Origin of the sequence: Zobellia sp. B3R18 (assembly GCF_018860715.1) — a bacterium.
Taxonomy (GTDB): domain Bacteria; phylum Bacteroidota; class Bacteroidia; order Flavobacteriales; family Flavobacteriaceae; genus Zobellia; species Zobellia russellii.
The window spans coordinates 1,003,897-1,061,567 of the sequence record NZ_JAHKQG010000011.1 but is presented as its reverse complement, the minus strand read 5'-3'; the positions used below and the strand labels follow the sequence as shown (position 1 = coordinate 1,061,567).

The 57,671-nt window shown below is 37.7% G+C and carries 55 protein-coding genes (1 of these 55 running past the window's edge); 51 read left to right on the top strand and 4 right to left on the bottom strand.

The genetic code is table 11. The annotated features are described in order from the left end of the window. Nucleotides 1-104: 104 nt before the first annotated feature. From KO513_RS11030 to KO513_RS10950, 17 genes are all read left to right on the top strand, one after another. A complete protein-coding gene (locus KO513_RS11030) occupies nucleotides 105-971 on the top strand; it encodes a M23 family metallopeptidase (RefSeq protein WP_215436725.1) in 867 nt (288 codons plus the stop codon). A 43-nt stretch (nucleotides 972-1,014) separates the two neighbouring features. Beyond that, nucleotides 1,015-2,514: a GH3 auxin-responsive promoter family protein gene (locus KO513_RS11025; protein ID WP_215913417.1), complete on the top strand. Its 1,500-nt coding sequence runs from the start codon at nucleotides 1,015-1,017 to the stop codon at nucleotides 2,512-2,514. A 143-nt stretch (nucleotides 2,515-2,657) separates the two neighbouring features. Then, nucleotides 2,658-4,343 carry a DUF6909 family protein gene (locus KO513_RS11020; RefSeq protein WP_252735764.1) on the top strand — a complete coding sequence of 562 codons (1,686 nt, stop codon included), beginning with the start codon at nucleotides 2,658-2,660 and terminating at the stop codon, nucleotides 4,341-4,343. A 4-nt stretch (nucleotides 4,344-4,347) separates the two neighbouring features. Further along, on the top strand, nucleotides 4,348-5,352 hold the full coding sequence (locus KO513_RS11015; RefSeq protein ID WP_215913416.1) for a hypothetical protein: 1,005 nt from the start codon (nucleotides 4,348-4,350) through the stop codon (nucleotides 5,350-5,352). 9 nt (nucleotides 5,353-5,361) lie between these two features. Further along, on the top strand, nucleotides 5,362-6,384 hold the full coding sequence (gene rfbB, locus KO513_RS11010; protein ID WP_215913415.1) for a dTDP-glucose 4,6-dehydratase: 1,023 nt from the start codon (nucleotides 5,362-5,364) through the stop codon (nucleotides 6,382-6,384). A 3-nt stretch (nucleotides 6,385-6,387) separates the two neighbouring features. Continuing rightward, a complete protein-coding gene (gene rfbA, locus KO513_RS11005; protein ID WP_215913414.1) occupies nucleotides 6,388-7,242 on the top strand; it encodes a glucose-1-phosphate thymidylyltransferase RfbA in 855 nt (284 codons plus the stop codon). Nucleotides 7,243-7,260: 18 nt separating this feature from the next. Next, a complete protein-coding gene (rfbC, locus tag KO513_RS11000; RefSeq protein ID WP_215913413.1) occupies nucleotides 7,261-7,806 on the top strand; it encodes a dTDP-4-dehydrorhamnose 3,5-epimerase in 546 nt (181 codons plus the stop codon). Beyond that, the gene (gene rfbD / locus KO513_RS10995; RefSeq protein WP_215913412.1) at nucleotides 7,803-8,579 is read left to right on the top strand and encodes a dTDP-4-dehydrorhamnose reductase; all 777 of its coding nucleotides are present in this window, start codon (nucleotides 7,803-7,805) and stop codon (nucleotides 8,577-8,579) included. The genes rfbC and rfbD overlap by 4 nt, the downstream gene beginning before the upstream one ends. An 18-nt stretch (nucleotides 8,580-8,597) precedes the next feature. After that, complete coding sequence (locus KO513_RS10990) at nucleotides 8,598-9,179, top strand: acyltransferase (protein ID WP_215913411.1); 582 nt, start codon at nucleotides 8,598-8,600, stop codon at nucleotides 9,177-9,179. A gap of 15 nt (nucleotides 9,180-9,194) precedes the next feature. Next, a complete protein-coding gene (locus KO513_RS10985; RefSeq protein ID WP_215913410.1) occupies nucleotides 9,195-10,289 on the top strand; it encodes a DegT/DnrJ/EryC1/StrS family aminotransferase in 1,095 nt (364 codons plus the stop codon). Next, on the top strand, nucleotides 10,290-11,234 hold the full coding sequence (locus KO513_RS10980; RefSeq protein WP_215436698.1) for a Gfo/Idh/MocA family protein: 945 nt from the start codon (nucleotides 10,290-10,292) through the stop codon (nucleotides 11,232-11,234). A gap of 20 nt (nucleotides 11,235-11,254) precedes the next feature. After that, nucleotides 11,255-12,325 carry a non-hydrolyzing UDP-N-acetylglucosamine 2-epimerase gene (gene wecB / locus KO513_RS10975; RefSeq protein WP_215913409.1) on the top strand — a complete coding sequence of 357 codons (1,071 nt, stop codon included), beginning with the start codon at nucleotides 11,255-11,257 and terminating at the stop codon, nucleotides 12,323-12,325. After that, on the top strand, nucleotides 12,325-13,035 hold the full coding sequence (locus KO513_RS10970; protein ID WP_215913408.1) for a WecB/TagA/CpsF family glycosyltransferase: 711 nt from the start codon (nucleotides 12,325-12,327) through the stop codon (nucleotides 13,033-13,035). The genes wecB and KO513_RS10970 overlap by 1 nt, the downstream gene beginning before the upstream one ends. A gap of 459 nt (nucleotides 13,036-13,494) precedes the next feature. After that, nucleotides 13,495-15,021 carry a lipopolysaccharide biosynthesis protein gene (locus KO513_RS10965; RefSeq protein WP_215913407.1) on the top strand — a complete coding sequence of 509 codons (1,527 nt, stop codon included), beginning with the start codon at nucleotides 13,495-13,497 and terminating at the stop codon, nucleotides 15,019-15,021. Further along, complete coding sequence (locus tag KO513_RS10960; RefSeq protein ID WP_215913406.1) at nucleotides 15,021-16,352, top strand: Coenzyme F420 hydrogenase/dehydrogenase, beta subunit C-terminal domain; 1,332 nt, start codon at nucleotides 15,021-15,023, stop codon at nucleotides 16,350-16,352. Before KO513_RS10965 ends, KO513_RS10960 begins: the two co-directional genes overlap by 1 nt. Nucleotide 16,353: 1 nt before the next feature. Continuing rightward, on the top strand, nucleotides 16,354-17,493 hold the full coding sequence (locus tag KO513_RS10955; RefSeq protein ID WP_215913405.1) for a polysaccharide pyruvyl transferase family protein: 1,140 nt from the start codon (nucleotides 16,354-16,356) through the stop codon (nucleotides 17,491-17,493). Then, nucleotides 17,486-18,463, top strand: coding sequence for a glycosyltransferase family 2 protein (locus KO513_RS10950; protein WP_215913404.1), 978 nt, complete (start codon nucleotides 17,486-17,488; stop codon nucleotides 18,461-18,463). The genes KO513_RS10955 and KO513_RS10950 overlap by 8 nt, the downstream gene beginning before the upstream one ends. A gap of 18 nt (nucleotides 18,464-18,481) precedes the next feature. Here the strand turns inward: KO513_RS10950 and KO513_RS10945 are convergent, their stop codons facing one another. Beyond that, nucleotides 18,482-19,660: an O-antigen ligase family protein gene (locus tag KO513_RS10945; RefSeq protein ID WP_215913403.1), complete on the bottom strand. Its 1,179-nt coding sequence runs from the start codon at nucleotides 19,658-19,660 to the stop codon at nucleotides 18,482-18,484. Between the two features lie 165 nt (nucleotides 19,661-19,825). On the opposite strand from KO513_RS10945, the gene KO513_RS10940 reads away from it, so the two are divergent. The 4 genes from KO513_RS10940 (at nucleotide 19,826) to purD (ending at nucleotide 24,905) form a co-directional block, all read left to right on the top strand. Next, a complete protein-coding gene (locus KO513_RS10940) occupies nucleotides 19,826-21,133 on the top strand; it encodes an O-antigen ligase family protein (RefSeq protein ID WP_215913402.1) in 1,308 nt (435 codons plus the stop codon). Nucleotides 21,134-21,157: 24 nt separating this feature from the next. After that, a complete protein-coding gene (locus KO513_RS19730) occupies nucleotides 21,158-22,213 on the top strand; it encodes a glycosyltransferase family 4 protein (RefSeq protein WP_215913401.1) in 1,056 nt (351 codons plus the stop codon). Between the two features lie 219 nt (nucleotides 22,214-22,432). Continuing rightward, nucleotides 22,433-23,488 (top strand): MraY family glycosyltransferase, encoded by a 1,056-nt coding sequence (locus KO513_RS10930; RefSeq protein ID WP_252735762.1) that lies wholly within the window; start codon nucleotides 22,433-22,435, stop codon nucleotides 23,486-23,488. A gap of 145 nt (nucleotides 23,489-23,633) precedes the next feature. Next, nucleotides 23,634-24,905, top strand: a complete 1,272-nt coding sequence (gene purD / locus KO513_RS10925; protein WP_215913399.1) for a phosphoribosylamine--glycine ligase — start codon at nucleotides 23,634-23,636, stop codon at nucleotides 24,903-24,905. A gap of 49 nt (nucleotides 24,906-24,954) precedes the next feature. On the opposite strand, the gene KO513_RS10920 is transcribed toward purD, so the two are convergent. Next, complete coding sequence (locus tag KO513_RS10920; RefSeq protein WP_215436665.1) at nucleotides 24,955-25,176, bottom strand: DUF6341 family protein; 222 nt, start codon at nucleotides 25,174-25,176, stop codon at nucleotides 24,955-24,957. A 296-nt stretch (nucleotides 25,177-25,472) separates the two neighbouring features. On the opposite strand from KO513_RS10920, the gene KO513_RS10915 reads away from it, so the two are divergent. The 3 genes from KO513_RS10915 to KO513_RS10905 are packed head-to-tail and all read left to right on the top strand — an operon-like array spanning nucleotide 25,473 to nucleotide 27,990. Then, nucleotides 25,473-26,318, top strand: coding sequence for a DUF6427 family protein (locus tag KO513_RS10915; RefSeq protein ID WP_246560198.1), 846 nt, complete (start codon nucleotides 25,473-25,475; stop codon nucleotides 26,316-26,318). Between the two features lie 33 nt (nucleotides 26,319-26,351). Beyond that, nucleotides 26,352-26,954 (top strand): DUF4254 domain-containing protein, encoded by a 603-nt coding sequence (locus KO513_RS10910; protein ID WP_215913398.1) that lies wholly within the window; start codon nucleotides 26,352-26,354, stop codon nucleotides 26,952-26,954. Continuing rightward, nucleotides 26,941-27,990 carry a glycosyltransferase family 9 protein gene (locus KO513_RS10905; RefSeq protein ID WP_371735620.1) on the top strand — a complete coding sequence of 350 codons (1,050 nt, stop codon included), beginning with the start codon at nucleotides 26,941-26,943 and terminating at the stop codon, nucleotides 27,988-27,990. Before KO513_RS10910 ends, KO513_RS10905 begins: the two co-directional genes overlap by 14 nt. A gap of 4 nt (nucleotides 27,991-27,994) precedes the next feature. Here KO513_RS10905 and KO513_RS10900 read toward each other — a convergent pair whose 3' ends face one another. Then, complete coding sequence (locus KO513_RS10900; RefSeq protein ID WP_215436660.1) at nucleotides 27,995-28,612, bottom strand: TetR/AcrR family transcriptional regulator; 618 nt, start codon at nucleotides 28,610-28,612, stop codon at nucleotides 27,995-27,997. 363 nt (nucleotides 28,613-28,975) lie between these two features. On the opposite strand from KO513_RS10900, the gene KO513_RS10895 reads away from it, so the two are divergent. The 9 genes from KO513_RS10895 (at nucleotide 28,976) to KO513_RS10855 (ending at nucleotide 39,884) form a co-directional block, all read left to right on the top strand. Next, nucleotides 28,976-29,686, top strand: a complete 711-nt coding sequence (locus KO513_RS10895; RefSeq protein WP_215913397.1) for a TIGR04282 family arsenosugar biosynthesis glycosyltransferase — start codon at nucleotides 28,976-28,978, stop codon at nucleotides 29,684-29,686. Nucleotides 29,687-29,781: 95 nt separating this feature from the next. After that, nucleotides 29,782-33,000 (top strand): SusC/RagA family TonB-linked outer membrane protein, encoded by a 3,219-nt coding sequence (locus tag KO513_RS10890; RefSeq protein ID WP_215913396.1) that lies wholly within the window; start codon nucleotides 29,782-29,784, stop codon nucleotides 32,998-33,000. A gap of 39 nt (nucleotides 33,001-33,039) precedes the next feature. Further along, nucleotides 33,040-34,482 carry a SusD/RagB family nutrient-binding outer membrane lipoprotein gene (locus KO513_RS10885; RefSeq protein ID WP_215913395.1) on the top strand — a complete coding sequence of 481 codons (1,443 nt, stop codon included), beginning with the start codon at nucleotides 33,040-33,042 and terminating at the stop codon, nucleotides 34,480-34,482. Between the two features lie 83 nt (nucleotides 34,483-34,565). Next, nucleotides 34,566-35,789 (top strand): ABC transporter substrate-binding protein, encoded by a 1,224-nt coding sequence (locus tag KO513_RS10880; RefSeq protein ID WP_215913394.1) that lies wholly within the window; start codon nucleotides 34,566-34,568, stop codon nucleotides 35,787-35,789. Further along, complete coding sequence (locus KO513_RS10875; protein ID WP_215913393.1) at nucleotides 35,779-36,633, top strand: ABC transporter permease subunit; 855 nt, start codon at nucleotides 35,779-35,781, stop codon at nucleotides 36,631-36,633. Before KO513_RS10880 ends, KO513_RS10875 begins: the two co-directional genes overlap by 11 nt. Beyond that, nucleotides 36,623-37,396, top strand: a complete 774-nt coding sequence (locus KO513_RS10870; RefSeq protein ID WP_215913392.1) for an ABC transporter permease — start codon at nucleotides 36,623-36,625, stop codon at nucleotides 37,394-37,396. Before KO513_RS10875 ends, KO513_RS10870 begins: the two co-directional genes overlap by 11 nt. Next, nucleotides 37,396-38,115 (top strand): ABC transporter ATP-binding protein, encoded by a 720-nt coding sequence (locus KO513_RS10865; RefSeq protein ID WP_215913391.1) that lies wholly within the window; start codon nucleotides 37,396-37,398, stop codon nucleotides 38,113-38,115. The genes KO513_RS10870 and KO513_RS10865 overlap by 1 nt, the downstream gene beginning before the upstream one ends. Nucleotides 38,116-38,143: 28 nt before the next feature. Continuing rightward, on the top strand, nucleotides 38,144-39,064 hold the full coding sequence (locus KO513_RS10860) for a nucleoside hydrolase (RefSeq protein WP_252735761.1): 921 nt from the start codon (nucleotides 38,144-38,146) through the stop codon (nucleotides 39,062-39,064). A gap of 34 nt (nucleotides 39,065-39,098) precedes the next feature. After that, nucleotides 39,099-39,884, top strand: a complete 786-nt coding sequence (locus KO513_RS10855; protein ID WP_215436638.1) for a patatin-like phospholipase family protein — start codon at nucleotides 39,099-39,101, stop codon at nucleotides 39,882-39,884. Between the two features lie 41 nt (nucleotides 39,885-39,925). On the opposite strand, the gene KO513_RS10850 is transcribed toward KO513_RS10855, so the two are convergent. Beyond that, nucleotides 39,926-40,975, bottom strand: a complete 1,050-nt coding sequence (locus KO513_RS10850) for a ferredoxin--NADP reductase (protein ID WP_215913390.1) — start codon at nucleotides 40,973-40,975, stop codon at nucleotides 39,926-39,928. A gap of 267 nt (nucleotides 40,976-41,242) precedes the next feature. On the opposite strand from KO513_RS10850, the gene KO513_RS10845 reads away from it, so the two are divergent. The 18 genes from KO513_RS10845 to KO513_RS10760 all read left to right on the top strand — a co-directional run. After that, nucleotides 41,243-42,712, top strand: coding sequence for a DUF5687 family protein (locus tag KO513_RS10845; protein WP_215913389.1), 1,470 nt, complete (start codon nucleotides 41,243-41,245; stop codon nucleotides 42,710-42,712). A gap of 53 nt (nucleotides 42,713-42,765) precedes the next feature. After that, nucleotides 42,766-43,494, top strand: coding sequence for an ABC transporter ATP-binding protein (locus tag KO513_RS10840; RefSeq protein WP_215913388.1), 729 nt, complete (start codon nucleotides 42,766-42,768; stop codon nucleotides 43,492-43,494). Between the two features lie 417 nt (nucleotides 43,495-43,911). Further along, nucleotides 43,912-46,467, top strand: a complete 2,556-nt coding sequence (porW, locus tag KO513_RS10835; protein WP_215913387.1) for a type IX secretion system periplasmic lipoprotein PorW/SprE — start codon at nucleotides 43,912-43,914, stop codon at nucleotides 46,465-46,467. Between the two features lie 3 nt (nucleotides 46,468-46,470). Beyond that, entirely contained in the window at nucleotides 46,471-46,920 is a 450-nt protein-coding gene (locus KO513_RS10830) for a bactofilin family protein (RefSeq protein ID WP_215436624.1), read from the top strand. After that, entirely contained in the window at nucleotides 46,898-47,122 is a 225-nt protein-coding gene (locus tag KO513_RS10825; RefSeq protein ID WP_215913386.1) for an AtpZ/AtpI family protein, read from the top strand. The genes KO513_RS10830 and KO513_RS10825 overlap by 23 nt, the downstream gene beginning before the upstream one ends. 2 nt (nucleotides 47,123-47,124) lie before the next feature. Then, complete coding sequence (locus tag KO513_RS10820; protein ID WP_215436618.1) at nucleotides 47,125-47,511, top strand: DUF6168 family protein; 387 nt, start codon at nucleotides 47,125-47,127, stop codon at nucleotides 47,509-47,511. A gap of 95 nt (nucleotides 47,512-47,606) precedes the next feature. Then, the gene (gene atpB, locus KO513_RS10815; protein ID WP_215436615.1) at nucleotides 47,607-48,785 is read left to right on the top strand and encodes a F0F1 ATP synthase subunit A; all 1,179 of its coding nucleotides are present in this window, start codon (nucleotides 47,607-47,609) and stop codon (nucleotides 48,783-48,785) included. A gap of 38 nt (nucleotides 48,786-48,823) precedes the next feature. Next, nucleotides 48,824-49,018 carry an ATP synthase F0 subunit C gene (gene atpE / locus KO513_RS10810; protein ID WP_036825176.1) on the top strand — a complete coding sequence of 65 codons (195 nt, stop codon included), beginning with the start codon at nucleotides 48,824-48,826 and terminating at the stop codon, nucleotides 49,016-49,018. A gap of 86 nt (nucleotides 49,019-49,104) precedes the next feature. Further along, the gene (locus KO513_RS10805; protein ID WP_215913385.1) at nucleotides 49,105-49,605 is read left to right on the top strand and encodes a F0F1 ATP synthase subunit B; all 501 of its coding nucleotides are present in this window, start codon (nucleotides 49,105-49,107) and stop codon (nucleotides 49,603-49,605) included. A gap of 66 nt (nucleotides 49,606-49,671) precedes the next feature. Next, the gene (gene atpH / locus KO513_RS10800) at nucleotides 49,672-50,211 is read left to right on the top strand and encodes an ATP synthase F1 subunit delta (protein ID WP_215436611.1); all 540 of its coding nucleotides are present in this window, start codon (nucleotides 49,672-49,674) and stop codon (nucleotides 50,209-50,211) included. 55 nt (nucleotides 50,212-50,266) lie between these two features. Continuing rightward, nucleotides 50,267-51,847, top strand: a complete 1,581-nt coding sequence (gene atpA, locus KO513_RS10795; protein ID WP_215436608.1) for a F0F1 ATP synthase subunit alpha — start codon at nucleotides 50,267-50,269, stop codon at nucleotides 51,845-51,847. Between the two features lie 92 nt (nucleotides 51,848-51,939). After that, nucleotides 51,940-52,800, top strand: coding sequence for an ATP synthase F1 subunit gamma (atpG, locus tag KO513_RS10790; RefSeq protein WP_215436605.1), 861 nt, complete (start codon nucleotides 51,940-51,942; stop codon nucleotides 52,798-52,800). Between the two features lie 141 nt (nucleotides 52,801-52,941). Beyond that, the gene (locus KO513_RS10785) at nucleotides 52,942-53,388 is read left to right on the top strand and encodes a hypothetical protein (RefSeq protein WP_215913384.1); all 447 of its coding nucleotides are present in this window, start codon (nucleotides 52,942-52,944) and stop codon (nucleotides 53,386-53,388) included. Nucleotides 53,389-53,469: 81 nt separating this feature from the next. After that, entirely contained in the window at nucleotides 53,470-54,936 is a 1,467-nt protein-coding gene (locus KO513_RS10780) for a lipopolysaccharide biosynthesis protein (RefSeq protein WP_215914013.1), read from the top strand. A gap of 76 nt (nucleotides 54,937-55,012) precedes the next feature. Beyond that, nucleotides 55,013-55,447, top strand: coding sequence for a dUTP diphosphatase (gene dut, locus KO513_RS10775; RefSeq protein ID WP_215913383.1), 435 nt, complete (start codon nucleotides 55,013-55,015; stop codon nucleotides 55,445-55,447). 14 nt (nucleotides 55,448-55,461) lie between these two features. After that, a complete protein-coding gene (locus KO513_RS10770; protein WP_215913382.1) occupies nucleotides 55,462-56,424 on the top strand; it encodes a tetratricopeptide repeat protein in 963 nt (320 codons plus the stop codon). Nucleotides 56,425-56,438: 14 nt separating this feature from the next. Beyond that, nucleotides 56,439-57,233: a DUF4292 domain-containing protein gene (locus KO513_RS10765; protein ID WP_215913381.1), complete on the top strand. Its 795-nt coding sequence runs from the start codon at nucleotides 56,439-56,441 to the stop codon at nucleotides 57,231-57,233. Beyond that, on the top strand, nucleotides 57,223-57,671 hold the beginning of the coding sequence (locus tag KO513_RS10760; RefSeq protein ID WP_215913380.1) for a murein hydrolase activator EnvC family protein. It continues 781 nt past the right edge of the window; only the first 449 of its 1,230 coding nucleotides appear in the window; its start codon is at nucleotides 57,223-57,225; its stop codon lies beyond the right edge, outside the window. The genes KO513_RS10765 and KO513_RS10760 overlap by 11 nt, the downstream gene beginning before the upstream one ends.

The window sequence follows — 57,671 nt, the reverse complement described above, 5'->3', positions numbered from 1 at the left end:
GCAGGTTTTCTTAAATGTGGCATTACCAATGCGCTGGTATATGCAAGAATCATTAATTTAGAACAACCGTATAAGAATCCGATTCCATCCTTTATATTTGCTCTATGGCCAAAAAAGTCAAAAAGAGAAAAGAGATTAAACGCAAACTACTGCATAAGTACCGTTTGGTTATTCTCAATGAATCTACATTTGAAGAGAAAATCTCGTTTAAATTAAGCCGTCTAAACGTTTTCGTTACCGGCTCTTTATGTATTATAGGCTTAATTGCCCTTACTACGCTATTAATTGCTTTTACGCCTTTACGTGAATATATACCGGGATATTCTAGCACCAAGCTTAAAAAACAGGCAACGGACCTGACCTATAAAACGGATTCGCTAGTTGCCTCGTTAAATAATACCAATAAGTATTTAGAAAGTATTCGCATGGTGCTTCGGGGAGACGTAGCTTCTCAGGAAATTAATTTGGATTCGCTGCGTGAGCAATTCAAGATAGATCCATCCAGTATAGATTTGACACCCATAAAGGAAGATTCGCTTCTTAGGGCCGAAGTTGCTTTAGAAGACAAATACAATCTTTTTGAACGTAGCGCAACTGCTGCGGAAATAGAGCTCTTTCCTCCGTTGAGCGGTGAAATATCAAACGATTATGACCCTGAGAAACGTCATTATGCGGTAGATGTTACTGCGCCCAAGGATACTCCTATAAAAGCCGTGGCCAACGGTACGGTTATTTTTGCTGAGTGGACGGCAGATACAGGTTATGTTATAATCCTTGAGCATAAAGACGGGTTGATAAGTGTGTATAAACACAATGGCTCGTTGAACAAAAAACAAGGAGAAGTGGTTAGGGCCGGCGAAGTAATTGCCTCGGTCGGGAATACTGGGGAACTTACGACAGGGCCTCATCTTCATTTTGAACTCTGGAGCAATGGTAACGCTGTTAACCCCTTAGACTACATTGACTTTTAAGGACAATACTTACCGTTCTTTATAACTGATATTTTATTTTTATATGTCCATAAAATCACTTGGAGCCAAGATATTTGCAAAACGCATTGCCAAGCAAACGGCAAAATGGCGGGACAATCCCATTGCTACCCAGGAGAAAGTATTTCGTCAATTAATAGAAAAGGCCAGTACTACCAAATTTGGTGTGGATCATGGGTTCGGAAAAATAGAATCGCATGAAGATTTTGTAAAGAACGTTCCTATTAGGGATTATGAAGCCCTTAAGCCTTATGTGGAAGAAGTAGTTGCCGGAAAACCGGATATTCTTTGGCCCGGTAAGCCGGTATATTTTGCTAAAACCTCGGGAACCACTTCTGGGGCAAAGTACATACCTATTACAGATACATCTATAAAGCATCAAGTAAACGCCTCTAGAAATGCGATTTTAAACTATATTGATGAAACTGGTAATGCAGATTTTGTAACCGGAAGAATGATTTTTTTACAGGGAAGCCCTGAGCTGACCGAGAAAAACGGAATTAAACTAGGTCGTCTTTCAGGTATATCTGCCCATTATGTTCCTAATTACTTGCAAAAAAACCGCCTGCCCAGTTGGGAAACTAATTGTATTGAAGATTGGGAAACCAAGGTAAATACGATAGTGGATGAGACCATGAACGAGGACATGACCGTTATAGCCGGCATACCTTCTTGGGTACAAATGTATTTTGAAAAACTGGAAAGCAAGTCGGGAAAAAGGGTAGGTGACTTGTTCAAAAATTTTCAGTTGTTTATCTATGGGGGAGTCAATTATGAACCCTACAGAGCAAAATTTGAAGGTTTAATAGGTAGAAAAGTTGATAGTATTGAACTGTTTCCCGCTAGTGAAGGTTTCTTTGCCTATCAGGATTCCCAGAAGGACAAGGGAATGCTTTTGTTGTTGAACTCGGGAATATTCTATGAATTTGTTAAGGCCGATGAGTTTTTTGAAGAGAACCCTAAACGTATTACAATTAAAGACGTTGAAATAGGGGTAAACTATGTCATGATCATTTCCACAGACGCCGGACTTTGGGCATACAACTTAGGAGATACCGTTCAGTTTATTTCGCTGAAGCCTTATAAAGTAATCGTTTCGGGACGCATCAAACATTTTATCTCTGCCTTTGGGGAACATGTAATTGCCAAAGAAGTAGAAGAAGCTATGCAGTTGGCTGTTAGTGAGACCAGCGCTAGCATAAATGAGTTTACCGTGGCGCCACAGATTACACCAAAGGATAATGAACTGCCTTATCATGAATGGCTGATCGAGTTCGAAAAGGAACCTGCGGATATGAAAAAATTTATAGAAATTCTGGATACTTCTTTACAAAAGCAGAATAGTTATTATTTTGATTTGATTGTTGGCAAGGTGCTTCAGACCCTGAAAATCACGAGTATAAAAGAAGGGGGCTTTAATGCCTATATGAAATCTATTGGCAAACTTGGTGGCCAAAACAAGGTACAGCGCTTAGCGAACGACCGCAAAGTTGCAGATGGGTTGTCCTCTTTTAAGAAGTATTGAGTACTGATTGGTTCGTTGGATTTATTTTATTGATTCTAGCATAAAATCGGGAAGCACGAGTCTGGGATAATTTAAATAAGGTAACTAAATTGCTATTCTTCCCGCACCAAAAAAATTATCGTAATTTTGATTGAAATTTGTTTATGGGAAATAATATGACCACAACACGGGCTCAAGAGTCTACAAATGCTATTGAGCGCTTATATATTACAATGAGGCACCTTTTTAACCGCGGGTTTTATAAACCTACCGGTGTATCAGGAGAAGCTTTAAAAAATGCATTACTTCAACTAAGGCCTGAAATTTATGGTTCTATTGCAGAGGAAAAGGCAGAACTGAGCGGGCTCATATATGTTTTGGAACGTTTGCCAAAAGGTATAGAACAGTGCCGTTTCATTAATTTAACCTCGGATGAGGGGTATGGAAAATCACATTTTGACCCCATTGTTCCTCCGAAACGTCGTAGAAACTGCTATCGGATAGACGATGAGCAAATGAATATTGAAATTACGCGGGGACGTTCTGATATCTATGATATTCTTACACATTTAACGTTCTTGTTTATTGAGTCCGAAAAAATTTGTAAGAGGGTTTTAATAGAGGACTCCAATAGAACTATTCGAGACTGGGTAAAATTAGAAGAAGCGGTCAAAAAAGAAGAGTTGACCCTTGCCGAAAGAGAGGTTGCCGTTATTCATACCGCCAATATTTTAGGACGTTCCTTTATTGAGATAATGGCCGTACATCAGCAATTTTCTACTGATGACCAACCGGACCGATTTTTAGAAATCGTTTATTGGTTAGGTAAACTCGCTATTGAAGAAGAGATTACGGGAGACAAAAGGGCCATTACCTTCAGTGCTTTGTTACGGGAGCGTTTGGGGCACCATATACATGGAGAGCGTTGGGCAGATACCATCAAAGAAGTGTTGAAGAAAAATGGACTTTTGAACCGCCCAATCCATATCATTAGCGCCAACATGCATAGTGTTATGAATTCTCTTTTTGCCAAGAATGCATTAACTAAAGAATTTTCCGGCAAGGAATCATTAAAGATATATGAGGCGTTAAGCTCTTCATTGAACGGGGAATTGCGTTCAAAAGTAACAAAGGTTGCGGCTAAAAACGGAATGATCGCCATTGATGATCTTTCGGGAACAAACATTGACGTACAATTATTTGATACGGCTAAAATGAGTTCTGATGCTTGTTGTTATGATTTGCAAAAAGATTTGGCAGATGATGAAAAGCCGGTCATTTTTGTTATGGATTATGCATTTGGCGAACAGGCCTATGAAACCATAGATGAATTGTTGAAACCGTATAAAGGTACCGGTGAAGAACTTGTGTTTTTAGATGTTGCGTCAATTTCTATAATGGGAAAAGCAGGTATTTTAGAAGGTGGCAAAGGTGATTTAATGATTCCGTCCGCACATATTTTTGAAGGCACTGCAGATAACTATCCGTTTAAGAACGAGTTATGTGCAGAAGACTTTAAAGGACATGGGCTGAAAGTATTTGAGGGAACTATGGTCACTGTATTGGGAACCTCGTTACAGAATAAGGATGTACTTAAATTTTTTCACCAATCTACCTGGAATGTTGTTGGTCTTGAAATGGAAGGTGTCCATTACCAGAAAGCGGTACAGTCGGCTTCCAAGATACGAAAGAGCGTACGAGAGGATATAAAGGTCAGATACGCGTATTATGCTTCTGATAACCCTTTGGAAACGGGTAGTACTTTGGCATCCGGAGGTTTGGGTACAACCGGGGTCAAACCTACGTATCTTATTACTGAAAAAATATTGGAACAAATTTTTAATTCATAAATTAATGTCAGACAAACCAAATAGCGCTTCTACCTCAGATGAGATTGACTTGGGGCAGTTGTTTAAAATGATTGCCAATGGGTTTAACCGAATAGGCATCGCTTTTTTACGTGTGTTCTTGTACCTTAAGAAAAATGCACTCATATTGATAGGTCTCATTGCGCTAGGTATAATCATTAGCTTTGTTTTAAGTTCTTTCATTAATAAAAAGTTGAAGACAGAAGCTATTGTAAGACCCAATTTTGACAGTACTGATTATGTGTACGATGTGGTTGATGAAATTCAGTCCAACATATCTAGTCAAGACACCGCCTTCTTTCAAAAAATAGGTCTTTCAGTAGAAGATTTAAAAGGATTTAAAATTCAGATTGAACCTATAGAAGATCCAGAAGAGACTAAGGAAGAGGCTGAACAGGAGTTAAGGTATTTGGAGCTGCTTCAAGATTTTAAAGAAGAAAGTTTTGTTGTTGATATTGTACGGTCTGAGCTAACCAAGAAAAGCATTATAGCACATCGTATAACATTTACGTATATCGATCCTGAAAAAGGGAATCAAATAGCCCAAAAATTGCTGGATTACATTAACGATAATTCATATTATGACAAAGTAAAAAGCACTTCTAGGGAAAACGCTCAACTACGAATAAATAAGAATACCGCACTTATTGCCCAAATAGACAATCTTATAGACAATTATACAAAAACATTGTTAAGAGACGATTCGCAAAAGGCGCAGGGTAGCGTTTACATGGAGAATGAAAGTGCACTTAATATTTCTAGTTTACTTACGCTTAAGAACCGTTTTTTAAAGGAAATAGAAGAAAAGAAGTCAGAACTTACAGAGCAAACCGAGATATTGAGTGTAATTAATATGGGTAAGACTCAGGTATATAAAAAACCTCTTTTTAACAATACGTTTGTCTTGATTCCTACAGTGCTGTTAGTACTATTTTTTATTATTTCTTTTATTCTATTCTTAAATAGAAAGGCCAAAGAATTACAATTGTAGAAAATTTCAATGTCCAGTAGAACTATTCTTATAACAGGTGGTGCAGGTTTTATTGGAAGCAATTTCATTCCGTTTTTTCTGGATGAGCATCAAGAAATTTCTGTGGTGAATCTAGATAAGCTCACCTATGCTGGAAATTTAAATCATCTAATTGAAGTTGAAAATAACAAACGGTACAAATTCATAAAGGGTGATATTTGTGATGCCAGTTTGGTAAGGTCTATTTTCAGTGAAAACCGAATTACGGATGTTATACATTTTGCGGCGGAATCTCACGTAGATAATTCTATTGCGGGCCCTGAGGCATTTATACAGACTAATGTTAACGGAACTTTTACGTTACTAGAAGCGGCGCGTAAAAGTTGGTTAGATGAGGGTAATGGAGCAAAAACTGGCTTTGAAACATCTCGTTTTCACCATATTTCTACCGATGAGGTATATGGTAGTTTAGGGGAATCTGGTTTTTTTGATGAAAATACGCCATACGCTCCCAATAGTCCGTATAGCGCCTCAAAAGCTTCATCTGATTTTTTGGTGAGAAGTTATTATCATACGTATGGACTTAACGTGGTAACGAGTAACTGCTCCAATAATTACGGGCCTAAGCAACATGATGAAAAATTGATTCCTACCATTATTCGAAAGGCATTGGCCGGAGAGGAAATCCCTATTTATGGAGATGGAAAGAATGTTAGGGACTGGCTGTATGTACAGGACCATTGTTCAGGAATAAATGACGTTTTCACCAATGGACGTGCAGGAGAAACTTATGTTATTGGGGGTAATAATGAGTATAATAATATTTCCATCGCCCAAAAAATATGTGGTATTTTAGATGACATTCTTCCCAAAAAGAACGGAAGTTTCACTAATCAAATAGCTTTTGTAAAAGATCGTTTGGGCCATGACTTCAGGTATGCCATTGATGCCACCAAAATCAAGACGGAACTTGGTTGGAAACCCCAATCGGATTTTGATTCTGGATTACGAGATACGGTTATGTGGTATATAAATAAATATCAAAAGGTTTAGCGTATGAAGGGTATCATTTTAGCAGGAGGGTCAGGAACGCGCTTACACCCACTTACATTGGCGGTTAGTAAGCAGCTTATGCCTATTTATGACAAGCCTATGATATATTACCCGTTGGCAACGCTTTTATCGGCAGGCATTCAAGAAATATTATTTATAACTACTCCGCAGGACATTGCTCTGTTTAAAAAATTATTGGGAGACGGAAGTCAATTGGGCTGTAGCTTTCGATATGCGATACAGGAAAATCCAAATGGACTGGCCGAAGCCTTTATTATTGGAGAAGATTTTATTGGAAAGGAAAAGGTAGCCCTTATTTTAGGAGATAATATTTTTTATGGCTCCGGTCTTGCAAAATTGCTTCAAGCGAACAATGACCCTGATGGAGGAATCATTTATGGCTATCATGTTCAGGATCCAAAGCGCTATGGAGTGGTGGAGTTTGATGAGGATGGAAAAGCAATTTCTATCGAAGAAAAACCGGATAACCCTAAATCTAACTATGCCGTTCCTGGAATTTATTTTTACGATAACCAAGTTGTAGAAATTGCCAAAAGTATTGAGCCCAGTCCAAGGGGAGAGCTGGAAATAACGGATATCAACAAAGTATATCTAAAGAATAAAAAATTAACCGTAAGTATTCTAGATCGTGGTACTGCTTGGTTGGATACAGGTACATTTAGCTCTCTAATGCAAGCCTCACAGTTTGTTGAGGTTATTGAAGAGCGCCAAGGGTTAAAGATAGGTTCAATTGAAGAAGTGGCCTATACCATGGGGTATATTTCACGGAAACAACTACATAAATTGGCCAACCCGCTAGTAAAAAGTGGTTATGGCAGCTATCTTTTAGAGTTATAATAGACGGAAAACTGGAGCATGAAAATAACGGAAACCAGCTTAAAAGGCTGTTTTATAATACAACCGAGACTGTTTGAAGATGAAAGGGGGTTCTTCTTTGAATCTTATCAGCAAAGGAAATTTGAGGAAGTTTTGGGTGAGCAAATTAACTTTGTTCAAGATAACATCTCCGTATCGAAAAAAGGCGTACTCAGAGGCCTTCACCTACAGACTGGAGTTTATGCCCAGGCCAAGCTGGTACAAGTTGTACATGGTGAAGTTACGGATGTTGTGGTGGATTTAAGAAAAGGTAGTCCAACTTTTGGACAGCATTTCAAGCTTAAATTATCTAGCAAAAATAGAACCGCCATTTTTATACCAAAAGGTATGGCTCATGGTTTCATAACTTTAAGTGAAGAAGCTACGTTTATGTATAAGTGTGACGCGTTTTATAATTCAGCTTCCGAACGTGGTATAATCTATAATGATGCAGATTTAGAGATTGATTGGCAATGCCCAGTGGATGCGCCCATTATTTCCGAAAAAGATAAACTACTTCCCACTTTTAAAGAATTTTTAAAATGAAATCCGTACTCGTTACCGGAGCCAGTGGGCAGTTGGGGCAGAGCATCAAAAAGATAGCTTCTGGCTATCCCCAGATAGATTCTACATTCTTTAATTCAACGGATTTAGATATTACAAATATAAAAGCTGTAGAAGAAAAGTTTTCAAATAGAGCGTTTGATTACTGTATAAATTGTGCTGCCTATACTAATGTAGAAAATTCGGAAAAAGAGCCTGAGAAGGCATTTAAAGTCAATTCTGAAGGTGTTAAGAATTTAGCGACAGTTTGTAAAGAACAGCGGACGGTCTTGATACATATTTCGACAGACTATGTTTTTGATGGAGAAAAGGGGACTCCTTACTTAGTTACCGATGCAACGAATCCGATAAATGTGTATGGAGCATCTAAACGAGAAGGAGAACAACATGTTCAAAATCTAATGAGCGCTTATTTCATTATAAGAACTTCTTGGCTTTATTCGGAATTTGGAAAAAATTTTTATAAAACCATTTTACAAAAGGCAAGAGAAGGTGCGGACCTTAGTGTGACAGATGATCAGATTGGTTGTCCAACACACGCTGGAAATTTGGCTAAATATGTGTTGGATTTAATTGCGGGTGAAAGTAAGCATTATGGAATCCATCACTTTACCGATGAAAAAAGTTTAAGTTGGTATGGTTTTGCAGAAGAAATATTACGCGAAAACAATCTGTTGGGAAAGGTTCGATTAGAGAAAGCGAAGAATTATCGTACTTTTGCTAGAAGGCCCGCATATAGCGTCTTGAAAAAATAACCGAATTAACTTTCCAATATGTCTACGGATACATTTTTTGCCCACGAAACAGCAGTTGTTGATCAGGGTTGTAACATAGGACCAGGTACTAAAATATGGCATTTTTCACATATTATGTCCGATTGTAAAATTGGAGAAAAATGCAATATTGGTCAAAATGTAGTAGTCTCCCCAGGAGTAGTATTAGGGAACAACGTAAAGGTCCAGAATAATGTTTCGATATACACTGGTGTTATCTGTGAGGATGATGTTTTTCTTGGTCCTTCCATGGTATTCACCAACGTTATAAACCCAAGAAGTGCCATTGTTCGTCGTGATAGTTACCAAGAAACACTGGTTCAGCAAGGAGCATCAATAGGTGCCAATGCAACCATAGTTTGTGGTAATCCATTGGGGAAATATTGCTTGATCGGAGCAGGTGCCGTGGTAACTAAAGCGGTACAGGATTACGCCCTTATTGTAGGCAACCCTGGTAGACAAATTGGATGGGTAAGCGAATACGGGCATCGTTTGGAATTTAACGAGCAAAATAGTGCCACTTGCCCAGAAAGTAATCAAATATATAAATTGGACGGACAAAAGGTTGTCCGTATAAAATAAAACCATCTACTATTTATGAAGATTGATTTTGCCAACCTAACCAAGGCCTATCAAGAACATAGTTCTGAATTTGAAAAAGCCGTTTTGGATGTTATGTCCTCTGCCCGTTACATTTTGGGAAAAGAAACGGATGAGCTTGAGGCATCTTTACAGGATTATGTGCAAACAGACTATGCTTTGGGGGTATCTTCAGGAACGGATGCCCTATTATTGGCTATGATGGCATTGGGCATTCGTGGGGGCGATGAGATTATCACAACCCCTTTCACTTTTATAGCTACTGCCGAAACTATAGCTTGCTTGGGTGCAAAACCGGTTTTTGTTGATATTGATGAAGAAACGTTTAATATGGATGCATCCCTTATTGAAGGTGCAATAACTGAAAAGACAAAGGCTATTATGCCTGTTTCGCTATATGGGCAAATGGCTAATTTGGATGAAATCAATGAGATAGCTTTCAGACATAATTTAGCTGTAATCGAAGATGCAGCACAGAGCTTCGGTGCCCTCTATAAAGGAAAACGAAGTTGCTCTGCAACAACCATTGGTTGTACCAGTTTTTTTCCAGCAAAACCATTGGGTTGTTTCGGGGATGGAGGAGCGGTCTTTACAAAAGACCAAGAGCTTTATGACAAGATGAAAGCCATGCGTGTTCATGGCCAGGTAAAACGCTATACACATAAGTATATTGGTATGGGTGGCCGATTGGATAATCTTCAAGCGGCTATACTCAACATAAAACTACGGCACTATGAAAAGGATATTGAGCGAAGACAAAATGTGGCTGAAATATACACAGAACAATTAAGTGCCCATGTTTCCACTCCTGTTGTAAAAGAAGATAGAACTTCGGTTTGGGCACAATATACCGTAAGAATTAAAAATAGAGAAGAGATTCAAATGCGGTTGAAAGGGGCAGGTATCCCTACCGCAGTGCATTACCCTATTCCTATGCACCTGCAAGAATGTTTTGCTTATTTGGGTCATACAAAAGGAGATTTTCCAATTAGTGAAATTTGCGCAGCGGAGGTAATGAGCCTTCCTATGAACCCATATTTGAGCAAGGACGAAATAGAATACATAACTTCAAATTTGATAAAAAACTTATAGATGAAAAACTTCGCATTAATTGGCGCGGCAGGTTACATAGCGCCTAGGCACATGAAAGCCATTAAGGATACCGGAAACAACTTACTCACCGCTTTTGATAAAGGCGATAGTGTAGGAGTCATTGATTCTTATTTTCCTGATGCAGATTTTTTCGTTGAATTTGAACGTTTTGATCGTCATATAGAAAAGCTCAAATATGAGAAAAACACCTATTTGGATTTTGTAAGTATCTGCTCTCCAAATTATTTACATGATGCCCATATTAGATTTGCGTTGCGCAGTGGTGCAGATGCCATTTGCGAAAAACCATTGGTTCTTAACCCATGGAATGTAGATAAGCTACAACATGTTGAGGAAAAGACGGGGAAGAAAATATATAACATTTTACAGTTGAGAGTGCACCCAAGTATTATTGCACTTAGGGAGAAAGTTAAAAATGCAAATAAGGATACAAAATTTGAAGTAGATCTGACCTACCTAACCTCTAGAGGTCATTGGTATCATACCTCTTGGAAAGGTGATAAGACAAAATCTGGAGGCATAGCCACTAATATAGGTGTCCATTTCTACGATATGCTTTCATGGATTTTTGGAGATGTACAAGAAAACATTGTACATATTCATGAAGAGGACCGTGCAGCTGGATATCTTGAGTTCGAAAATGCAAGAGTCAAATGGTTCCTTTCCATTAGCGCCAAATATTTGCCACAAGAAATAAGGGACAAAGGTCAAACAACATTTAGATCTATAACCATTAATGGAGAGGAATTAGAGTTTAGCGGTGGTTTTACGGATCTTCACACCATGGTTTATAAAGATATACTTGATGGTAAAGGTTACGGCGTTGATGCCGCCAGAACGGCTATAGAAATCGTTCATAATATTCGTAACTCAAAACCGGTTGGGTTAAAAGGCGATTATCATAAATTTTGTGAAGGGAACTAATTTTTTTAAAGAATAAAGCGATGAAAATAGTAACCGTTCTAGGAGCCCGTCCACAATTTATTAAAGCTTCTTCTTTAAGCAGAGAAATAAAAAAGCGGTCTAATTGCGAAGAGATTATTATACATACAGGTCAGCACTTTGATAAAAATATGAGTCACATATTTTTTGAAGAAATGCAAATTCCTGAGCCAAAATATAATTTGGATATCAATAGCTTGTCTCACGGAGCAATGACAGGTAGGATGCTTGAGGAAATAGAAAAAATACTTTTAATTGAAAAACCAGATTGGTTGGTTGTTTATGGAGATACAAATTCCACTATTGCGGGTGCTTTAGCTGCAAAAAAACTTCATATAAAGGTAGCTCACATAGAGGCAGGACTTCGTTCTTTTGATATGCGGATGCCAGAAGAGATCAACAGAATACTCACAGATCAAATTAGCGACATTCTTTTTTGCCCAACTAACGTGGCTATCAATAATTTGAAAAATGATGGGTTTGATGATAAGGATATAAAAATCTCATTGTCTGGAGACATCATGTTTGATAGCGCTCTATTTTACAAAAGTAAAATGAAACGTCCAGAGGGTATAGAAGAGGGTGAAAATCCAATTTTGGTAACTATACACAGGCAAGAGAATACTGATGATCCTAAAAGGCTCAGAAATATTATTACAGCTTTAAATACACTTTCTGAAGAAGGAAATAAGTTGATATGGCCAATACACCCAAGAACAAGAAAAATTATTGAGGCTCATGGTTGGCCAATAAAATTTAAATGCATATCTCCTGTAGGTTATTTAGAAATGCTGTACTTGATAGATGCTTGTTCTCTAGTTATAACAGACAGTGGTGGATTGCAAAAAGAAGCCTATTTCTTTAATAAATATTGTCTTACCCTTAGAGATAGTACAGAGTGGGTTGAGCTTGTTGAAAATAATGTAAATACATTAATAAATGTTGAGGATAAACAACTGGTTAACAACATTAAAGGATATTTAGAAAAAACAATAGACAATTCCAACCACCTTTATGGAGAAGGTAATACTGCGGCCATAATCATGGATGAACTTATAGAAAATCAGGCTTAATGAAACAATTGTTTTTGTATGGGTGTCCTTGCTTTGAAGTAACGTCTAAAGAAGTAGCTGAAAATTTCTTATTGACAAAGATTAACGAAGGTAAGGGTGGATATACAGCCGCTATTAATGCGCTAAAGCTTGTATCATATAACGAGGACCCCGCTACAAAGGATGTTATAGACAAGGCAATTCTTCAAACTCCAGATGGTTTTGGAGCACAGTTAGCTTTTAGACTACAGCATAAGAGTAAGGTTATAAAACTGGATCTTCCAGGTTTGGCCATGGAACTGTGTCAAAAGAATAATTTAAGGTTATACTTTTTGGGTACAACCGAAGAAAATAATGCGGCGGCTGTCAAAGAGGCTCAGAGAATATACCCAGGGATAAATATCGTAGGGAACATGAGTGGTTTTTTTGATGGTCAAGGTCAAGTTGAGAAAGAACTAGAGAGAACAAATCCACACATTGTGATGATATCAATGGGATCACCACGGCAAGAAATACTTAGTGCCAATTTACATAAGAAATTTCCGGGAATTATTTTTGTCGGAAGTGGAGGTAGAATGGACATTTTGGCTGGTAAGTTGAAGAGAGCTCCAGTATGGATGCAAAACAATGGTCTTGAATGGTTATATAGGTTTTTACAAGAGCCTAAAAGAATGTTTAAGGGCCAAATTGTTGGTGGGATCAAGTTTTTCAAATTGATATTTTGGAGATAAGAACTTTTTTAATTGCCCCAATAACATTCTTTTAAACTTTAATATATTCATCAAGAAAAATAGCCTATTTCTATAGGCAAGCAGTTTTATTTTATAGGATTACTTCAATAGAATGGTAGTGAACATTTTTAACAATTTTCATATTCTTCTGCCCTTTTATAGTCAAAGTTACCTGTTAGGAAGACTTATTAGTAAAGTGGTCTATAAACAAAGCAGTTTTATCAGGTCTACAAATAAGATTCAACCCTATTAAGTCAATTAATCTCATGTTTTATGGAACGCTTTCCCTCAATATCTTGATGCGGTATTGCCTTCAATTCGCTATTTTTGTCCTGTGCCTCTTATTTTGTCTATTTGAAAATAAAATGGCATTATTTATTAAGTTATCGAGCCAATCATCTGTTTAAATTTTGATATTTATTTAAGGTATTTCTACTATGCCTTAAGCCATTTGTTATTATGAATCAAATAAACAATGCCAAAATAGCAAGAAACACAATGTACCTCTATATAAGGATGTTTTTTACTATGGCGGTTGCATTATATACTTCTAGAGTTGTTCTTGATATTTTGGGGACTCAAGATTTTGGCGTGTATAATGTGGTAGGGGGAATCGTTACTTTTTTTGCTTTTTTCAATACGGCCATGTCATCAGCGACACAGCGTTTTTTTTCATATGAATTGGGTGTCAGTAATTATGAAGGCTTGAAAAAGACTTTTAGCGCCACCCTTATAATACATTTGCTAATTGCAGTAGTCATATTTTTATTAGCCGAAACATTAGGGCTGTGGTTTTTGAACCAAAAGCTCAATCTGCCGTCCGAACATCTAGATACTATTAGATGGGTGTACCAGTTTTCTATATTTACATTTTTAATTGGAGTAGTAAGGGTGCCTTATAACGCTTTAATTATTGCTCATGAGCGCATGTTGACGTTTGCCTACCTGAGTATCGTAGAAGTAGTGTTTAAACTTATTATCGTATTTTTATTGGTGTATATAGATTTTGATAAATTACTACTATATTCCATTTTAGTTTTCGTGGTGACACTCCTGATTGCTGCTGCCTACATGATTTTCTGTAATATGAATTTTAAGGAAAGCAAGTTCCGATTTCATTATAATCCTAGTTTATATGGCATATTGTTAAGTTATTCAGGATGGAGTCTATTTGGAAATATAGCTTCAGTAGCTAAAGGTCAAGGATTGAATATCTTACTAAATCTATTTTTTGGGCCGCTTTTAAATGCTGCCTACGGTATTACCGTACAAGTGCAATCAGCCGTAAATGTATTCGTAAATAACTTTCAATTGGCAGTAAATCCCCAAATTATCAAACAATTTGCAATTGGTGATAAAGAAGCTATGTTTACACTAATGCTACAAAGTTCTAAAACCTCATTTTTATTAATGACTTTAATCGCTTTTCCTCTCCTTTTCGAAACTTCATTTATATTGAATTTATGGTTAAAGGAAGTTCCAGAATATACTAGCTTATTTATTTTTTTAGTGCTTGTGAACTTATTAATTGATAGTTTGTCGGGACCACTAATGATGGGAATTCAAGCGACAGGTAGAATAAAATATTATCAAATAGTGGTCGGATTCCTTCTCTTTTTAAACCTTCCGGTCTCTTATTTTGTTTTATTGAGATATGAGACACCCTGGCATATATTTGTTGTAAGTATTTGTTTTTCAATCGTAGCATTACTTTTTAGGCTCTACTTCTTAAATAAATTAATAGATTTTTCGTCAGCATTATTTTTTAAAAAGGTTATTTTTAGGCTCTTTATTGTTATTATTCCTGCTCTTATAATGCCTTATTTTATAGTTAGTGGAATGACTCAAGGTTTTATGAGATTACTAGTGTTAGGTATAGCATCTACATTTGGAATATTAATTTTCGGCTATCGCTTAGGAATAGATGCTGTGGAGAGAAATGCAATTAAGAAAATATTTTTAAAGAAAATTAATAAGCCTGAATAATGAATAGCCCTAAAGTAATTTCTTTAGTTGTTGATCAAGACCTTTGCACAGGTTGTGGTGTGTGTGTTTCAGAATGCACTTCCAAAAGTATTTCAATGGATTGGACCGAAGAAGGTTTTTTGGTTCCACAACAAACGGAATATCCGTGTTTAGATGAAGGGGATTGTATTTCTGTCTGCCCGTTTAATCCATTTCCAAAAGAAAAAGTCAAAACAGAAGATGAGCTGTCCAATATTTTTTTACGTACAAACTACGAAAATGATAAAATAGGAAAATATGAATCGCTTTATGTAGGGTATTCCAAAGCCGATAGGCCTACTTCTTCATCAGGAGGGCTTGCCACCTATTATTTAGGCCAATTGTTCGAGAGGAAAATAATCGATGCTGCGATTGTTGTAAACTATCAGGACAAACCTTCTAAGTTTTATGATTATTCCCTAATAAAGGATAAAAACCAGTTGATAGCATCATCAAAAACAAGGTATTATCCTGTCACGTTGGAAAATGCAATTAATGAATTGGATAACTTTAAAGGTAAAGTAGCGGTTGTAGGAGTAGGCTGCTTTATAAAAGCGATTAGATTAAAACAATATGAAAATCCTAGTTTTAAGGATAAGGTGGTTTTTTTATTAGCTATTATTTGTGGCGGATTAAAAAGTAAAATGTACACCAGTTTTCTGTCTAACAAAACCTTAAACGGAGAGTATCCGATAAAGAATCCAGAATATAGAATTAAAAGTTCGGAGAATAAGGCAATCGATTATTATTTTGGACTGGATTATAAAAAAGAAAGACATTTGTTAAGAATGCGTGAAGTTGGGGATATGTGGGGTACTGGATTTTTTAAATCCAATGCTTGTGATTTTTGTGAGGACGTTACATCGGAATTGGCAGACGTCTCCTTGGGTGATGCTTGGTTGGAACCCTATGTTAATGATGGTAATGGCACGAGTATAATCATTACAAGAAGTTTGTTGGCGGACCAAATTGTTAAAGAAGGCATGGTTAATGACGAGCTATTCATGGAGGATCTTAGCGTTGCGGATATTGTTAAAAGCCAATCGGGCAGTTTTAATCATCGACATAAAGGTTTAGGCTACCGGTTAAAAAAACGGGAAAGACAAGGAAAATTATCTCCGCCTAAAAGAGAGCGAAATATAATGCGCATATCCTTACCGTTTAAACTGGTTCAATATATGAGGCAAAGTGTAAGGCGAAAAAGTATAAAATATTGGATGGAAACTCATAAAGCAGAACTTTTTCAAAAGCAGATGAAATTTTCGTTATTTCTATTGCGAATCACTACAATATTATATCGTAAAACAAGGTAAAATGATAAAAAAAATAGGGCTTTTGACACTTCCCCTAAAACACAATTATGGGGGTATTATACAAATCGCTGCATTAAAATCCTATCTGGAGAATCAAGGATTTGAAACGGTTTTTTTAGATAAGCACTATTCTATATCCGCTTTACGAGCCACTCTTAGAACTATATCCCTTAAAAACCCTTTTTACAAAATTTTCGATTATAAGGACAATGCAAAAAGAGACAGATATTTGTCTAATCTTCATAAATTTGTGGCGAAAGAATTGGCACCAGCTACCAAGGCAATCTATAATCAAGCAGAATTAAAGAGTGTAGTAGAAAATTTAAATTTAGATGCAATTATCGTGGGTAGCGATCAGGTGTGGCGAATGAGTTTTATACAGAAGAACTATCAAGATTATTTTTTGGGTTTTTTGGAAGGGAACTCGGTAAAGAAAATAGCCTATGCCGCTTCCTTTGGGGACAGCAAATGGACAGCGAATAATGTAGTAGAAGATATTACAACGTTATTAAATAATTTTGATGCTATTTCGGTACGGGAGGATTCAGGCTTGTCGATCTGTGAAAAAGTGTTCGCTAAACCAAACGTAAACCACGTGTTGGACCCAACTTTTTTGCCAAATATTGATTATTACGAACGCATCATTAAGGATGAATTTACCGGAAAAAAAGATGTGGGACTGTTTAATTATGTACTGGATAAGTCGCCACAAAAAAAAGTAATTATAAACACCATAGCTCAACAGTTGGATTTAGGTATAGATTCCTTATATCTTGATAATAATCTGGACGATTTTAAGACCAATAAGACTTTAAAGCCTTCTATGGGAGAATGGCTGTACCACTTTAAAAATGCAGAATTTGTTGTAACAGATTCTTTTCACGGGACTGTTTTTTCTATTCTTTTTAACAAACCGTTTATTGCTATAGGGAATACGTCTCGGGGCTTGACTCGATTTACATCGTTGTTGAATCAATTGAAATTATCAGATAGGCTCATCTTGGATTGGGATGAAAGACAAATAGAGATTATTAACACTAAAATTGATTATGAATCTGTAAACAATCTGTTAAAAGGTTTAAAAGATGTATCCCGATTATTTCTAAGGAACGCACTAACACCAGTAGCAACAAATGAATGAGATAGCTGTTTCTATAATAGTTCCTGTCTATAATGTAGAACGGTATATTGAGAAGTGCCTTAACAGTTTGATTGGGCAAACTTTGAAAGAAATTGAAATTATAGTCGTAAACGATTTCTCCCCTGACAACAGCGAACGTATTATTCTTGGATTTAAAAAAAAAGATGAACGAATTGTGTATCTAAAACAGAGCGAAAATCAGGGTCAGGGTTTTGCCAGAAATTTAGGACTAGAAAAAGCTAGAGGGGAATACCTTCTTTTTGTAGATGCGGATGATTATATAGCAAAAGATGCTGCGGAAAAGCTATACGTAATGGCAAAAGAACTTAATCTTGACGTGTTAGAGGCTGACCATTATAAAGTATTCCAAGACAGATTAACAGAGCATAAAAGTCAAGCTTTTGAAGGGGTTTTAACCGGAGACCAATATTTCGATACTATTCCATACACCCTAGGGGTCGTATGGAACAAGCTATGGAGAACCAAATTTCTAGTTCAAAATAACTTATATTTTGTTAAGGGTATTTTTGAGGACGCTATTTATCTATCTACGGCTATGGGTTTGGTAAAAAGGGTTTATAGGTATAACTATACATTTTACTATTACGTAATAAGGGAAAACTCAACTATGACCGCTATTACTTCACCCAAACATATTAATTGCCAAATAAAGGTAATTAAGCACCTAGAAAAGATGTACAATCAAACTAAGAACAGGTTAGGTAATTATCAACGATTAAAACTACTGCTTTATTCCTTCTCGGGACTTGCAGGGTATATAATGAGCTTCAAGCCTAAGAATGAATCAGAAATTTTATTAAAAAAGGAAGCGGAAGTGTTTCTACGTGACAAGCATAGGACATACCGGAATAAAATTTTTGGATGTACTAAATTAGGGCTACCGCAAAAAATATTATTGTACATGTCCCCCTGTCTTATGGCCTGGGTATTGACCAAATTAAAAAAGTAGACTTTGTTTACATAAAGGCTAGCGCGTACGCTTAGCATTAGATGATTTTCTCTCTCTTTTCACATACATTAAGCTGAACAGGACGGCAATAAAAATTGCAGACATACCTGATCCAAAAACATGTCCTGCCAAGGTAGAAATAAGTAGTAATATCAGAACCATCATGGTGACTAAATTAGCAAAAGGACGGTCGTTACATCTTGAAAATTTTTTGGATTGAAGAAAGACAAAATAAATCATGAGAAGGAAGGTGGCTAATCCTATAAATCCATAAGTAAAAAAAATATCTACAATATCCATTTCGACAACCTTGAAATCATTTAAGTATTCATATTTGGTTTCGCCGACTCCAATAATTTTTTCGATAAAGTCGTACTCATTTTTGTAGGTCTCGTATGAGTTCACAAGAAAAACATTTCTGCTGGATAAAATAAAGCTCCATATATCTAACTGATCATAGTTGTACTGAAACCTGAGCATTATACTGGAATTTTGTATAAACTTCCAAGATAAAAAAAAGACAATTGGTAATAAAGCAATAGTTGCCGTTATTAAGGGAATAAACCTTTTAATTTTCAATGATTTACCTTGAAAGGGGATAATAAAAAACACCAATAAAATTCCTAAAATGGCAGTCTTTGAACTTATTGTTAGACCTCCTAAAAGATTGATAAACAGGAATATATAATATTTCGTTTTATTGCCCTGTTCCCATATTACAAATGCTAGAATGGAACAAAGAATAATTAAAAGAGCGGATATTTCATTACCGGCATAGAAGAACCCTTTACTGCCCATTCCGCCATTTTTGTAAGCTGGATACCCTAGACCTAAATATTTAACAAAAATGTTTAAAATGAGTATAAAGTACGACACTTTTACTAAAGATAAGGATAGGGGGTAAATTTTATCTCTTGAATGTTTAAAAGCATTTACAAAGAATAAAAAGCAAATAAATGGCGTAATATATTTTGTAACTTTAATCAAATCCAAGAAAACTGAGCTGCCTTCAGGGTCGTGTAAAATTTGATATATACTGGGGATTAAGAGTAAAAATGTTATAATTAATGTAGAAATTAATAACCTTACAGTAAATAAAAAACGAATTAACAAACAAAGTATTATTGCTAGTTTGTAGAATTGCCCAAAAGATATTGGTAAGTTAATTCCATTCATCAGCAATATACCGTTGATCATATCAACAGGTAAGAGTGCGAACATAAGAATAATGATGAAAGTATCTATCGTGACTAATTTGAGCATCAAACAGAGTAAATTGTATGTGCTATAAAAGTAGTATTATTAATGTAACTTCTTGCTGTTGTATTAGGATTTTGAAGGAGGTACTTTTGTCTCTTAAGGATGGGCGGTAAAATATATTATAAAGAATTGGTGACGGATAATTTTTCTTCAATTAAGAACCTTAGCGGCACGGGGTTCTTTTTATTTGCTTTTTTCCTCCCACTGCATACTGGAGTCAGTAATCTTTTTCTAGTTATTTCTTTTGTCATTATTCTAGTTGGTGTATTTGATCTAAAACGGAATGAAAAATCTTATTTTAAAATTAGTAAATGTAAGATTCTTTTTTTCACACCTTTCACCTTTTTTTTCTTACATCTAGTAGGTTTAGTTTATTCTGAAAATCCTACTCTTGGATTATCATATGTTGAGAGAAGCTTATCCTTTTTTTTAGCTCCAGTAATATTACTTTTTACAACTCAAGAAAATATTGAGTATTTAAAAAAATCTCTGTCGAAAGGTTTAATTGCAGGGTCTTTGATTTCCATATTAATATTGATTACATTAAACCTCTATCATTATTTCTATAATCAGAAATTCTTTCATATCGGCACTGATTTATTTGACTATTATCATACCTATCTTAAGTTTACAGAGCCCTTAAATCAACACCCTACTTATCTAGGTGTGTACTATTTGATGGCAATCGTTTTAGTTGGGGACGTTGTACAAAGAAAATATTTTAGGTATTTTATAATAGCTACGTTTGGCTTAGGTTTTCTTTTCTTAAACTCACGTATAATTTTTGCAATGCTTTTTTTAGTTGTGTTTTACTATTTTGTGAAAATGATTAAAAACATAATTGTAGAAAGGAGATACTTAAAACTTTTTTATATTTCCATTATATTTTTAATTGGTTTTACGATAATAGTTCAGGTTATTTCTAAAAGTTATATTGGTTCACGAATTAAGAATATTTATGACTTTGAACTTTCTTCAGATACGAAAGTGAAGTTTAATTCTCATTCTTCTTCCAATCCTCGAATGGCAAGATATATTTCGGCAGTTAAACTAATTAAGAAAAAACCATTGTTGGGGTATGGTACAACTGGAGAAAAGATTAAATTAAAGCAGCAGTTTATAGAGGATGGTCTGGGAATTGCGGCTAAGCAAAATTACAATAGCCATAATCAATATTTGGGTTTTACAGTCCGTTATGGAGTAGTAGGTTTAGTGTTTCTTATATTCTTTTTTTGTAGTAATTTTTATCTTGCTTGGTCCGTAAAGGATAAACATTATCTATTTCTCGTAACTCTAGTGGCATCTATTTGTCTTGTTGAGAATTATTTTGACCGTAACTTTGGAATAACTTTCAGCGCGGTTTTTTTTACGATTTTTTCTTATCAAATTTTAAAGAAGGAAAAGGTTTAATTTTTTTGTTAGAACTAAATATCTATGAGTCTTTATCTAATCTCTAATATGTACCCTTCTCAGGAAGGTTTACGATATGGTATTTTTGTAAAAAGATTCGAGGAAGCTGTTCAAAAACGATATAATGTTAAACGGATTGTACTAACAAAAAAAAAGTCTTTTACGAGTAAAATATTTGGATATAGTATCCTTTTCCTTAAGATAATCAAATTGTACTTTGTCGTAAATAAAAAGGATATTGTGTACGTCCATTTTCCTACGTATGTATCGCTGTTTCTCTATCCTTTTCTTTGGAGAAAGATTCCATTAATAATTAATTTTCATGGCAGTGATGCCGTACCTGACTCATTTCTAAAAAAACATCTAATTTCAGTATTGGGACCAATCGTTCGGAAATGTCAACAAATAGTCGTCCCATCTAAATCGTATCAAAATAAGATTAAAGGAATGTTTGGTGTCGAAGAAAAAAAAATCTTCATTTATCCTTCAGGAGGTATTGACTCAAAGGTTTTTTACCCGTTAAAAAAAGAAACAGAGAAGTTTACTATTGGTTTCGTTTCTAACTTTGTTGCATTAAAGGGGTGGTCTGTTTTTCTTGAGGCACTCAATATCATTGAAAATGATGGTGTTTTTTTGGATTACGAAGCAATAATGATTGGTGATGGGCCTGATATGCAAAAAATCAGAGATGAGATTAATCGAGCTAAGTTGAATGTTAGACTCATTAAAGGAATGAATCAATCAGAACTAGTGAAAATGTATGGTTCTTTTGATGTTTTTGTGTTTCCTACTTACAGGGAAAGTCTTGGTCTGGTTGGTCTAGAAGCAATGATGTGTTCTGTGCCGGTTCTGGCAAGTGCTGTTGAGGGGCCTCTTGAATATGTGGTTGATGGTTATAATGGTTTTCTTTTTGAAAGGGGTAATAGCAAACATTTAGCAAGCAGATTGATTGAATTTAATTCATTGTTGCCTTCTGAAAGAACTGCAATGAAACAAAATTGTATTGAAACATCAATGAAATATGAAAAGGATTTTGTTAGTGTAGAATTGTTAAATGTTTTAAGCAATATAAACAATTAGTTTTTTGAATCTTTAAGAGTTATATGTTGGGTATTAGTACGTATATTTTTAATTACCTTTAGCGCTAGTTAAATATATCATACTTTGTATTTTCTAGAAACAGCCATACTATTATTTATAGGTTCTTTTTTGCTAACCTATTTGACAATCCCCAAAATTATCATAGTTGTCGAATTTAAAAGGTTAATGGATGATCCAAATCAAAGGAGTTCTCATAAAATGAAAACTCCAACTTTAGGAGGAATAGCTTTTTATTGTACTCTAATATTTGCTCTTTTCTTTATAAGAGATCGGGACTTGTTTGACGAAGCAATGTACATGATACCCGCCCTTACGGTACTCTTCATAATTGGGTTAAAAGATGATTTAGTTGTGATCTCTCCAGGTGCTAAACTCTTAGCGCAGGTTTTTGCTATCTTTTTTATTTTAATAAACCCTAGTTTCACTATCCATTCTCTAAACGGCTTTTTGAATATAAATGAAATACCCTATTACCTCTATTTAATCATTGCCGGGTTTATGATGATTACGATTATTAATTCTTATAACCTTATTGATGGTATTGACGGATTGGCATCTGTTGTGGGTATTGTAATTATGGTAATTTATACGACAATATTTTACATGACAGGTGAGTATTTCTTTGCTTTGATCAGCATTACTATGAATGCGAGTCTTATGGCATTTTTAGGTTTTAATTTGTCTTCGGATAAAAAGATTTTCATGGGAGACACCGGGTCACTTATTGTGGGGTTGATTATTAGTATACTAACATTAAAGTTCTTGGCCCTACGACCAACAGTTTACACAGAATTACCATTTCTCCTTGAAAATGCGCCTTTAATAGCTATTAGTATTCTTATTGTTCCTCTTTTTGATACGGCTAGAGTTTTTGCAATAAGAATAGCCAATAAAAAGGGACCTTTTTCCCCAGATCGTAATCATACACATCATGTATTAATTGATTATTGGGGACTTACACATAAACAGGCTAGTTTTATTATCGGCTGCTTTAACTTGCTTTTTGTGATGCTGTTTATAGTATTGGGGAGTACGGCAAAGAATTTGGGAATGGTAATCATGCTGGTTTCTGTAGTCATAATTTTAGGGTATATCTTTTTCAAGTACAATTATAGTTTTGCTACTTTAAAGCAAAAAATACTTTTAAAAAGAAAAGTAGAGCGGATAAAAACCAAGGTAGAAGAATCCAATCTTTCTAAAAAGAAAAAAGACCGACTGAAAACAGGAAATAAAGAGGGACAAATAGAAGGGTAGAGTTTATTCAGTGGGCTAGTATATATATTAGTGACATGCTTGAGGAATAGATAAGTTAAAAAGTTCTTTTATTTTTTCTGGCAATAATATGTTTTCCATACCTTAAATTCCACTTCAAAACGTATTTTTGCGCAAACCTTAGAACATGAATATTCTTATTTTAGGTGCTGGCGGTCGCGAGCACACTTTAGCTTGGAAACTAAAACAGAGCCCAAAACTAGATAAACTTTATGTAGCACCCGGAAATGCCGGCACTTCCGAAATTGCAACAAATATACCAGTCGGTGTAAACGATTTTGAAGGAATCAAAAAGGCGGTTCTGGCTAATGACGTGAATATTGTTATAGTAGGGCCAGAGGACCCTTTGGTAAATGGGGTTCACGATTTTTTTCTTAGTGATTCCAAATTAAAGCACATACCCGTAATAGGACCTCAAAAAGCAGGTGCTGAGTTAGAAGGCAGTAAGGAATTTGCTAAAAAGTTCATGATGCGGCATAACATACCTACCGCTGCTTACGAAAGCTTCACTTCAGAGACACTTCAAAAAGGGTTTGACTTTCTTGAAACGTTACAACCTCCTTACGTATTAAAGGCAGACGGACTTGCAGCTGGTAAAGGGGTGGTTATTTTAGAAGATTTGACCGAAGCAAAAGAGGAGCTTAAAACCATGTTGGTAGACGCTAAATTTGGTAACGCAAGCGCCACGGTCGTTATCGAGGAGTTTTTAGCGGGTATAGAGTTGAGCGTTTTTGTATTGACGGATGGTAGTGGTTATAAGGTTTTGCCCACTGCAAAAGATTACAAACGTATTGGTGAAGGCGATACCGGGCTTAACACAGGCGGAATGGGCGCTATTTCTCCCGTTCCTTTTGCGGATGAAGCTTTTATGGACAAGATACACCAGCGTGTTGTAAAACCTACGGTAGAAGGCCTTAAAAAGGATAATTTGCCGTATAAAGGTTTTATATTCATAGGTCTGATAAAAGTAGGTGATGAGCCCAAGGTTATAGAATATAACGTGCGTATGGGTGATCCCGAAACGGAAGTGGTTATTCCTCGTATTCAGAATGACTTGGTTGAGGTCTTTGAGGCCGTTGCCAACGGAACTTTAGATGATATTGAACTTGAGTTGGACCCAAGAACCGCTTCCACGGTTATGTTAGTGTCTGGAGGATATCCCGAAGCGTATGAAAAAGGAAAGGAAATTACAGGATTCAATGCTCTTGAAGACTCGTTGGTCTTTCACGCAGGTACACAATTAGAAGACGGTAAAGTAGTAACCAGTGGCGGTAGGGTAATGGCAATTACTTCCTACGGAAATAACTTTAAGCAAGCGTTGGCTACTTCCTATAAGAATATAGAAAATATTAAGTTCCAGAATATGAACTATAGAAAAGACATTGGGTTCGATCTTTAAAAGAAAGAATCCAATGTCTTTACAAATGTATTAGTAGTAAACCTACTGTTTATAGGTAAGAGTGAGAAGAGATAGACTTGTCCTCTTCGTCGTTATCGTTGTATTGTTTTAGCTGTAACATCCAATATACGAAAGCTACACAGCAAATTAGGGCAAGAATCCAGTTAATGATATTGGCACCCCACCAACTATGCATAAAACGCAACTGGTCCAATGGCCAAAATAGGTGGTTTACGAACAAATCTGCTATTCCTTCAAAAAATGATTTCATCTTAGCTATATTTACACTTGCAAAAGTATAAAAAGCTAAGAAACTTTCTAAATTTAAATGTTGATGATTTAGTTTGTTCGTTAGAAGGTACTACCAAATAAGGGTTGCCGGCCCGAGATTATAGTTCCTGTTGCAATGAAAGGTTTGTGCTTTTCAATAAAGAAATTGTAGTATCATCCGGTGAAATTTTAGATAATTTTTCAATGATATCAATCATTTTTGGCAAGACAAAGCCAATTAACTACATAATAGTTCTTTCGTTTCTATTCGTTTTCTATTGGTTTGCCCATTTCTATATGTTCGATAGAATCTATTCTCTTGTCCGTATTTTTTGGCAGTTGTTTGTTCTATCGGTTTTATTTTTTAGTGTATTCATTGTCAACTTTATCGTAAAACGAAATAAAGTAACCGGGGCAAACTCATTTACCATTCTTTTTTATGGGCTTCTAATGGTGGTATTTCCGGAAACCCTGCTGGATTCTAATGCTATTTTTTGTAGCTTTTTCCTGCTGTTGGCCACAAGGAGGCTCATAAGTATTCGGTCGTTGAAAAATATTAAGTTTAAGATTTTTGATGCAACTATTTGGGTATTGGTTTCAAGCCTTTTTTATGATTGGGCCTTGTTGTTTCTAATTTTAGTTTTGGCCGCTATATATTTTTACGAACCTAAAAATGCCAGAAACTGGTTTGTGCCACTTGCCGCTATTTTTACGGTACTTATGATAACGGAATGCGTCCTGATACTGTACGGTAATCAAGATTTTTTTAGCAACCATTATAAGTTTTCTGTGTCTTTGGATAGCACTTACTTTTCATATTGGGGGCATAGCACTAAGCTGGTTTTATTTGCTTTGACCACGTTTGTATCGGGTATTTTAGCTTTTGTAAAGTTGGGTAAATCCGGATTTGGAAAAGTGATTACCATGCGCCTAATTGCGCTTTCTTTTGTAATTGGCCTTGTGTTGAACATACTTCTATTATCGGACAACGTCTATCCGGTTATGATTACGTTTTTTCCTGCAGTTGTCTTTATGACCAAGTACATAGAATCCTTGCGTAAAGCTAATATTCGTGAGATAATCTTAATGGCTGCGGTACTAATTCCGTTTTTGGTGTTGATGACCGGCATTGCCATAAAATAATTATGAATAACTTTGCCCTTAAAGCTATAAAAAATGTTCAGCAAGTTCGCATTTACCATTTTCGAGGAAAGTATTCAGAAATATCATATTAAGGATAATGTATATCAGTCTTTTGAGAACCCCTACCCTAAAGATGATATTGCACGTTTGCTCTATCGTAAAAACTGGATAGACACCGTACAATGGCATTATGAGGACATTATTCGCGACCCGGATATTGCACCGGCGGATGCTTTGGTGTTAAAGCGAAAGATTGATGCGAGTAATCAGGACAGAACGGACTTGGTAGAGTTTATAGACAGCTATTTCTTGGATAAATACAAAGATGTTGCAGTAAAGGAAAACGCAACCATTAATACGGAAAGTCCGGCCTGGGCTATAGACAGGCTATCCATTTTAGCGCTTAAGATTTATCATATGCAAGAAGAAGTAGGCCGTACGGATGCATCTTTGGAACATATTGAAAAATGTACGCAAAAGCTAAATGTGTTATTGGAGCAACGTAAAGATCTTTCTACGGCAATAGACCAATTGCTGGCGGATATTGAATCTGGTGATAAGTACATGAAAGTGTACAAGCAGATGAAAATGTACAATGATGATGAGATGAACCCTGTTCTCCGTGGCCAAAAATAAACCCGAACACCTATTGGTCATCAGGCTCTCCGCAATGGGGGATGTAGCCATGACCGTACCTGTCCTTCTTGCGCTTACCAAGCAAAACCCGCAGCTAAAAATTACCGTACTCACACGGAAATTTTTTGCCCCCATGTTCTCTAATGTCCCCAGCGTAAGTGTTTATGAGGCTGATGTAAAGGGAAGGCATAAAGGTGTATTTGGACTCTGGAAGCTCTATAAGGAACTTACCAAATTAAAGATTGATGCCGTTGCTGATCTTCACAATGTTTTGCGGAGCAAAGTATTAAAGCGATATTTTAAATTTGGACGTATTCCGGTTGCACAGATCGATAAAGGTAGGGCAGAAAAAAAAGCGCTTACCTCCACTGTTTCAAAAGACTTTAAGCCTTTAAAAACCACCCACCAACGTTATGTAGATGTGTTTGCGCAATTGGGTTTCCCAATAGATTTACCTAAGAATTCTGTATTGTCCAAAGGAAGTCTTTCGGATGAAACACAAAAAATTGTAGGAATCGATTCAAAAAAATGGATCGGGATTGCTCCTTTTGCCGCATTTGAAGGTAAAACTTACCCATTAGAATTAATGGAGGAAGTTATTGCCAAGCTTAACAAAGATAATGGATATAAAATTTTCCTTTTTGGAGGTGGACCTATCCAGGAAAAGAAACTTCAAAGTTTTGAGAACAAGTTTACGAACTGTCTAAGCATGGTAGGCAAACTTTCTTTTCATGAGGAACTTGCCCTTATTTCTAATTTAGACACTATGCTGTCTATGGATAGTGGTAATGCACATCTGGGGGCTATGTACGGCATTCCAGTAGTTACACTTTGGGGAGTTACCCATCCTTACGCCGGGTTCTACCCTTTTGGCCAAGATGTAGATAATGCATTATGTGCTGATCGGGACAAATTTCCGTTAATTCCAACATCCGTTTACGGTAATAAAATGCCCGAAGGATATGAAATGACCATGCGTACCATTCTGCCGGAACAAGTTGTAACCAAGGTTAAGAGCGTATTGAACGATGTATAAATCTCTATACGGTTGTTCTTTTGGGTTCCAAAGATTTAAAGTACTGACGTAATTGGGACATAAACCTATATTTACGAGCACTTGGGGTCGTTTCTACCATTAGGGTTCTAACTCCTATATAAGAGCTCATAAGATAAACGGCAACACCTTCACTATCAATGTGTCTATCAATGTGTCCGTTAAACTTTCCGCGTTGTATGGCAGATACCAAATTCACCTCCCAAATACGCAAAATGTCATTTAGGTGCTTCATTACGGTTTCATTCTTACCATTAAACTCATTAATAAAATTACTAAGCACAAAACCAAAGTCAAACTCGTTATGTACGGCCGTTTCTAAAGCCTCTTCAAAACATTGTGTAATAAGGTCTAAAGTATTGTCATGACCTTCTATAGGTTCAATAAGCTGACTGTACATTTTACGAACCAGTAAGTTTTCAATAATCTGAATAAAGAAATCTTCTTTGGACTCAAAGTGATAATAGAAGGCTCCTTTGGACAAGGATAGTTCTTTTAATATATCATCAACACTTGTATTGTAGTATCCGTTTCTGTAAAAAAGTTCAAGTCCTGTTACTTGCATTCTTTGCATGGTAGCCATGCGTTTTAAACTCTTGGTCATAATTATAGATTTGGGGTTAAACAGACCGTTGGGTCTCATACAAAGAACCGCAGCAATGAAGGCTATGTTAGAAATGAAGGGTTGTCTGACCATTTTTCTCGTTAAAAGACCTAAATTGTTTAATATGAGGTTATTCAACGAGTGACTCACAAACCACATGGTCGGTAAATAATGTCGATTACCGAGTGAAAAACCACCAAGAATTTATAAAAAGGAAACTTTTACGCATATAATATACCAACGTAAGCCTGTTTTTTATACGTAAGAAAATATATACAAATATTAAAAAGGTCACACCTTGTTTAGTATCTTGCACTTAAAACCCGAGTAAGGTTCAAAAACAATTACGACGAAAGTTGGTAAATGGGGCAGATAAATAAGGATACGGCTATATTAATATTCTCGCTTTCGGCGCAGCTGGAGGCAGAACGGAAGTCCATTTTTGGAAATGCCAACAAGAAAGCCTCCCGTGGTTTTTTTAATATCCTTATCAATCGTACACGTAAAATTGCATCCTCCACTGGGGCAGATGTTATTATAGTAGACGAGAGCCAACAAAAAGGAACAACCTTTGGTGAGCGTTACGCCAATGCTTTTCAAGAACTTTTTGATCAAGGGTATACCAAAGTGCTTTCTATTGGTAATGATACGCCAGACTTAACTGCAGAAGTTTTAGATCAGGCTATAGACAAAATTCAGCACAAGGACTTGGTCATTGGGCCTTCAACTGATGGTGGGGTGTATCTATTGGGTATGCGCTGTGAGTTCTTTAACTTGGATCAGTTTAAGGCACTTCCCTGGTTAGAATCCACCTTGTTCAATACATTGGTGAACGGGGTTTTCTGGAATAGAGCAAAAGCATACTATTTTGATGAGCTTACGGATATTGACACCGCACATCACTTACTTCAATTTTTATATAGTACAGATGATGAAGCTCTAATTAGCTTCATCTTGAGTCATTTATTGGCAGTACAGAACCTTATACAACATTCAAAATCACTGTGCTTATCGGATAAGCATTCGTTTTCCTTTCAATTAAGAGGTCCTCCCGCATTTCTTTTAGCGGCATAGTTTAAACCTTTTACAGGATAAGAAGGATAGTCCCTATATATCATATAGTGATTTTGACTTCTTTTAAAAAAATAACAACCTTTTATTGAATTTTAATGAAAACAGCTATAATAGCGCTTATGCAGCTATGTGCAGTATTGGCGTACGGCCAGACCAATTCGTATACTGCAAAATTGATAGATACGGATAATGTACCCGTACCCTACGCAACTATAAACGAGCTCGGGAGCAATAATTATGTGGTATCCGATGACTCTGGATTTTTCACCCTACGGACGGAAGCAAATACTTTTACAGTAAGTATAGCATCCATAGGATATATCACCCAAGAAATTAAGGTGGTAAACGGAAGCCTTCCAAAAGTTATTACTTTGGAACTGTCTTCCGAGCAACTAGATGAAATTGTAGTTACCGCGTTAGGAATTGAACGGGAAAAGCAATCCTTGGTTTCTGCAGTAACTACGGTAAAGGCAGAACAACTTACGGAAGTACCCCTTACCAATATGGTAAATAGTCTTGCCGGCCGCGTGGCGGGTGTTCAGATTACGAATGGTTCATCTGGTGTAGGCTCTTCTTCTCGTATCGTTATCAGGGGAGAAAATTCTTTGGGCGGTAGCAACCAGCCCTTGTTTGTGGTAGACGGTGTGCCTATAAGCAATGAACAGATTACGAGTAACCTTGTAAATGACGGTGCGCTTCAAGAAGTAGATTTTGGTAATGGCGGTGCAGACATAAGTCCGGATGATATTGCCTCTATCTCTATTCTTAAAGGAGCGGGTTCCGCAGCATTATACGGAGCGCGGGCAGCAAACGGTGTGGTAGTCATCACCACTAAAAGAGGACGAAAGAAAAAGGGGCTGGGCATCAGTATCAATAGCACGCTGACAGTAGAGAGCTTATTGACCTTGCCTGATTATCAGAATGAGTACGGTGGAGGTTCAAATGGTGAATATGCCTTTCAAAACGGAACTGGTGCCGGTGTAAACGATGGTGGCATTAGCAGCTATGGCCCTCGTTTGGACCAAGGTCAATTAATTGCTCAGTTTGATAGTCCTTCGGTAGATATAAACGGAAACCCTGTTCGTGCAGGAGATGTCATTTCACGAACCAGGCCAGATGGTTCGTTTACGGATATTACCCCTACACCTTGGGTGTCAAGACCGGACAACGTTCGTAATTTCTTTGAAACGGGTGTTACTTATCAAAACAACATTTCCATAAGCTCGGGAGGCGAAAAAGGAAGCGCACGATTATCCTATAGCAATCTGAAGAATGATGGAATTGTTCCTAATACGGACTTAAAACGAAACGGACTTGCGGTGAGTGTAGACCAAAACGTTCATGAAAAGTTTAAGGTAAAAGCATTTTTAAATTACATCAACACGCGCAGTGGTAACCGCCCCAATTTAGGTTACGGTTATGAAAATCCACTTTATGGGTTTAACTGGACGGGGAGAAACACCAATGTGGAATCATTAAAAAATTATTGGCAGGCAGGTCAAGAAGGCATTCAGCATTATGATTTTAATTACCTATGGTTGACCAATCCCTATTTAACGGTTTATGAAAACACCAATAGTTTCAATAAAAACCGAATTTTAGGGAATGCTTCGGCCACTTATGATATTACGGATAAGTTGAGTCTAAGCGTTCGCGCCGGTATTGACACCTATGATGATAAAAGGGAATTCCGCCGTGCGGTAAGCACCAATCAAAACCCGTTGGGTACGTATCGTGAGGATGACGTTCGTTTTAGGGAATTGAATACGGATGTTTTGCTTTCCTATTCGGACAAGATCAATGATGATTGGAAATACAACGTATCCGCAGGAGCCAACCGTTTTGACCAGGACATTCAATATAAATTTTCGGAAGCTTCTCAATTGGCGATTCCCGGTATTTATACCCTGGCAAATTCAAGAACACCGTTAAAAGGAGACAGTCAGAAATTTACAAAGCGAATTAATAGCGTATACGCCAGCGGAAACCTTTCCTATAAAAACTCATTGTATTTTGATGCTACTTTTAGAAATGACTGGAGTAGTACATTACCCAGTAATAGCAATTCCTTTGGGTATTACTCGGCAGGACTTAGTTATGTTGTGAGTAATATGTTTACGTTGCCCGAAGCCATTTCGTACCTAAACCTCAGGTTTAGCGCGGCCAGTGTGGGTAATGATACAGACCCGTACCAGAACGTACAGAACTTTGTGTTCAATCAAAATTATGGTTCCAGTTTTAGGGTAACCAATGAAACGGTATTAAAAAATGCCAATCTAAGACCGGAACGTTTAAATGCCCTTGAGGCCGGTCTGGAAGCATGGTTTTTAGATGGCCGGCTTCAGCTAGATGTGGCTGGGTACCAAAATACCAGTATTGACCAGATTATTTCAAGGCCTATATCGCAGACCAGCGGGTTTTCTAATTTCAACGTAAACGGCGGAGAGGTCAGAACTAGAGGTTTTGAGGCCTTAGTGAGCGCAACCTTGGTTCGCTCGGAAGATTTTGGTTGGGAGTCTTCGGTAAATTATTCAACCTATCGCAGTGAAGTTACCAAGTTGCCAGATGGGGTAGATCAATTTGTAACGGGTACGGCCAATATCTTTTCTGGTGGAGGCGGATCTAATACGGTTTTCTACATCGCCAGGGAAAATGGTCGTGTAGGAGATATGTACGGTACTGGTTTTCTAGAAGTAGATGGTCAAACCGTCTATGGAGCAAACGGCCTGCCCATACAAGATGGAAACCTTAGACTTTTGGGCAACTACAATCCGGATTTTACCGTCGGTTTCAATAACAAGTTTTCGTATAAAAATATTGACATGACTATTCTTTTTGATTGGCGAAAAGGAGGTACCATTGTTTCTAGGATCAAAGCTCTTGGAAGTACATCGGGTGTTTTACAGGAAACTTTGGTGGGGCGTGAGAACGGAGTTGTTGGAGATGGTGTGGTTAATGTAGGTACGGCCGATAGCCCGCAGTATGTTCCTAATACCACCTCGGTTCCTGCCAGTCAGTTTTACAATAATTTCTTTGACCGGGGTAATGAAGATAGTGCATTGTACAGCGCATCTTATGTAAAATTGCGCCAGTTGGGACTGTATTACAACCTTCCTGAAAAAGTGTCAAAATCCATCGGTTTTCAGAATATAAAATTAGGCTTGGTGGGCAGTAATTTACTGTTGTTTACAGAAAACCCTCATTTTGATCCAGAGTTGAACGCCTTGCAAGAACAGCGTATCGTTTATGGCGTAGAAGACTTTTCATATCCATCTACCCGCAGTTTTGGGTTTAGCGTTAAAACGGATTTTTAAGAGGAAAGCACCATGAACGGAAAACTAAAATTTAGAACAATGAACAAACTATATATATTAGGTTTTACATGTTTCTTCTTAGCATTGGGCAGTTGTACCGATGAGTTTGAAGAGCTTAACGAAAACCCCAATTCTCCTGAAGCTGTTGATCCGCAGTTTTTGTTGGCCAACGTCATTTCTGTAGAAGCGGACCAAAATGCGTTTTACCAAGGATTTCGTCTGGCAAACTATATTGAGCAGTTTGCGGCCAGTGTAGAATTTGAGCGTATAGACCGTTACGAAATGGGTACGAACAGCGAGTACTGGAATACGATATTTCAGTTATTGAGCGATATTAAATCTATGCGGGAATTACAGGGTTCCAATGAGGCGTATAATGCCATAGGAGATGTAATGCAGAGCTTTTTGTTCTCTCAGCTTACGGATATGTGGGGAGATGTTCCCTATACCGAAGCCGTTAATGCACTAGACGGACAATTCACTCCCGCTTATGATACCCAAGAAAGTATTTATACAGATGCAGATACCGGCATTTTGGCCGTTTTGGAGCGTGCAGCTACAACCCTGGAAAATTCTAATGCCGTAGTAAACGGCGATGTACTTTTTAATGGGGATCTTAACAAATGGGTGCGTTTTGCAAACTCCCTACGCTTGCGATATCTTTTACGGATAAGTAAACGGTTAACTGATTTTTTGGAAATTCAGGAACTGGCCTCTTCCGGGAAACTTATGCAATCCAATGCGGACAATGCGGTGCTGCCCTATCTGAGTTCAGCGCCAAACCAATACCCTATGACGCTGTCGTCTTTGGGATTGTATCAAGAACATCGTATGACCACCACTGTAGATTCGGTTTTGACATTATGGAATGACCCAAGGGTGAATGTTCTTTATAAACCTACGCAGGCAAGTGTAAATGCAGGTACCCCGGAATTTAAGGGACTGTTGAACGGCCAAGACCGAGAAACCATTGCAGAAAAAGGAATTGATTTAAATGACGTTTCTTTGTTCGGTGCTATTTTTAGAGATGTGCCGGATGGGGTAGATGCCCAGTTCATGCAATACTCGGAAGTTCAGTTTGCATTAGCGGAAGCGGTGGAAAGAGGCTACATCACGGGCGATGCTGAGGTCTACTATGAAGCCGGTATAAGAGCTAGTTTTGAATATTATGGTGTTGAGGTCCCTTCGGGATACCTTGCTCAAGAGCCAGTTGCACTTAATGGAACGGATAACCTTACTAAGATTTTGACACAAAAGTGGTTCAGTCTAATATCTAATGGGCATGAAGCATGGTTTAACGTTCGTAGGACGGGTATTCCCAACTTAAAACCAGGGCCGGATAATTTGAACAACAGGCAATATCCCGTTCGGTATTTATATCCAGAATCAGAACAAGCTACCAATAGCGCTAATTACAAAGTGGCGGCAGAACGTATAGGTGGAGATAATATTAATAGCAAAGGATGGTGGGAGAAAGATTAAAAGAGGAATCTTATCCAATTTTTCTAAAGCTTATAATATTGTAAACGACAAAGAGGATTTAAACACAATTAGAAGCTGTTTCAATGAAGAAGATTAACAATATACTTTTTGGTTTTTTATTTGGTTTTTTGCTACTCTCTTGTGGCGAGAATTCTAAACAGGACAGTGACAGGCTAAAGCATGCACCATGGGAGGAAATAGAAGCCAAAGCAAAAGGTACGACCGTTAACTTTATGATGTGGCAGGGAAGTACCGCCATTAACGATTATATTAATAATTATGTGGTTCCTAGTGTAAAGGAAAAATATAACATTGATTTAGAGATTAGCGGAGGTCAAGGCCCGGAAATTGTACAGCTCGTTATGGGCGAAAAGCAAGCTGATATTAATGAAGGTCAAGTGGACATGGTTTGGATCAATGGCGAGACTTTTTTTCAGTTAAGAAAGGTAGAAGGTTTATGGGGCCCATTTGTAGACCAGCTTCCCAATGCTTCGTTGATTGATTTTGAGGATTCGTATATCAATACGGACTTTCAGCAGCCTGTAAATGGCATGGAGGCCCCGTGGAGCATCAATCAATTTGCAATCGTATACGATTATGAAAAGGTGCCAAACCCACCAAGAAGCATTCCTGAGCTCAAAAATTTCATAAAGGAGCATCCGGGTACCTTTACTATTTCCAATGATTTTACGGGCATGACCTTTTTGAAAAGTCTATTGGCGGAATTAGGTGGCGGACCCAACGCATTGGATGGTCCGTTTAACGAAACAAAGTACAACCGGCTCTCTAAAAAACTGTGGGAGCTTATTAATAATAACAAACGGTATTTTTGGAAGGAAGGCCGTACATTTCCAAAAGAACAATCGAAGATGAACCAGCTATATGCCAATGGGGAACTTTTAATTGCATACGGATTTAGTGAAGGGGGCATAGAAGATAAAGTACTGAACGGTCTTTATCCTAAAACAACCAAAGGATATGCTTGGGAAAACGGCACCATTAGAAATTCCAATTACTTGGGTATTCTTTACAATTCACCTGAAAAAGCCGGAGCTATGCAGGTCATTAATTTTTTGCTATCCCCTGAAGCACAATTTAAAAAAGCGGATGCCAACGGAATGGATTCCAATACGGTTTTGTCGTTAGATAAGCTTGAAGTAGAATGGAAGGATAAATTTTTAGATGCTAGAAAACGCCAGTACGGACCTACGCTAAAGCAGTTAGAAGTCAATGCCATTGCCGAACCGGCTCCCGAATATATGATACGTCTGTACGAAGATTTTAGAAAACAGGTAATTGAAAATTAGCAAATCTAACATAGGTATACTTTTGTTCGTGTTGGTGGGGGTGGTTCCATTTGCCGCGGCATTTGTCTATGCCCTATTGTATAGCTTTGGAATCATTGGGGTGGCCAACAAGGGATTTACATTTCAGTTCTGGGAATCCGTTTTGGCTTCGGGAACTTTTTTTACGTCTTTAGGTTATAGTGCCTTAATTGCATTGGTAGCTGTAAGCATATCCGTAGGAGGCGCACTCTGGATAACTTTAAAGTTTAGGCGGCAATTGGAGAAACGGTTTTTATCGTTTATTATCTATTTACCTCTGGCCATACCGGGCATCGTTACCGGGTTTTTTACGTTTCAACTGTTTTCAAAAGGAGGTTTTTTTGCTCGTATCAGCCATAAATTGGGATGGATAATAGAAGCAGCTCAATTTCCGGACTTGGTAAATGATGGATTGGCTATTGGAATCATTCTGTCCTTCATCACCATGATAATGCCATTCTTTGTATTACTCTTTTTAAATGTTTACAAAAACGAACGGGTAGAAGAACTTTCAATTTTAGCACAATCGCTCGGGGCAAATGCAAAGCAGATTGTTAGTCGCGTATTTTTGCCTATTCTTTTAAATAAGACTTGGGTACTTATCGTTCTGTATTTCATCTTTTTGTTGGGAGCTTATGAGGTACCGTTAATTCTGGGTCAAGAATCACCGCAGATGCTATCGGTACTCATTATTCAAGAAATAAAACAATACGATTTGGATATAATTTCGGAAGGGTATGTGGTTGCCGTGTTGTACACATTAATTGTGTCCGTGGCGGCAATTGCGTTGTTCTTGCCAAAAAGAAAAAGAGCGTATGCGAGCTAATTGGAAACCTTTTGTATTGAGTTTGGCGGTGCTCCTAATTCTTTTCCCCTTTGTATACCTCGTGTTTTTATCACTGGCTTCGGAGTGGCGTTTTCCTGAGGTGTGGCCTGCATACGTTGGCTTTAGGAACTGGATTACCGTTTTTAGTTCCGAAACAGGTCTTTTGCAGAGTTTTTTATCGTCTTTATTAATCTCACTTTTGGTGGCAATCTTTTCTACTACTTCGGGATTTTTGATCAGCAAGGCCGTATTTTATCATCCTAAAAAAAAGACATTGACCCTATTGGCTTATTTTCCATATATTTTGGCTCCGGTTGTTTTTGCCGCTTGCCTTAGTTTTTTCTTTCTAAAAATGGGTCTATTTGGAAATACAACAGGGGTTGTAGTTGCTCAGTTTATTATAGCTTTTCCGTATGCGCTACTGTTTTTCAGTAGTTTTTGGAACGAAAAAATAAAAAGCTACGAAGATTTAGTGGCCACTCTAGGAGGCAACAAATGGCAGACCTATACCAAAGTGCTCTTACCTTTGGCTAAAGGTTTATTGCTTATTTGCTTTTTTCAGACCTTTCTTATTTCTTGGTTTGAATATGGTCTCACTTCCATAATAGGCATTGGTAAAGTACAAACACTTACCATTAAGGTGTTTATGTTCATTAAAGAGGCAAACTATTATTATGGGGCCTTAAGTTGTTGTCTATTGATTTTTCCGCCTGTAGTTTTGTTGTATTTTAACAAGCGTTATGTATTTAAAAAATTGGTCTAATGTTTCTTGAAGTTCAACATATTGTAAAAAGTTTTGGTGCTGAAAAGGTGGTCAAAGACTTGAATTTTTCACTTCAGGCAAAACAGACTTTGAGTATTTTGGGAAAATCTGGTTGTGGTAAGACTACAATGTTAAAAACCATAGGTGGACTTGCAACACCGGATTCGGGTAAAATCCTTTTAAACGGAGTAGATATTACGGAGACCAAACCGGAGAAACGGAATATCGTATACCTCTACCAGGAAGACCTTTTATTTCCGCATCTAAATGCTTTTGAAAATATAGCTTTTGGATTACGGTTAAAAAAAATACCGAAAGGTTTAATCAATGAAAAAGTGGAGCATATGCTGCATAGCTTGGAGCTTGAAGGACAGGCGGATAAAATGCCTACGCAGCTTTCCGGAGGACAAAGACAAAGGGTTTCCTTTGGGCGGGCCATTAGCACCAACCCATCACTTTTATTGTTGGATGAACCCTTTGGAAGCCTTGATACAGGTACGCGCCAACGGATGCAAGAATTGTTTAAAAAGCTCACTGCTGAGTTTAATATAACATCTCTTTTTGTTACCCATGATTTAAAAGAAGCAGTTTTAATGGGCGATCAAATTGGTTTTATGGAGGACGGTGTTCTAAAGGTGTACAAGGATAAAAAAGATTTTATCCAAGACCCACAGACCGGTGTGCAAAGCGAAATTGAATTTTGGGGCGGATTGATATAGTTACAACAGAAAATATAATTTGGATAGCATGATGAAGAAAAAGGTGTGGATAGACACAGATTTGTCCGTGGGTATGACAAGGCATAAACGAGAGGGCTATTGTGATGTAGATGACGGATATGCCGTACTGCAATTGATAAAGGCCGATACAATTGAAATATGTGGTATTAGCGCGGTTTTTGGAAATACCATTATAGAAAACTCGTATCCACTAAGTCAACAAATGAGCACGGAGTTTGCCATGGGCAATATTCCGGTATATAAAGGGGCAGGGGAAGCTATAGACTTAAAAGATATAAACAGTAATGAAGCGGTAGAAGCCTTGGCAGAAGCGCTCCGTAGGCAACCTATGACCATTATGGCTATTGGCCCCGCAACAAATATTGGACTATTGCTCTTAAAGCACCCGGAACTAAGGAGTGAAATACAGGAAGTAGTTCTTGTTGCAGGACGTAGAACACCGCAGGACTACTTTAAAATTGGAAATAAAGGCAATCATGCCCAGGATCTTAATTTTGATTTGGATAATGATGCTTTCCGGTTGATGTTCGAGCATGGAGTGCCCGTAACGCTCTGCCCTTTTGAAATTTCTAACAAGGTTTGGATCAAAGCGGAAGATTTGGATGCTTTGGAAAAAGGTGATGAGGGCAATAAATGGTTGGCCAATGCTTCTAGGGCTTGGTTACAACAGTGGGTAGACCAAGGAGCGGACGGCTTTAATCCGTTTGATGTGCTGGCGAGTCATTATATTATTTCCCCGGAGGACATTCTTTCTGAAAATTTAAATGCAAGATTGGAAATTCATCCGGACGATACGGTAAAAGAGAACAATAAGCAGGTATTTAAATCCTACTTGTTATGTGATAAAAAAGGAGGATTCCCTGTAAAGTACTGCTATGATGTAGTTTCAGGCTATCATAAAAAGTTAATGGATAGTCTGCTGAAATAAATACCTTCGTAGTATCGTTTTCAGAAAACCTACTATGAGTGATATACAGACAAAATCAATTGGACTTGTGCTTTCCGGCGGAGGCGTTCGTGGTATGGCACATATTGGGCTTATACAGGCTATGAACGAATTTGGCCTATCGGCCGAAATAGTTGGGGGCAGTAGCGTAGGTGCACTGGTAGGCGCGTTATATGCCAACGGAAATTCTGTACCGGAAATGATGGCGTTTTTTAGGGAAACACCTTTGTTCAGATATAACTTTTTAACTATTGTAAAACCAGGGTTTATAGATACCGATAGGTATTTTGATGTGTTCCGAGCGCATTTCCCGGAAGATAGTTTTGAGGCTCTTCAAAAAGGGTTACACGTTGTGGCCACCAATCTCCAAAAAGGAGACTTGGAGTATTTCTCTAAAGGGGAATTAATACGGCCTTTACTGGCTTCTGCCGCTTTACCTCCGGTTTTTAGTCCGGTTGAAATGGAAGGGCAACTCTATGCAGACGGTGGTATTATGAACAACTTTCCGTTAGAACCAATTGCTGGAAAGGCAGATTTTATAATCGGCAGCAATGTATCCGTAGTTGGGGAGCTCAACAAAAATGCCTTGAAAAACTCGTTACAACTTACGGGAAGGGTAACCGGCCTAATGATTTACGCCATTAATAGAAGCAAATTGGAAGCTTGTGATTTGTTGATGGAGTTCAAGGAATTGGAAAAAATAGGTGTGTTGGACCGTAAAGGGCTGGAAAAAGCGTACTTGGTAGGTTACGAGAATACTGCTAGAAAATTGGAAGAACTATTAAAAAAGCCCCAGTTGTAATGTACAACCGAGGCTTTTTCTATTTGTAAATGATGTTCATTTTAAACATCGTCATAATCAATTTTTAAAGTAGGTGTTGTTGGGTGAGCCTGACAGGTAAGGATAAGACCATCGGCAATTTCACCGTCCGTTAGAATCTGGTTTTTTACCATTTCTGCTTTACCTTCGGTTACTCGTGCTATACAACTACTACAAACACCACCTTGGCAAGAATATGGCGCATCTATATTCTGTTTTAATACCGCATCAAGAACAATCTCCTTTTTGTCCATAGTCAACGTAAACTCCTCATCATCGACCAAAACGGAAACTTGGGTCTTGCCTTCTGGTTGCTCTGGCATTTCATCCAAGATTTCTGTAGTGGTGAACAGCTCAAAATGTATTTTGTCCTTAGGTACCTCGTTTTCCTTCAACGTATCGGAAACCAAATGAATCATTGCTTCGGGACCACATAGGTAGTACCCATCAAAATCTACATCTTTATGCTTGTTTTTAAGCGCATAGTTAACCGTAGATACATCAATTCGGCCAAAAAGGGAATCATCTTCTTTAGTCTGGCTGTTTATAAAATAGGTATTGAATCTACCTGCGTAATCCAATTCCAATTTCGCCAAATCCGTATAGAACATGGTTTCCTTCTGAGATTTGTTTCCGTACACCAAAACAAACGTACTTTTTGGATGATCTGCTAAAACGGCTTTGGCAATACTCATGATAGGGGTAATACCACTACCTGCGGCAAAAGCTGCAATATTTTTAACCTTTCCCGTAGACTGAAAAGTAAACCTACCTTCGGGCGGCATGACCTCCAATACATCTCCGGCCTTTAGTTTGGTATGTGCATAATCTGAAAATCCGCCTTTATCCACACGCTTGACACCAATTGTAAAACAATCGCTTTTTGGTGAGGAACAGATAGAATAAGCCCTTCTAATTTCTTTTCCCTTAAGTTCCATTTTAATTGTAATGTACTGTCCGGGAACAAAATCAAAGGTTTGTATAAGGTCTTTAGGTATCGTAAAAGTGATGGCCACAGAACTAGGTGTTAGCAGCTTAATATGTTTTACGGTCAAGGAGTGAAAATGCACCATTATGTGTTTTTTAGTCAAATGTGACCGCAAAAATAAGCATTGATACAGCCATTTGAAACGGAAACCATAAAAAAAGGAACTTAAATACCGTTTTTAATTAGACGGTCCTTTTAGATTCTAGATCGTTATGTACGCAATAGGATAGCACGGAGATATAAAAGCGATAAATCTCTCTCTAAAAACCTTGGAGATGTAATTTATCTGAAATTTTTGTAACAAACTGTATTGCTTTTAACACTAACTTACCCAAATAGTAATCCAATTCTTATGTTTAAAAAATTTACTAAGCTGCAATGGAAGTCCTTCTTTCGGTCTTCATCCATGGGTAAAAGTCTTGGTATAAAGATAGTCATGGGTTTTTTTGCATTGTATTTTATGGGTATGCTGGCCTTTTTTGGCTCTGCATTGTTCTATATTTTAGAAAGAGCGATCCCAGATACGGACCCGCTTATACTGGTAAGCCAATTTTTATTGTATTGGATGCTTGGAGAACTGTTTCTTAGGTATTTTATGCAAAAACTTCCGGTTATGGATGTGAAACCATATTTGGTCCTTCCCATAAAGAAGAGCAGCATTGCGCATTATATTCTAGGTAGGTCTGCGGTATCCTTCTATAATTTGTTTTCTCTGTTTTTCTTCGTGCCCTTTAGTGTGGTGTTGCTCATAAATGGATATACGCCCTTAAACGTTTTGCTCTGGTTGTTGGCCATGATAAGCATTGTGCTGAGTATTAATTTCATCAACTTTATTGTAAACAAGAGTGATAAGGCTTTGGTGATTATCGGGGCTCTGTTACTAACATTTTATGGTTTGGAGTATTTTCAGGTTTTTCCTGTTCAGGAATATGCGGGCCATGTATTCTATGCCCTTTATAAAAGTCCGCTGTACGCACTAGTTCCTTTGGGTATTGCAGGCTTGACGTATTATTTGAATTACTCCTACTTAAGAAGCCGTATTTTCCTTGATGCTTCCCTTAAAAAGAACACGGTAGAAGCTACTTCGTCAGATTTATCTTGGACAAAACGTTTTGGTGCTATTGCTCCGTTTTTGCAGTTAGACCTAAAGCTAATTTGGAGGAATAAAAGAACCAAAACACAGGTTTTTATATCACTTGCTTTTGTTTTCTACGGATTGCTTTTTTATGGAATGGAAGATTTTGGAATGGGTTCTATGATGTTGGTTTTTATCGGTATTTTTATGACCGGCGTTTTCCTAATGAACTTTGGGCAGTTTATTCCGGCTTGGGACAGTTCATATTTTAGTATGATAATGTCACAGAACATACCTCTTAGAAGGTATTTGGAGTCCAAGGCATTTTTAATTTATGTTAGTATTGGGGTAATGTTCTTACTATCTGTGCCCTATATTTATTTTGGTTGGGAAGCGCTTGCCATAAACTTTAGCTGTGCCGTATATAACCTAGGGGTAAACGTACCGTTAATCCTGTTCTTTGGGTCAATGAACAAAAAGCGTATAGACTTGAACAAAAGTGCCCTTGGTAATATGCAAGGTACCAGTGCCACCCAGTTTATAGTAGGTATTCCTTTGTTCGGGATTCCTTTGCTTGTTTATGCCGTATTAACATTTTTCTTTTCACTAAATGTAGCTCTTGTCACATTAGGCATTTTGGGTATGATAGGTTTCGCATTTAGGAATAAACTTTTAGACCTGATTACAAAAGCTTACAGAAAAAGAAAATACCGAATGATTGCCGGATTCAAAGAGCAGAATAGCTAGTGCAATGTGCACTGGCAAACCTTTAAATGAAATAAGAAACTTATACCGTTACTATGATATCAGTTGAAAACCTTACTAAGAAGTACGTTGGCAAAGCCGTGTTGAATATTAACAATTTAGAAATACCAAAAGGACAAAGCTTTGGACTAGTTGGCAACAATGGGGCCGGCAAGACCACTTTCTTTAGCCTTTTGTTGGATTTAATAGTGCCCACTACCGGGCATATTATAAACAATGGTGTACAGGTAAACCAAAGTGAAGCTTGGAAGACCAATACATCCTCTTTTATTGATGAGACCTTTTTAATCGGGTATTTAACGCCAGAAGAATATTTCTATTTTATTGGAGAATTACGGAACCAAAACAAGGCAGATATAGACGCACTACTAACCAATTTTGAAGATTTTTTTCATGGCGAAATCTTGAACCAGAAAAAATATTTGCGAGACCTCTCAAAAGGGAACCAAAAGAAAGCGGGTATTGTGGCTTCATTTATAGGTAATCCGGAAGTAGTTATTTTGGATGAACCTTTTGCGAACCTAGACCCTACCACCCAAATACGGTTGAAAAACATTATCAAAGACTTGGCGGCAAAACAAGGAGTTACGGTTTTGGTCTCTAGTCATGACCTTATGCACGTAACCGAAGTATGTGAGCGCATTGTAGTTCTGAACAAGGGAGAAATTGTAAAGGATATTGAAACTTCTGAAGCCACTTTAAAGGAATTGGAGCTGTTTTTTAGCGGAAAAGATACTCCTAAACAAGATATTCCAGTGTCTTAGTTTCTTTTTTAAAACCGACTGCCTAGTCTATTTTTAGTTTTTCAACACTACAACGGGTGCTAGAAGATGTCGCTAATTTGCGTTTTTTGTCTGTTAAGTAGCAATAATACCAGAGGTTTATCGATGAAAAGAGCGTTCACAAACTACTTAGTCTGTAAGAAATGAAACCTGTTACTTTAATTTTATAGTCTTTATTTAGAAAATAGAGAAGCTATAAAACGAACATGCAATTCTTAATTGGATAAAGTAATTCTTACCCGGTTCATTAAAGAATTGTCAAGAACTAAAAAGAGACCTAGTTTAGAATATCATATTTTTGTTTCCACAGGTAAAGCCCGAACCCTAAACTTTTTATCGACCAACTGCATAATAATACCGTTCTTTTTTAGTTAAAGTAAAGTACGTAGATATACAATTTTGAAGCTGCACTATAAACTTATCATATTTTCTATTCTGGGGGCCATCATTTCAAATGCTTGTTCCACCAAGAAAGACGCGTTCGTCAATCGCAATTGGCATGCGCTCAATACCAAGTACAACACACTGTACAATGGTAATATCGCTTTTGAAGAAGGAAGGGAAGAACTTAATCTTAACTACCATGATGATTATTGGGAAATTCTGCCCATAGAGCGTCTAGAAGTCACGGAAGACATCAAATTAGATTCGGAAGATAACAATCCCAATTTTATCATAGCCGAAGAAAAGGCAACGAAAGCCATACAGAAGCACAGTATAGATATTAAAGATATTGAGCGCAATCCGCAAACGGATGAAGCTTTTCTTCTTTTGGGCAAGGCACGTTATTTTGATCAGCGTTATATGCCGGCACTTGAAGCCTTTAATTACATAATTAAAAAGTACGATTATAGCGATAAACTAAATGAGGCACATATATGGCGAGAGAAGGTGAACATTCGCCTGGAGAATGAAGAATTGGCCATTAGAAACCTAAAACGCCTACTAAAGTTTGAACAGCTTACAGATCAGGAATATGCAGATGCACGTGCAATGATCGCACAGGCCTATATAAATGAAAAGGTACTTGATACGGCCGTACAGCACTTAAAAGTTGCTTCTCACTATACAAAGAAGAATAAGGAGAAAGGCCGCTACTATTACATTATTGGTCAGTTGTACAATCAAATTGGGCATAAGGACAGTGCCAATTATGCTTTTGATAAAGTTATTGCCTTGAATAGAAGGTCGCCAAGGGTGTATATGATCAATGCGGAAATTCAGAAGATTAGGAATACCCAGATTACTTCTGAAAACAGCGAAGAAATGCTTGAATATTTGACGGATTTGGAAGAGAACCGAGAGAACCGTCCTTTTCTGGATATCATCTACCGTCAGGTTGCCGAGTATCATTTAGAGCAAGAAAATGATAGTATGGCTATTGTGTATTTTAATAAATCGCTTCGTGCTACGCAGAACGAGCCCAAATTGAATGCCCTGAATTATGAAAACTTGGCAGAATACAATTTTGACAAGAATGAATACAGGCTTGCTGGTGCGTACTATGATAGTGTTATTCCTAATCTAGATGAGAATACAAAGAAATTTAGGTCTACCAAGAAAAAATTGGACAACCTTGAGGATGTTATTAAATATGAAGATATTGCCCAGCATACAGATAGCATCATTACCCTGTATAATCTGCCTTTGGTAGAGCGTAAAGCCTATTTTGAAGATCATATAGCCAAATTACAGGCTGCAAAAGAAGCTGCGGCCAAGAAAGAAGAAAGAAGAATAGCCTCCGGTTTTGCGGAGTTTGCCAAGAGCAAGGGAGGTAAGGAGAATAAAGGTAAATTCTACTTTTACAACCTTACAAGCTTGGGGTACGGTAAGAACGACTTCGTTCAACGATGGGGCAAAAGGGAATTGGAAGATGATTGGAGGTGGAGCAATAAAAAAAGGACACTGCCCCAAGAAACTACAGATGATGCCCTTGCCGCAAATGATAGCATTGCAGGTGAAGTTGGTGAGGATGAAAAATTCTCCTTGGATTATTATTTAGACCGTGTACCTACGGATGTTGCGGTAATAGATAGTTTAAAGAACGAAAGAAATTTTGCCAATTATCAATTGGGACTGATTTACAAAGAGAAATTTAAAGAGAACCTTCTAGCAGCTGCAAAGTTGGAAAATGTGTTGGATTCGGAACCAGAGGAAAGATTAATTCTTCCGTCTAAATACAACCTTTACAAAATTTACGAAGAAGAAGGCAGTCCGCTTTTGGCTTCAATGAAAGAAAACATTCTGACCAACCATGGAGATTCCCGCTATGCGGAAATTATCCTGAACCCTAGGGCGGTCCTAGAAGATGATGCAGATAGCCCAGATGCACGGTACGCGGCTTTATACCGCAAATACAGAGAACAAAAGTTTTTGGAGACCATTACCGGTGCAGAGGAAAATATAGAGAAATATACGGGAGACCCCATAGTTCCCAAATTTGAAATGTTGAAGGCCAATGCCATTGGAAGGCTAAACGGATTCGAACCTTTTGAAGAAGCTTTAAATTATGTAGCCCTAACCTACCCTAATAATCCGGAAGGTAAAAAGGCAGAGCAAATGGTTGCGGAACAACTTCCAAAATTGGCCGTTAAGGAATTTTCAACTGAGCTAGGGTCGTCGGGTACCGGCAACTGGAAAGTGGTTTTTCCGTTTAGACGAAGTAACGATGAAATTGCCAAAAGGGTGAAGAAAGCTCTGGAAGATGCCATTATAGACTTGCGTTATAAGAATGTGGTTTCAAAAGATATCTATACCTTAGAAGACCAATTTGTGGTTGTACACGGCTTTAAATCCAAAGATTATGCGTTGGGCTTTGCCGAACTTATAAAGTTTAACAAGGATTACCTTATTGAGAATGAGAATTTTGTAATTTTATCTACTAACTATAAAATAATACAGGTACATAAAAACCTACAATCTTATAAAAATCAAATTTTAACCCCAAAACCTTAAAAAATGTTTTCTGACAACAAAAAACCAAGAACTATGAACGAAATTGGCGCACAACCTAACAGAATTTCCAAGCACACAAAAATTAAAGGTGATATAGAATCTGAAGCAGATTTTAGAATCGATGGAAAATTAGACGGTAACGTAAAAACTACCGGTAAGGTAGTTATTGGTAAGGATGGCTATATTCATGGCAAAGTAGAATGTGTAAATGCTGATATTGAGGGAAGCTTTAATGGCGAACTTTTAGTGTCCGATTTACTTTCATTAAAGTCTTCTGCGGTAATAGAAGGTACCGTTTCGGTAACCAAATTGGCGGTTGAGCCCGGAGCTACGTTCAATGCTTCCTGTACCATGAAAGGTAAAGGTGGTTCTTTGAACAGTTCTTCAAGTAGCTTTAAATCATCGTTAAGCAACAGTTCTAGTACGAGCAATGAGCCAGCAAAAGCCTCGTAATGATTCAAATTTAATACGTACTGCGGCCAGTTTTTCGGGTATTGCCATACAAATGGGTGCTACTATCTATTTAGGCAATCTTTTGGGGGCCTGGTTAGATGTAAAGTTTGAAAAAACGTTTCTAGAGGATACATTTACTTTACTTGCCGTATTTTTGTCAATGTATATCGTCATCAAAAAAGTGATGACATTAAATAAGTAACATTGATAAAGCAAATAGTACAATATATAGTCGTGTTCATTTTGGTGGGCACGACTTCTTTTTTTCTACATCAGTTTTTATTGGCAGATACTAATTTAGACTTTAGGGCACTGCTCAAAAAAGCCTATATCTTTCATTTTATTTTCTCTTTATCGGTAATTATTGCCTTTCAACTGCTCTCCAAAAACGAAAAAGTTTTTGTTCAATTGGGTTTTATTTATATTGGGCTTTTAGTATTTAAAATTGCCGCTTATACCGCTATGTGCTACCCACAACTTATGGGAGATCAGTATTTACCGAGATTTTACAGGGCTTCACTTTTAATTCCCGTGTTTGTTTTTTTAGGCTTGGAAGTCTTTTTTGTTTCAAAAATTATGCAGCGCAGATAGTTTCAAAATTTTATGGAATAAAAATGCTTTGTATTACGGCAAGATTACCTACTTTTGCGCAAAATTTCAGGAGCATAATTTTTTGATAAAAAATAATGAAGGAAGTTTCAAAAATGATCAGAACACTAGTTTTACTTTGTACACTATGCATTTCTCTTCAGGGTTTTGCATTCTCTGAAGGAGGTGATGAAGGGGCGGTAGACACAAAAGATGAAGTGAATGCATACATTTTGCACCACATTAAAGATGCTCATGATTTTCATTTGTTTTCATATACGGGAGACAATGGCGAGCGTAAGCATGTAGGCTTTCCATTGCCGATCATTCTTTGGTCTAGCAATGGGTTGGTGACTTTCATGTCTTCTGAATTTCATCATGACGATGCCGGAAAGGTTATAGTAGAGAAAGGTGGATCCAAATTCGTAAAGCTTCACGGCAAGATTTATGAGTTAAATGCGGGAGCTTCCGAGGTTCAATTTGATGAACATCACCATGCAGAAAATGCAGCTAAGGTTTTGGATTTTTCAATCACTAAAAGTGTTTTCGGAATTTTATTGGTTGGACTTTTAATGCTTTGGGCATTCTCTTCATTGGCCAAACAATATGCTAGCAAAAAAGTACCTACAGGATTCGGTAGAGTTTTGGAGCCTTTGGTGATTTATGTTAGGGATGAAATTGCTAAGCCAAATATTGGGGAGAAAAAATATAGAAAATTTACAGGATACCTTTTAACAGTGTTTTTCTTTATATGGATTTTGAACCTTTTAGGTTTAACTCCGTTAGGTTTCAATGTAACCGGTCAGTTGGCCGTTACCGCTGCTTTGGCAATTTTCACTTTAATTATCTATACGTTTAGCGGAAACAAAGATTACTGGATGCACATGTTGTGGATGCCTGGTGTTCCTGTTTTGATCAGACCTGTTCTTGCTATTATAGAATTGGCCGGAGCATTTGTAATCAAGCCATTTTCATTGTTGGTACGTTTGTTCGCGAACATATCTGCAGGACACATTGTAGTAATGAGTCTAATTGCGATCATGTTTACACTTAAGGAGAGCCTTACCGTCGGGGGAGCTACAATCTTGTCGTTGGTGCTATCGTTTTTCATTACACTTATTGAGGTGTTGGTAGCCTTTTTACAGGCTTATATTTTTACCATGTTATCGGCATTGTTTATTGGTATGGCTGTTGCAGAGCACGACCATGAGCATGAGCACGATGCAAACGGACATGAAATTCCAGATGCGGAAGACGTTAGAGGGGATTTTATCTAAAAGAGAGTTTTTTAATTTAATTATATAAATCAATTAGTATGGTAACTTACAACTTAATTGGAGCTGGTTTAATCGTAATCGGTGCAGGTATCGGTCTTGGTCAAATTGGTGGAAAAGCAATGGAAGGTATTGCTCGTCAGCCAGAAGCAACAGGAAAAATCCAAACTGCGATGATTATCATTGCTGCACTTTTAGAAGGTTTGGCATTTGGTGCTTTGTTCTTAGGAAAATAAGAACTACAAAACCCAAAGACATTTTCCTGCAACGGTTGGTTGCAGGAAATGTTTTAATTATTGATTTAGTATTTTAAAAAGAAAGTATGGAAACTTTATTGAACGATTTCTCACCAGGCCTTTTCGTAGTTCAGACAATATTATTGTTAGGGTTGATTTTCCTATTGGTGAAATTTGCATGGAAACCGATCTTGACTTCTTTGAACGAACGTGAAGAAGGTATTCATGGTGCATTGGAGGCTGCTGAAAAAGCGCGTGCAGAAATGCAGAACTTGCAGGCTGATAATGATAAGTTGTTAAAAGAAGCCCGTGCAGAGCGTGAGGCTATGTTAAAGGAAGCTCGTGAAATCAAAGATAAGATGATTGCGGATTCTAAAGAGCAGGCTAAAGTAGAAGGCGATAAAATGTTGAAGCAAGCTCAAGCTGCTATTGAAAGCGAAAAGAAAGCTGCTGTTGCCGATATTAAAAATCAGGTAGCTGAACTTTCTGTAGAGATTGCAGAGAAGGTTTTAAAAGAACAACTATCCAACAAGGACCAACAATTAAAGTTGGTTGAAAGTATGTTGGGTGATGTTAAATTGAATTAAGTAGCTATATTGCTCTTTGTTGTGCCAATGGTTTTTGCGCAACAGGACAATAAAACAAAATAAAAGATGAGCGATTCTAGAGCAGCAATACGTTACGCAAAGGCAGTCTTGGACCTAGCAGTTCAAAACAAGGCTACGAGTGCAGTTGAGAAAGACATGCGTTCGGTTGTGGCAACTATTGCCGATAGTAAGGAGTTGAGAGCAATGTTGGCCAGTCCCGTAGTAAATGGGGAAACCAAGAAAAAAGCTTTGGCCGCTGTTTTTGAAGGCAGTGATCAAATTACCCTTGGTGTAATCAATACGCTTGCTGCGAACAAAAGAATATCTATTTTAAACGAGGTTGCTTTAAAGTATATTATTCTTAATGAAGATTTGAAAGGAGAAGGAGTGGCTTACGTTACTACCGCTGTGCCGTTAAGCGCAGACCTTGAAAAGAAAGTTCTTAAGCAAATAGCTCAGATAACCGGTAATGCCGTTACCATCGAGAATAAAATTGATGAAAGCATTGTTGGAGGATTTGTATTGCGTGTTGGCGATTTGCAATATGACGCTAGCATTTCAAACAAATTGAATAATATTAAACGAGAGTTTACAAGTAGTTTATAATAATAACAAGGGCTTAGGATGTATTTCTTAAGTTCTAGGTCTTATATCTATAAAAATGGCAGGAGTAAAAGCCGCTGAGGTATCAGCAATTTTAAAGAAACAATTATCAGGATTTGAAGCCACCGCTACATTGGATGAGGTGGGAACTGTACTGCAGGTTGGTGATGGTATCGCCAGAGTCTACGGTCTATCTAATGCCCAGTACGGGGAATTGGTAGAATTCGAAGGCGGCCTTGAAGGTATCGTTCTTAACCTTGAAGAAGATAACGTTGGTGTGGTTCTTTTAGGACATTCCAAATCTATTGGAGAAGGTGCTACGGTAAAACGTACCCAGCGAATTGCTTCTATCAAAGTAGGTGAAGGTATCGTTGGCCGTGTGGTAGATACTTTGGGTAACCCTATAGATGGTAAAGGACCTATTGCTGGTGATACTTATGAGATGCCATTAGAGCGTAAAGCTCCTGGTGTAATCTTTAGAGAGCCGGTAACTGAGCCTATGCAATCTGGTATTAAGGCAATTGATGCAATGATTCCTGTTGGCCGTGGCCAGAGGGAGCTTGTAATTGGTGACCGTCAAACTGGTAAAACTACCGTTTGTATCGATACCATTTTGAACCAAAAAGAATTTTATGATGCTGGTGAGCCGGTATTTTGTATATATGTTGCTATTGGCCAAAAAGCCTCTACTGTTGCTGCCATTGCGCAGACATTAGAAGATAAAGGTGCTATGGCATATACAACTATTGTTGCTGCTAATGCTTCCGATCCTGCACCAATGCAGGTATATGCCCCTTTTGCAGGTGCATCTATCGGTGAGTATTTCCGTGACACAGGTCGTCCAGCTTTGATTATTTATGATGATTTATCAAAGCAAGCGGTTGCGTATCGTGAGGTATCACTTCTTTTAAGAAGACCACCGGGACGTGAGGCTTACCCAGGTGACGTTTTCTACCTTCACTCTAGATTGTTGGAGCGTGCTGCAAAGGTTATCAATGATGATGCAATTGCTAAGAACATGAACGATTTACCTGAGGTGTTGAAGCCTATGGTAAAAGGTGGTGGTTCGCTAACGGCACTTCCTATTATTGAAACACAAGCAGGTGACGTATCGGCATATATTCCTACGAACGTAATTTCTATTACGGACGGACAGATTTTCTTGGAGCAGGATTTATTCAACCAAGGGGTAAGACCGGCAATTAACGTTGGTATCTCTGTATCTCGTGTGGGTGGTAACGCTCAGATCAAATCAATGAAGAAGGTTGCAGGTACATTAAAACTGGATCAAGCTCAGTTCCGTGAATTGGAAGCTTTTGCGAAGTTCGGTTCAGATTTGGATTCTGCTACATTGAACGTTATTGAAAAAGGACGTCGTAACGTAGAGATTCTTAAGCAAGCTCAGAACGACCCTTACACGGTTGAAGATCAGGTAGCCATTATCTATGCAGGTTCTAAGAATTTGTTGCGTGATGTTCCTGTAGAAAAGGTTAAGGAGTTCGAAAGAGATTATTTGGAATTCTTGAATGCAAAACACAGAGATGTGTTGGATACCTTAAAGTCCGGTAAACTTACTGATGAAGTAACGGATACGTTGACTACGGTAGCTAAAGACCTTTCGGGTAAATATAGAAACTAGTACTAAGTACAGAGTATTGGGTGGAAGTAACCATTAAAGGGTAAAACCATAGCTTGGATGCGGCCCACTCACTACTAAATACTATTTAAAGAATGGCAAACTTAAAGGAAATACGAAACAGAATATCGTCGGTATCATCAACGATGCAGATTACCAGTGCCATGAAAATGGTATCTGCCGCAAAGTTGAAGAAAGCACAGGATGCCATTACTGCAATGCGACCTTATGCCGATAAGCTTACGGAGCTGTTGCAAGGTTTAAGTGCTAGCTTGGATTCTGATTCTGGTAGTGTATATGCTGATAATAGAGAAGTAAAAAAGGTATTGGTGGTTGCTATAACTTCAAACAGAGGTTTGGCCGGTGCTTTTAATTCTAACATCTTAAAGCAATGTACTATTTTGCTTAATGAAAAGTATGCTGGCAAGCAGGTAGATTTTGTAGCCATTGGTAAAAAAGCCAATGATTTCTTGGTAAAGCGTTCAAAGGTAATAGCAAATCATAGCAGTCTTTATGATGATTTGACTTTTGACAATGTATCTGCCATTGCCGAAGATTTAATGGAGCAATTCACTTCAGGTAATTATGACCGTATAGACATCGTTTACAATAAATTTAAAAATGCTGCTACACAGATTGTAATGACGGAGCAATTCTTGCCTATCGTGCCTATGGCCGGGGCAGATAACCTGAGCACTGATTATGTTTTTGAGCCTTCAAAAATAGAAATTGTTGAGCAGTTGATTCCTAAGTCGTTAAAAACACAATTGTACAAAGGTATCCGAGATTCTTTTGCCAGTGAACATGGTGCTCGTATGACGGCAATGCATAAAGCAACGGATAACGCAACCGAATTGAGAGATCAATTGAAGTTGTCTTACAACCAAGCAAGGCAAGCGGCAATTACCAACGAAATCTTGGAGATTGTTGGTGGTGCGGAAGCGTTGAACAACTAATAAAATATATCAGCTTTGACTTAGTCATTGTAGATACGTATAGAATAGAAAACCCCACAGCAATGTGGGGTTTCTTTTTTTAGGATAGTCCCTGAGCATGCTTTATGCGTATGTATTGCCAAATACAATAAGATAACTATCATGAAAAAATACATCTATATTTTAGGATTAAGCTTATTTATCCTTTCGGGTTGTGGGTCTACCAAGAAATTAGAAACCACGGCACCTTTTAGCTTAGGAGAAGCCTACGCTCAAAAATGGTCCATAAGTCAATCCCCAAAAGATGGCGGTTACGAGATAGTGGTTTCCGTGCTAAGTTTGGAGAACGATAATGCCAACTTAAAGAACGTCTACTATAATGGGAAAATGGCTCCTATTTCTATTGAATTAACGGATAAGGGCATTATAGGTATTGCAGAATTTGGAGCGGTTGTTGAAAGTCCTGAGGAATTTCCTTTTGATTTAACAGAGACACAAGCGGTCATTAGTTATGTGCATAAGGAAAAGGTTAAATACTACCAAATCAACGGAATTCAACAGAACCTTCCCATTTCATATTCTAGTTTGGAAGAAAAAGAGGCCCGCTAGAAAAAAGAAAGATGGCGGGAGATTAACTTCACTTTGCTACATGCCTTTAAATAGGTACTTTTGGATTTAAATACAGCACTATTGAATCCGCTTAAAAAATTGTTCAAGCAAACGGCTATCTACGGTCTGGCCACTGTATTGCCCAGAATGATTTCTTTCTTTTTGGTAAGGGTGCATACAGATGCTATGCCCCCGGAGATATATGGTGAGCTAGCCGTTATCTTTGCATATTTTGCAATGTTCAACGTGGTACTGGCCTACGGAATGGAAACTGCTTTTTTTAGATTCTACTCCAAGTCCGCTGATAAGGAAACGGTAATATCTACTTCTCTAACTTCTATTTTGGGATCCACCATGCTTTTTATGGTGTTCTCGTTACTTTTTCAGGACGGTATGGCAAGTATGCTCAATATTGATCCTAAATACATAAAGTACGTTATTTTTATTCTGTCTTTGGATGCCTTGGTCATTATACCCTTTGCCTGGTTGCGTGCCAATGAACTGCCCTTGCGATATGCGGTGGTCAAGATTTTAAATGTAGTTATCAATTTTGGTCTTACGCTACTTTTTCTTTTGATACTACCAAAAGTTGCCGAGACCAGTCCGGAAAGCTTTTTAGCAACGCTTTATAAGCCTAATTTTCAAATTTCATACATAATCATTGCAAATCTGGTAGCTAGCGCCGTGACGCTTCTATTGATGCTAAAACCTTATTTAATTAGTAAATACACTTTTGATAAGAAGCTCTGGAAAGAAATGATGAAATATGCTATTCCGGTTTTAATTGCAGGTGTGGCTTTTACCATAAACGAAGTTTTTGATAGGGTAATGTTGGAAGCGCTTTTACCCCAGGATATTGCCAATAAAGAAGTGGGTATGTACAATGCCTGTGTAAAGCTTGCCTTGTTTATGACTTTGTTCTCTACAGCGTTCCGTATGGGAATTGAACCTTTCTTTTTTAGTCATGCGGGTACGGAGAATCCTCAAAAGGCGTATGCGCAGATAACCAACTACTTTGTAGTTTTGGGTAGTGTTATACTTTTGGGTGTGGTAGTCTTTGCCGATGTTCTTAAGGTGCTTTTTGTGAAGAATCCGGCCTATTGGGAAGCCATGTCCGTTGTGCCCATTATTTTGCTGGCCAGTTTCTTTTTGGGTATTTATCACAACCTATCGGTCTGGTACAAGGTAACGGATAAAACCCGTTATGGTGCACTCATATCGGTGTTCGGGGCATTTATAACTATCGGTATAAATTATTTTTTCATCCCATATATTGGTTATATGGCCAGTGCCATTGCTACGGTTATGGCTTATGGTAGTATGATGGTGCTTTCGTATTACCTTGGTAAATCGCGGTATCCCGTTCCCTATAACTTTAGAAAAATACTTTTTTATTTAGGGGTTTCCATTCTTTTTTCCGTGCTGTCTTTTTATGTTTTCAATAGGAACTTAATTATTGGAGGTATCTTACTTTTGTTATACCTAGGTTTGGTATACAAACTTGAAAACGATAAGTTGAAACAGATTTTTCTTAGACAGAAAAGTTAACGAAGTAATAGAGACGGCCTAACCCAATAATCGTTGGCCAAAATCAAATGGAACATTTTACAATTAACGCAATACTATGGAAATAAAGATTATCAATAAATCACAACATAAGCTTCCGCATTATGAAACGGGTGCGTCTGCGGGAATGGATCTTAGGGCCAATATTACCGAGACGGTAACGTTACAACCTTTGGAGCGTGCTATTATTAAAACAGGACTGTTCATAGAGCTTCCGGTTGGTTTCGAAGCGCAGGTGAGACCTAGAAGCGGTCTTGCTGCAAAAAAGGGCATTACGGTTCTAAATGCGCCCGGTACGGTAGATGCGGATTATCGTGGAGAGATTGGTGTAATTTTGGTAAACTTGTCCAATGAAAGTTTTGCTATCGAAAACGGGGAGCGTATTGCCCAACTGGTTATAGCCAAACACGAACGCGCGGATTGGATAGAGGTTAACGAACTTTCCGAAACTTCAAGAGGTGAGGGTGGTTTTGGTAGTACGGGTGTAAAGTAGTTAATTCTATAGCAATGAAAGGTAGATGTTGTAAGAAGAGAGTAAGTCGGGTTATATCCACTTTCTTCGGGGGATTTTTTCTTGTCGCCCTATCTACCTATGCCCAAGAGTCGCCTAATATTGATGAAACACAAAGTGCAGAGCTTTTTCTGGAGGACTATTCGGATGATTTTCAGGACAAATTTTTTGATGCCCTAAAGCAAAAGGGTATTGAAAATTACGATAGGGCGATCAACCTTATGCTCCAATGCAAACAATTGGATGAAAATAATACTGTCGTAGACCATGAACTGGCACAATTGTACCTAAAGGAAAAACAATATCCGGTTGCGGAAACATATGCTTTAACGGCGCTATTGGCAGAACCTGGTAATTTATGGTATACCAATACGTATGTAGAGATATTGCAAAAACAGCAGAAATCCGTTGAGAACAATAAAGAGCAGTTGCCTTTTGATGAACCCAAGTTCAAGGAAAATTTGGCTTTGGTATATTTTAGAAAAGGAAGGGCAAAAGCAGCAAAATCTATTCTGGAACAGACTCCAAAATCTAGCTTTACGCAACAACTATCCGTAAAAGTAGATGATTTAATAGAATCGCAACAGGCGGCTATTACCAGTAGTTCCTTTTCTGCTACCAACGTAAACAGGTCGGAATCAGGTTCCGTTGAACAGTACAAGGCCCGTATTCAGGGTATGCTCAGAACCAACAATTATTTATCTCTAGATCAAGTTGCCGCAGAGGCTTTGGAAAGTTACCCTTCGCAACCCTATTTTTATTATGCCCAAGGTTATGCCTATAATAAAAAGGGCAAACCACGCGATGCTATTGAGGTATTGGAAACCGGACTGGATTATTTTGTAGGTGATATTGCATTGGCCAATAAGTTTTATCAAGAACTGGCAGATGCTTATAATTCCATTAACAATTCAGTCAAGGCAAATATGTATCTTCGTAAGATAAAACCCGGGTTTTAAACTTTACAAAGATTATGGCTTTACCCTTACGAATGGCCCTGCGTTTAACGGCGTTGGTCTCACTTTCTTTTTTTATTTCTTGTAAATCTACCAAGGTTATGGCCGATGGTAAGGTTGATGGCAATCTTTCGGCGAAAGCTATTGTTAAGAACCATTATGCGAATACAACCAATTTTAATACGCTAAGCGGGAAAATGCGAATAGATTATTCCGATGGCGAATCGTCTCAAGGGGTTTCAGTTAGCTTGCGAATGGAAAAGGATAAGGCTATTTGGATGAGTGCTCCACTTGGCATGGTAAAGGCATATATAACGCCGGGCAGGGTATCCTTTTATAACAAATTGCAGAACGAGTATTTTGATGGAGATTTTGCCTATCTGAGTAAGTTTCTTGGAACAGAACTGGATTTTGAGCAGGTACAAAATCTGCTAATGGGCCAGGCGCTTTTTAATTTAAGGGAGGGAAAGTATGATGCATCTATTGTAAATGGGGATTATCAATTGAAACCTAAAAAAGCAATGGAACTCTTTAAGGTGATGTTTCAAGTAGAGCCCAAGAATTTTAAGATGGCTGCGCAACAACTCTCTCAGCCTCTAAAGAAGCGTTTGTTACAAATAAACTATACGGATTATCAGAAAATTGACAAGTATATTCTTCCGCAACGTATTGCCGTTGCTGCTATTGAAGGTGAGGACCGCAATACGGTTGATATAGAATACAAAAATATAGAGTTTGATCAACCTATGAATTTTCCTTATAAAATACCAAAAGGTTTTAAAGAAATTACACTTACTGACGATGCGCGGTAATACCCATTATATTGCAATTTTCTTTTTTTTCTATCTCTTGGGATGGAACCCCGTTTTTGCTCAAAACGAAGAGCAGGAAGCGCTGGAAGCCAAGCGAGAGCAGTTGCAAAAAGAGATAGAACAAATCAACTATTTACTGTTTGACCAAAAGAAGAAAAAGGGTACGGTCTTAGATCAGATGGAGGCCTTGGACAACAAAATAAAAGTGCGTCAAGAGCTGATTAATGTGACCACGAAACAGTCCAACATTCTAAACCGAAAAATAAATGCCAACATAAAGGTCATTTCCGGTTTAAGGAAGGAATTGGATGAGCTTAAGGATGATTATGCTATGATGATCCAAAAGGGCTACCAAAGCAAAATTCAACAGAGCAAATTAATGTTTTTGCTGTCATCGGATGATTTTTATCAAGCCTTTAAGCGCATACAGTACATAAA

Excerpts from the sequence above, each read along its gene's own strand:
- KO513_RS11030 (WP_215436725.1), top strand. The coding sequence starts at position 105 with ATGGCCAAAAAAGTCAAAAAGAGAAAAGAGATTAAACGCAAACTACTG.
- KO513_RS11025 (WP_215913417.1), top strand. The coding sequence starts at position 1,015 with ATGTCCATAAAATCACTTGGAGCCAAGATATTTGCAAAACGCATTGCC.
- KO513_RS11020 (WP_252735764.1), top strand. The coding sequence starts at position 2,658 with ATGGGAAATAATATGACCACAACACGGGCTCAAGAGTCTACAAATGCT.
- KO513_RS11015 (WP_215913416.1), top strand. The coding sequence starts at position 4,348 with ATGTCAGACAAACCAAATAGCGCTTCTACCTCAGATGAGATTGACTTG.
- rfbB (WP_215913415.1), top strand. The coding sequence starts at position 5,362 with ATGTCCAGTAGAACTATTCTTATAACAGGTGGTGCAGGTTTTATTGGA.
- rfbA (WP_215913414.1), top strand. The coding sequence starts at position 6,388 with ATGAAGGGTATCATTTTAGCAGGAGGGTCAGGAACGCGCTTACACCCA.
- rfbC (WP_215913413.1), top strand. The coding sequence starts at position 7,261 with ATGAAAATAACGGAAACCAGCTTAAAAGGCTGTTTTATAATACAACCG.
- rfbD (WP_215913412.1), top strand. The coding sequence starts at position 7,803 with ATGAAATCCGTACTCGTTACCGGAGCCAGTGGGCAGTTGGGGCAGAGC.
- KO513_RS10990 (WP_215913411.1), top strand. The coding sequence starts at position 8,598 with ATGTCTACGGATACATTTTTTGCCCACGAAACAGCAGTTGTTGATCAG.
- KO513_RS10985 (WP_215913410.1), top strand. The coding sequence starts at position 9,195 with ATGAAGATTGATTTTGCCAACCTAACCAAGGCCTATCAAGAACATAGT.
- KO513_RS10980 (WP_215436698.1), top strand. The coding sequence starts at position 10,290 with ATGAAAAACTTCGCATTAATTGGCGCGGCAGGTTACATAGCGCCTAGG.
- wecB (WP_215913409.1), top strand. The coding sequence starts at position 11,255 with ATGAAAATAGTAACCGTTCTAGGAGCCCGTCCACAATTTATTAAAGCT.
- KO513_RS10970 (WP_215913408.1), top strand. The coding sequence starts at position 12,325 with ATGAAACAATTGTTTTTGTATGGGTGTCCTTGCTTTGAAGTAACGTCT.
- KO513_RS10965 (WP_215913407.1), top strand. The coding sequence starts at position 13,495 with ATGAATCAAATAAACAATGCCAAAATAGCAAGAAACACAATGTACCTC.
- KO513_RS10960 (WP_215913406.1), top strand. The coding sequence starts at position 15,021 with ATGAATAGCCCTAAAGTAATTTCTTTAGTTGTTGATCAAGACCTTTGC.
- KO513_RS10955 (WP_215913405.1), top strand. The coding sequence starts at position 16,354 with ATGATAAAAAAAATAGGGCTTTTGACACTTCCCCTAAAACACAATTAT.
- KO513_RS10950 (WP_215913404.1), top strand. The coding sequence starts at position 17,486 with ATGAATGAGATAGCTGTTTCTATAATAGTTCCTGTCTATAATGTAGAA.
- KO513_RS10945 (WP_215913403.1), bottom strand. The coding sequence starts at position 19,660 with ATGATCAACGGTATATTGCTGATGAATGGAATTAACTTACCAATATCT.
- KO513_RS10940 (WP_215913402.1), top strand. The coding sequence starts at position 19,826 with ATGGGCGGTAAAATATATTATAAAGAATTGGTGACGGATAATTTTTCT.
- KO513_RS19730 (WP_215913401.1), top strand. The coding sequence starts at position 21,158 with ATGAGTCTTTATCTAATCTCTAATATGTACCCTTCTCAGGAAGGTTTA.
- KO513_RS10930 (WP_252735762.1), top strand. The coding sequence starts at position 22,433 with ATGAAAACTCCAACTTTAGGAGGAATAGCTTTTTATTGTACTCTAATA.
- purD (WP_215913399.1), top strand. The coding sequence starts at position 23,634 with ATGAATATTCTTATTTTAGGTGCTGGCGGTCGCGAGCACACTTTAGCT.
- KO513_RS10920 (WP_215436665.1), bottom strand. The coding sequence starts at position 25,176 with ATGAAATCATTTTTTGAAGGAATAGCAGATTTGTTCGTAAACCACCTA.
- KO513_RS10915 (WP_246560198.1), top strand. The coding sequence starts at position 25,473 with ATGTTCGATAGAATCTATTCTCTTGTCCGTATTTTTTGGCAGTTGTTT.
- KO513_RS10910 (WP_215913398.1), top strand. The coding sequence starts at position 26,352 with ATGTTCAGCAAGTTCGCATTTACCATTTTCGAGGAAAGTATTCAGAAA.
- KO513_RS10900 (WP_215436660.1), bottom strand. The coding sequence starts at position 28,612 with ATGACCAAGAGTTTAAAACGCATGGCTACCATGCAAAGAATGCAAGTA.
- KO513_RS10895 (WP_215913397.1), top strand. The coding sequence starts at position 28,976 with ATGGGGCAGATAAATAAGGATACGGCTATATTAATATTCTCGCTTTCG.
- KO513_RS10890 (WP_215913396.1), top strand. The coding sequence starts at position 29,782 with ATGAAAACAGCTATAATAGCGCTTATGCAGCTATGTGCAGTATTGGCG.
- KO513_RS10885 (WP_215913395.1), top strand. The coding sequence starts at position 33,040 with ATGAACAAACTATATATATTAGGTTTTACATGTTTCTTCTTAGCATTG.
- KO513_RS10880 (WP_215913394.1), top strand. The coding sequence starts at position 34,566 with ATGAAGAAGATTAACAATATACTTTTTGGTTTTTTATTTGGTTTTTTG.
- KO513_RS10870 (WP_215913392.1), top strand. The coding sequence starts at position 36,623 with ATGCGAGCTAATTGGAAACCTTTTGTATTGAGTTTGGCGGTGCTCCTA.
- KO513_RS10865 (WP_215913391.1), top strand. The coding sequence starts at position 37,396 with ATGTTTCTTGAAGTTCAACATATTGTAAAAAGTTTTGGTGCTGAAAAG.
- KO513_RS10860 (WP_252735761.1), top strand. The coding sequence starts at position 38,144 with ATGATGAAGAAAAAGGTGTGGATAGACACAGATTTGTCCGTGGGTATG.
- KO513_RS10855 (WP_215436638.1), top strand. The coding sequence starts at position 39,099 with ATGAGTGATATACAGACAAAATCAATTGGACTTGTGCTTTCCGGCGGA.
- KO513_RS10850 (WP_215913390.1), bottom strand. The coding sequence starts at position 40,975 with ATGGTGCATTTTCACTCCTTGACCGTAAAACATATTAAGCTGCTAACA.
- KO513_RS10845 (WP_215913389.1), top strand. The coding sequence starts at position 41,243 with ATGTTTAAAAAATTTACTAAGCTGCAATGGAAGTCCTTCTTTCGGTCT.
- KO513_RS10840 (WP_215913388.1), top strand. The coding sequence starts at position 42,766 with ATGATATCAGTTGAAAACCTTACTAAGAAGTACGTTGGCAAAGCCGTG.
- KO513_RS10830 (WP_215436624.1), top strand. The coding sequence starts at position 46,471 with ATGTTTTCTGACAACAAAAAACCAAGAACTATGAACGAAATTGGCGCA.
- KO513_RS10825 (WP_215913386.1), top strand. The coding sequence starts at position 46,898 with ATGAGCCAGCAAAAGCCTCGTAATGATTCAAATTTAATACGTACTGCG.
- atpB (WP_215436615.1), top strand. The coding sequence starts at position 47,607 with ATGAAGGAAGTTTCAAAAATGATCAGAACACTAGTTTTACTTTGTACA.
- atpE (WP_036825176.1), top strand. The coding sequence starts at position 48,824 with ATGGTAACTTACAACTTAATTGGAGCTGGTTTAATCGTAATCGGTGCA.
- KO513_RS10805 (WP_215913385.1), top strand. The coding sequence starts at position 49,105 with ATGGAAACTTTATTGAACGATTTCTCACCAGGCCTTTTCGTAGTTCAG.
- atpH (WP_215436611.1), top strand. The coding sequence starts at position 49,672 with ATGAGCGATTCTAGAGCAGCAATACGTTACGCAAAGGCAGTCTTGGAC.
- atpA (WP_215436608.1), top strand. The coding sequence starts at position 50,267 with ATGGCAGGAGTAAAAGCCGCTGAGGTATCAGCAATTTTAAAGAAACAA.
- atpG (WP_215436605.1), top strand. The coding sequence starts at position 51,940 with ATGGCAAACTTAAAGGAAATACGAAACAGAATATCGTCGGTATCATCA.
- KO513_RS10785 (WP_215913384.1), top strand. The coding sequence starts at position 52,942 with ATGAAAAAATACATCTATATTTTAGGATTAAGCTTATTTATCCTTTCG.
- dut (WP_215913383.1), top strand. The coding sequence starts at position 55,013 with ATGGAAATAAAGATTATCAATAAATCACAACATAAGCTTCCGCATTAT.
- KO513_RS10770 (WP_215913382.1), top strand. The coding sequence starts at position 55,462 with ATGAAAGGTAGATGTTGTAAGAAGAGAGTAAGTCGGGTTATATCCACT.
- KO513_RS10765 (WP_215913381.1), top strand. The coding sequence starts at position 56,439 with ATGGCTTTACCCTTACGAATGGCCCTGCGTTTAACGGCGTTGGTCTCA.